53 protein-coding genes and 3 pseudogenes are annotated in these 47,443 nt (G+C 61.9%); 27 read left to right on the top strand and 29 right to left on the bottom strand.

Features of this window, described 5'->3' with window-relative positions:
* Positions 1 to 176 precede the first annotated feature (176 nt).
* Both SO139_RS30150 and SO139_RS30145 read left to right on the top strand, forming a co-directional pair.
* On the top strand, positions 177 to 434 hold the full coding sequence (locus SO139_RS30150) for a hypothetical protein (RefSeq protein ID WP_449383171.1): 258 nt from the start codon (positions 177 to 179) through the stop codon (positions 432 to 434).
* A gap of 227 nt (positions 435 to 661) precedes the next feature.
* Complete coding sequence (locus SO139_RS30145) at positions 662 to 988, top strand: hypothetical protein (protein ID WP_449383172.1); 327 nt, start codon at positions 662 to 664, stop codon at positions 986 to 988.
* 394 nt (positions 989 to 1,382) lie between these two features.
* Here SO139_RS30145 and SO139_RS30140 read toward each other — a convergent pair.
* The 4 genes and pseudogenes from SO139_RS30140 to SO139_RS30125 all read right to left on the bottom strand — a co-directional run.
* Positions 1,383 to 1,505: pseudogene (locus SO139_RS30140) on the bottom strand (ATP-binding protein); the annotation flags it as partial.
* The gene (locus SO139_RS30135) at positions 1,505 to 2,479 is read right to left on the bottom strand and encodes a tripartite tricarboxylate transporter substrate binding protein (protein WP_498541084.1); all 975 of its coding nucleotides are present in this window, start codon (positions 2,477 to 2,479) and stop codon (positions 1,505 to 1,507) included. The gene SO139_RS30135 and the pseudogene SO139_RS30140, both read right to left, overlap by 1 nt.
* Positions 2,480 to 2,574: 95 nt before the next feature.
* Positions 2,575 to 3,261, bottom strand: coding sequence for a LysR family transcriptional regulator substrate-binding protein (locus SO139_RS30130; protein ID WP_474797074.1), 687 nt, complete (start codon positions 3,259 to 3,261; stop codon positions 2,575 to 2,577).
* 39 nt (positions 3,262 to 3,300) lie between these two features.
* Positions 3,301 to 3,474: pseudogene (locus SO139_RS30125) on the bottom strand (LysR family transcriptional regulator); the annotation flags it as partial.
* Between the two features lie 121 nt (positions 3,475 to 3,595).
* Here SO139_RS30125 and SO139_RS30120 point away from each other — a divergent pair.
* The 8 genes and pseudogenes from SO139_RS30120 to SO139_RS30085 all read left to right on the top strand — a co-directional run.
* Positions 3,596 to 4,768, top strand: coding sequence for an alpha/beta hydrolase family protein (locus tag SO139_RS30120; protein ID WP_449383174.1), 1,173 nt, complete (start codon positions 3,596 to 3,598; stop codon positions 4,766 to 4,768).
* 95 nt (positions 4,769 to 4,863) lie between these two features.
* Positions 4,864 to 5,436, top strand: coding sequence for a DUF1097 domain-containing protein (locus SO139_RS30115; RefSeq protein ID WP_449383175.1), 573 nt, complete (start codon positions 4,864 to 4,866; stop codon positions 5,434 to 5,436).
* Complete coding sequence (locus SO139_RS30110; RefSeq protein ID WP_449383176.1) at positions 5,433 to 6,362, top strand: AEC family transporter; 930 nt, start codon at positions 5,433 to 5,435, stop codon at positions 6,360 to 6,362. The genes SO139_RS30115 and SO139_RS30110 overlap by 4 nt, the downstream gene beginning before the upstream one ends.
* Before the next feature lie 81 nt (positions 6,363 to 6,443).
* Positions 6,444 to 6,959, top strand: a complete 516-nt coding sequence (locus tag SO139_RS30105) for a YqhA family protein (protein WP_449383177.1) — start codon at positions 6,444 to 6,446, stop codon at positions 6,957 to 6,959.
* 14 nt (positions 6,960 to 6,973) lie between these two features.
* A complete protein-coding gene (locus SO139_RS30100) occupies positions 6,974 to 7,183 on the top strand; it encodes a hypothetical protein (RefSeq protein ID WP_498541083.1) in 210 nt (69 codons plus the stop codon).
* Between the two features lie 42 nt (positions 7,184 to 7,225).
* A complete protein-coding gene (locus SO139_RS30095; protein WP_449383178.1) occupies positions 7,226 to 7,708 on the top strand; it encodes a hypothetical protein in 483 nt (160 codons plus the stop codon).
* 131 nt (positions 7,709 to 7,839) lie between these two features.
* Positions 7,840 to 8,286, top strand: coding sequence for a hypothetical protein (locus SO139_RS30090; protein WP_449383179.1), 447 nt, complete (start codon positions 7,840 to 7,842; stop codon positions 8,284 to 8,286).
* Between the two features lie 35 nt (positions 8,287 to 8,321).
* Positions 8,322 to 8,471, top strand: a pseudogene (locus SO139_RS30085) (SOS response-associated peptidase); the annotation flags it as partial.
* A gap of 751 nt (positions 8,472 to 9,222) precedes the next feature.
* On the opposite strand, the gene SO139_RS30080 reads toward SO139_RS30085, so the two are convergent.
* A complete protein-coding gene (locus SO139_RS30080; RefSeq protein ID WP_449383180.1) occupies positions 9,223 to 10,476 on the bottom strand; it encodes a site-specific integrase in 1,254 nt (417 codons plus the stop codon).
* Between the two features lie 606 nt (positions 10,477 to 11,082).
* Positions 11,083 to 11,385: a LysR substrate-binding domain-containing protein gene (locus SO139_RS30075; RefSeq protein WP_449383196.1), complete on the bottom strand. Its 303-nt coding sequence runs from the start codon at positions 11,383 to 11,385 to the stop codon at positions 11,083 to 11,085.
* 12 nt (positions 11,386 to 11,397) lie between these two features.
* Here SO139_RS30075 and SO139_RS30070 point away from each other — a divergent pair, with 12 nt between their 5' ends.
* Positions 11,398 to 11,622 (top strand): hypothetical protein, encoded by a 225-nt coding sequence (locus tag SO139_RS30070; RefSeq protein WP_449383197.1) that lies wholly within the window; start codon positions 11,398 to 11,400, stop codon positions 11,620 to 11,622.
* Here the strand turns inward: SO139_RS30070 and SO139_RS30065 are convergent, their stop codons facing one another.
* On the bottom strand, positions 11,623 to 12,270 hold the full coding sequence (locus SO139_RS30065) for an O-methyltransferase (protein WP_449383198.1): 648 nt from the start codon (positions 12,268 to 12,270) through the stop codon (positions 11,623 to 11,625).
* 13 nt (positions 12,271 to 12,283) lie between these two features.
* Positions 12,284 to 12,919: a PadR family transcriptional regulator gene (locus SO139_RS30060; protein WP_449383199.1), complete on the bottom strand. Its 636-nt coding sequence runs from the start codon at positions 12,917 to 12,919 to the stop codon at positions 12,284 to 12,286.
* 222 nt (positions 12,920 to 13,141) lie between these two features.
* Here SO139_RS30060 and SO139_RS30055 point away from each other — a divergent pair, with 222 nt between their 5' ends.
* A complete protein-coding gene (locus SO139_RS30055; protein WP_449383200.1) occupies positions 13,142 to 13,825 on the top strand; it encodes a VOC family protein in 684 nt (227 codons plus the stop codon).
* 26 nt (positions 13,826 to 13,851) lie between these two features.
* Here the strand turns inward: SO139_RS30055 and SO139_RS30050 are convergent, their stop codons facing one another.
* Positions 13,852 to 14,310 (bottom strand): MarR family winged helix-turn-helix transcriptional regulator, encoded by a 459-nt coding sequence (locus tag SO139_RS30050; RefSeq protein ID WP_449383201.1) that lies wholly within the window; start codon positions 14,308 to 14,310, stop codon positions 13,852 to 13,854.
* A gap of 148 nt (positions 14,311 to 14,458) precedes the next feature.
* Here SO139_RS30050 and SO139_RS30045 point away from each other — a divergent pair, with 148 nt between their 5' ends.
* The 3 genes from SO139_RS30045 to SO139_RS30035 all read left to right on the top strand — a co-directional run bounded on the left by SO139_RS30045 (position 14,459) and on the right by SO139_RS30035 (position 16,452).
* Positions 14,459 to 14,860, top strand: a complete 402-nt coding sequence (locus tag SO139_RS30045; protein WP_449383202.1) for an Ohr family peroxiredoxin — start codon at positions 14,459 to 14,461, stop codon at positions 14,858 to 14,860.
* A gap of 275 nt (positions 14,861 to 15,135) precedes the next feature.
* The gene (locus SO139_RS30040; protein WP_449383203.1) at positions 15,136 to 16,008 is read left to right on the top strand and encodes a GNAT family N-acetyltransferase; all 873 of its coding nucleotides are present in this window, start codon (positions 15,136 to 15,138) and stop codon (positions 16,006 to 16,008) included.
* Between the two features lie 57 nt (positions 16,009 to 16,065).
* On the top strand, positions 16,066 to 16,452 hold the full coding sequence (locus SO139_RS30035) for an ester cyclase (RefSeq protein ID WP_449383204.1): 387 nt from the start codon (positions 16,066 to 16,068) through the stop codon (positions 16,450 to 16,452).
* 22 nt (positions 16,453 to 16,474) lie between these two features.
* Here the strand turns inward: SO139_RS30035 and SO139_RS30030 are convergent, their stop codons facing one another.
* Positions 16,475 to 17,695 carry an MFS transporter gene (locus tag SO139_RS30030; protein WP_449383205.1) on the bottom strand — a complete coding sequence of 407 codons (1,221 nt, stop codon included), beginning with the start codon at positions 17,693 to 17,695 and terminating at the stop codon, positions 16,475 to 16,477.
* A gap of 18 nt (positions 17,696 to 17,713) precedes the next feature.
* Between SO139_RS30030 and SO139_RS30025 the strand changes: the two genes are divergently transcribed.
* Positions 17,714 to 18,385, top strand: coding sequence for an MAPEG family protein (locus SO139_RS30025; protein WP_449383206.1), 672 nt, complete (start codon positions 17,714 to 17,716; stop codon positions 18,383 to 18,385).
* Positions 18,386 to 18,707: 322 nt separating this feature from the next.
* On the opposite strand, the gene SO139_RS30020 is transcribed toward SO139_RS30025, so the two are convergent.
* The 3 genes from SO139_RS30020 to SO139_RS30010 all read right to left on the bottom strand — a co-directional run bounded on the left by SO139_RS30020 (position 18,708) and on the right by SO139_RS30010 (position 20,791).
* The gene (locus tag SO139_RS30020) at positions 18,708 to 19,682 is read right to left on the bottom strand and encodes a zinc-binding alcohol dehydrogenase family protein (protein WP_498541082.1); all 975 of its coding nucleotides are present in this window, start codon (positions 19,680 to 19,682) and stop codon (positions 18,708 to 18,710) included.
* A gap of 64 nt (positions 19,683 to 19,746) precedes the next feature.
* Entirely contained in the window at positions 19,747 to 20,601 is an 855-nt protein-coding gene (locus tag SO139_RS30015; RefSeq protein WP_449383208.1) for an alpha/beta fold hydrolase, read from the bottom strand.
* Positions 20,602 to 20,647: 46 nt separating this feature from the next.
* Positions 20,648 to 20,791: a VOC family protein gene (locus SO139_RS30010; protein WP_449383209.1), complete on the bottom strand. Its 144-nt coding sequence runs from the start codon at positions 20,789 to 20,791 to the stop codon at positions 20,648 to 20,650.
* Positions 20,792 to 20,958: 167 nt separating this feature from the next.
* Here SO139_RS30010 and SO139_RS30005 point away from each other — a divergent pair, with 167 nt between their 5' ends.
* The 6 genes from SO139_RS30005 (at position 20,959) to SO139_RS29980 (ending at position 26,098) form a co-directional block, all read left to right on the top strand.
* Positions 20,959 to 21,579, top strand: coding sequence for a CGNR zinc finger domain-containing protein (locus tag SO139_RS30005; RefSeq protein ID WP_474797073.1), 621 nt, complete (start codon positions 20,959 to 20,961; stop codon positions 21,577 to 21,579).
* Positions 21,580 to 21,799: 220 nt separating this feature from the next.
* The gene (glnH, locus tag SO139_RS30000; RefSeq protein ID WP_449384271.1) at positions 21,800 to 22,552 is read left to right on the top strand and encodes a glutamine ABC transporter substrate-binding protein GlnH; all 753 of its coding nucleotides are present in this window, start codon (positions 21,800 to 21,802) and stop codon (positions 22,550 to 22,552) included.
* Between the two features lie 183 nt (positions 22,553 to 22,735).
* Complete coding sequence (gene glnP / locus SO139_RS29995; RefSeq protein ID WP_474797070.1) at positions 22,736 to 23,392, top strand: glutamine ABC transporter permease GlnP; 657 nt, start codon at positions 22,736 to 22,738, stop codon at positions 23,390 to 23,392.
* Entirely contained in the window at positions 23,389 to 24,117 is a 729-nt protein-coding gene (gene glnQ, locus SO139_RS29990) for a glutamine ABC transporter ATP-binding protein GlnQ (protein ID WP_498541081.1), read from the top strand. The genes glnP and glnQ overlap by 4 nt, the downstream gene beginning before the upstream one ends.
* The gene (locus SO139_RS29985) at positions 24,107 to 25,165 is read left to right on the top strand and encodes a C45 family autoproteolytic acyltransferase/hydrolase (RefSeq protein ID WP_449384274.1); all 1,059 of its coding nucleotides are present in this window, start codon (positions 24,107 to 24,109) and stop codon (positions 25,163 to 25,165) included. The genes glnQ and SO139_RS29985 overlap by 11 nt, the downstream gene beginning before the upstream one ends.
* 15 nt (positions 25,166 to 25,180) lie before the next feature.
* Positions 25,181 to 26,098 carry a MurR/RpiR family transcriptional regulator gene (locus tag SO139_RS29980; RefSeq protein WP_449384275.1) on the top strand — a complete coding sequence of 306 codons (918 nt, stop codon included), beginning with the start codon at positions 25,181 to 25,183 and terminating at the stop codon, positions 26,096 to 26,098.
* An 83-nt stretch (positions 26,099 to 26,181) separates the two neighbouring features.
* Here the strand turns inward: SO139_RS29980 and SO139_RS29975 are convergent, their stop codons facing one another.
* The 3 genes from SO139_RS29975 to SO139_RS29965 are packed head-to-tail and all read right to left on the bottom strand — an operon-like array spanning position 26,182 to position 27,538.
* Positions 26,182 to 26,706, bottom strand: a complete 525-nt coding sequence (locus tag SO139_RS29975; protein ID WP_498541080.1) for a DUF8737 domain-containing protein — start codon at positions 26,704 to 26,706, stop codon at positions 26,182 to 26,184.
* An 11-nt stretch (positions 26,707 to 26,717) separates the two neighbouring features.
* The gene (locus tag SO139_RS29970) at positions 26,718 to 27,119 is read right to left on the bottom strand and encodes a hypothetical protein (RefSeq protein WP_498541079.1); all 402 of its coding nucleotides are present in this window, start codon (positions 27,117 to 27,119) and stop codon (positions 26,718 to 26,720) included.
* Positions 27,116 to 27,538, bottom strand: a complete 423-nt coding sequence (locus SO139_RS29965; protein ID WP_498541078.1) for an SAM-dependent methyltransferase — start codon at positions 27,536 to 27,538, stop codon at positions 27,116 to 27,118. Before SO139_RS29965 ends, SO139_RS29970 begins: the two co-directional genes overlap by 4 nt.
* An 87-nt stretch (positions 27,539 to 27,625) precedes the next feature.
* Here SO139_RS29965 and SO139_RS29960 point away from each other — a divergent pair, with 87 nt between their 5' ends.
* Positions 27,626 to 28,600 (top strand): LysR family transcriptional regulator, encoded by a 975-nt coding sequence (locus SO139_RS29960; protein ID WP_449384277.1) that lies wholly within the window; start codon positions 27,626 to 27,628, stop codon positions 28,598 to 28,600.
* Positions 28,601 to 28,635: 35 nt separating this feature from the next.
* Entirely contained in the window at positions 28,636 to 29,133 is a 498-nt protein-coding gene (locus tag SO139_RS29955) for a peptide deformylase (RefSeq protein WP_474797069.1), read from the top strand.
* Positions 29,134 to 29,358: 225 nt separating this feature from the next.
* Here SO139_RS29955 and SO139_RS29950 read toward each other — a convergent pair whose 3' ends face one another.
* Genes SO139_RS29950 through SO139_RS29910 form a run of 9 tightly spaced genes read right to left on the bottom strand, consistent with a single transcriptional unit; the run spans position 29,359 to position 38,943 of the window.
* The gene (locus tag SO139_RS29950) at positions 29,359 to 30,114 is read right to left on the bottom strand and encodes an SDR family NAD(P)-dependent oxidoreductase (protein WP_449384279.1); all 756 of its coding nucleotides are present in this window, start codon (positions 30,112 to 30,114) and stop codon (positions 29,359 to 29,361) included.
* 60 nt (positions 30,115 to 30,174) lie between these two features.
* Entirely contained in the window at positions 30,175 to 31,689 is a 1,515-nt protein-coding gene (locus SO139_RS29945) for an amidase (RefSeq protein WP_449384280.1), read from the bottom strand.
* Positions 31,690 to 31,729: 40 nt separating this feature from the next.
* Complete coding sequence (locus tag SO139_RS29940; protein WP_449384281.1) at positions 31,730 to 32,437, bottom strand: ABC transporter ATP-binding protein; 708 nt, start codon at positions 32,435 to 32,437, stop codon at positions 31,730 to 31,732.
* Positions 32,434 to 33,156 carry an ATP-binding cassette domain-containing protein gene (locus tag SO139_RS29935; RefSeq protein WP_449384282.1) on the bottom strand — a complete coding sequence of 241 codons (723 nt, stop codon included), beginning with the start codon at positions 33,154 to 33,156 and terminating at the stop codon, positions 32,434 to 32,436. The genes SO139_RS29940 and SO139_RS29935 overlap by 4 nt, the downstream gene beginning before the upstream one ends.
* Positions 33,156 to 34,229 (bottom strand): ABC transporter permease subunit, encoded by a 1,074-nt coding sequence (locus tag SO139_RS29930; RefSeq protein ID WP_449384283.1) that lies wholly within the window; start codon positions 34,227 to 34,229, stop codon positions 33,156 to 33,158. Before SO139_RS29930 ends, SO139_RS29935 begins: the two co-directional genes overlap by 1 nt.
* Positions 34,226 to 35,092, bottom strand: a complete 867-nt coding sequence (locus SO139_RS29925) for a branched-chain amino acid ABC transporter permease (RefSeq protein WP_449384285.1) — start codon at positions 35,090 to 35,092, stop codon at positions 34,226 to 34,228. Before SO139_RS29925 ends, SO139_RS29930 begins: the two co-directional genes overlap by 4 nt.
* Before the next feature lie 22 nt (positions 35,093 to 35,114).
* On the bottom strand, positions 35,115 to 36,338 hold the full coding sequence (locus tag SO139_RS29920; protein WP_474797068.1) for an urea ABC transporter substrate-binding protein: 1,224 nt from the start codon (positions 36,336 to 36,338) through the stop codon (positions 35,115 to 35,117).
* Between the two features lie 31 nt (positions 36,339 to 36,369).
* A complete protein-coding gene (locus SO139_RS29915; protein WP_449383879.1) occupies positions 36,370 to 37,368 on the bottom strand; it encodes an acetamidase/formamidase family protein in 999 nt (332 codons plus the stop codon).
* Between the two features lie 57 nt (positions 37,369 to 37,425).
* A complete protein-coding gene (locus SO139_RS29910; RefSeq protein WP_449383878.1) occupies positions 37,426 to 38,943 on the bottom strand; it encodes an amidase in 1,518 nt (505 codons plus the stop codon).
* A 346-nt stretch (positions 38,944 to 39,289) separates the two neighbouring features.
* On the opposite strand from SO139_RS29910, the gene SO139_RS29905 reads away from it, so the two are divergent.
* Together SO139_RS29905 and SO139_RS29900 are read left to right on the top strand one after the other, a co-directional pair.
* Positions 39,290 to 40,471 (top strand): transporter substrate-binding domain-containing protein, encoded by a 1,182-nt coding sequence (locus SO139_RS29905; RefSeq protein WP_449383877.1) that lies wholly within the window; start codon positions 39,290 to 39,292, stop codon positions 40,469 to 40,471.
* Between the two features lie 41 nt (positions 40,472 to 40,512).
* Positions 40,513 to 41,067, top strand: a complete 555-nt coding sequence (locus tag SO139_RS29900; protein WP_498541077.1) for an ANTAR domain-containing response regulator — start codon at positions 40,513 to 40,515, stop codon at positions 41,065 to 41,067.
* Positions 41,068 to 41,101: 34 nt separating this feature from the next.
* Here the strand turns inward: SO139_RS29900 and SO139_RS29895 are convergent, their stop codons facing one another.
* The 3 genes from SO139_RS29895 to SO139_RS29885 form a co-directional block, all read right to left on the bottom strand.
* Complete coding sequence (locus SO139_RS29895; RefSeq protein ID WP_498541076.1) at positions 41,102 to 42,352, bottom strand: CoA transferase; 1,251 nt, start codon at positions 42,350 to 42,352, stop codon at positions 41,102 to 41,104.
* A gap of 706 nt (positions 42,353 to 43,058) precedes the next feature.
* A complete protein-coding gene (locus SO139_RS29890) occupies positions 43,059 to 43,937 on the bottom strand; it encodes a L,D-transpeptidase (RefSeq protein ID WP_498541075.1) in 879 nt (292 codons plus the stop codon).
* A 16-nt stretch (positions 43,938 to 43,953) separates the two neighbouring features.
* Positions 43,954 to 44,985, bottom strand: coding sequence for an amino acid ABC transporter substrate-binding protein (locus tag SO139_RS29885; RefSeq protein ID WP_449383873.1), 1,032 nt, complete (start codon positions 44,983 to 44,985; stop codon positions 43,954 to 43,956).
* A 1,379-nt stretch (positions 44,986 to 46,364) separates the two neighbouring features.
* Here SO139_RS29885 and SO139_RS29880 point away from each other — a divergent pair.
* Positions 46,365 to 46,799 carry a hypothetical protein gene (locus SO139_RS29880; RefSeq protein WP_449383872.1) on the top strand — a complete coding sequence of 145 codons (435 nt, stop codon included), beginning with the start codon at positions 46,365 to 46,367 and terminating at the stop codon, positions 46,797 to 46,799.
* Positions 46,800 to 46,998: 199 nt separating this feature from the next.
* On the opposite strand, the gene SO139_RS29875 is transcribed toward SO139_RS29880, so the two are convergent.
* Positions 46,999 to 47,443, bottom strand: a 445-nt coding sequence (locus tag SO139_RS29875; protein ID WP_498541074.1) for an oligopeptide/dipeptide ABC transporter ATP-binding protein, incomplete at its 5' end; no start/stop codon positions are given.

Raw genomic sequence — 47,443 nt, 5'->3', positions numbered from 1 at the left:
CTGGTCACGCGACGCATCGAGAGAGGTTGCCGAGGAGCTGTCGCAGCGCGTGGCCGACGAAGGGCGCGAGGTGTCCGTGGCGGTGCAGGAGTTCATCGAGCGCTTCACCGGGCGGGCGCTTGGCGTGCAGTTGTCGTTGCCGCTGCGGGCGTTCTAAGACTTGTGTCGGCCCGCTCATGAAACTCACCGCCGAACGCCCCTTCGCCACCCCCGAGGCCGCCGCACGACAACTCATCGAGATCGCCGCTGGCATTGAGCCCGTCCAAGACGGCCGAATCCATATCGAGAAGATCAACGCGCCGTTCCTCTACACACTGAAAGCCACCGGCCCGGAGTTCGGTGCGGGCATCAAGATGGCGGTCGAGCGCGGCTGGCTCGAGCTGCACGAGAGCGGCACCTATGTCCGGGTCTTGAATGCAGAGGCCGCCAACTGAGGCTGCCCCGCGCTTCATTTCTTGGTTGGCAGCTTCGCCGGGACTTGCGGCGTTGAACTGACAATCCTCACACCCTCATCGGACGAGTGACTTTTAATCGTCTCCAGAACCAGAAAGAATTTTTCCGCGAGCATTGCGGTCCTCCCCTGGCAATTGATTTTGGGAATAAAATAGCATGACTCGTGAAAAAAAGCCCTTAATTCCGAACGGGCGTGGGGCTAGGCTGAATGACCGATCGAGGCTGGGGCCGCTGTTTTGAAGGTCCGATTGAGATCGCCGACCGCAAGCTGCTGACCTTGCGCGACGCCGGCGAGTACATCGCTGCTCTGCCGCCCAAGGTGCACGATGCGCCCGAATGGCACGCCGCCGCAGCGCGCAAGCTGGTCGAGCTGGCCCGAGTATCGAGCCGATACAGGACGGTTGCAGACAATTGGCGGGCCGGCTGCAGCGACCCACTATGTCGGACTTTACATCTGCCGTCTCACACTTTCGAGAAATCGTCGTTTCTCGCCAGGGCGCGTAACCTTGGGAAGCTCCGTAATACGGTTCATTGAAATTATTGCACGGTGCGACGCTGGTCGGACTTGAGGCAGACGCCGCGTATGACCCACCGCACAATGCCTGCTGATGAGTATCGTTCGATTGCATCCGCATATAGAGAGCAAGCGGGTCAGGCCGGAATTTCCGCAAGACGAGCTTCTCGTCTGACGAACATAAGCCGGACGTTCAGCGGTCTGGCGAGCCAACTTGAAATGCTCGAGGCCGATGTGGCTGTGGTGCGAAGGACCCTGCGATCCGGAACGTGAATTGGGATGAGCGCGAAGGCATCTTGATCGCCTTGCCTCTTCCGCCCTTATTGGCGCTGGCTCAGTCAGGATGGCACCGTCAGCAGCAAACGGTGTTGCCGCTGATGCGTGGGCGCGGCTTCGGCACTCGACTAGAACAAACTCAATCAACTCGCCGTACGGCTACGCGTCCGCCATGGGCTTCGACGATTGAACGGCAGATTGTTAGTCCCATTCCAATGCCGTTGGGTTTTGTCGTGTAGAATGGTTCAAAGAGACGTGACACTATTCCAGGCGTGCGCCTATTGAATCGACGATCCGTCCCCATTTCTCGGTCTCGTTGGCAATGAACCTGGAATAGTCCTCGGGAGAGCCGGGGACGGCCTTCGCACCCACCTCGGCGAGTCGTGCCGCGAGTTTCGGATCGCCGAGGCTCCTGTTGATCGCCTGATTGAGCTCCAGGACGACCACCTCTGGGGTGCTCTTCGGCGCGTTGAGACCGTTCCATATGGCTGCTTCATAACCGGGCAGAAAGTCAGCCATGGCGGGAACCTCTGGCAGTGACGGAGAGCGCTCTGCGGCACTGACGGCCAACGCGCGCAAAGCCCCGGTCTTGATGAATCCGATCGCTCCAGGCAGGGTGGCGAAGTAGACGTGAACGCGCCCTCCGAGCAGATCGGTGATGGCTTCAGCGTCGCCACGGTACGAAATGTGCAGCATCTTGATGTCGGTCATCATCTTGAACAGCTCGGCCGCGACATGCGGCGGGCTGCCTGCTCCGCTCGACGCAAAGTTCAATCCGCCCGGATCAGCCCTTGCCCTTGCGACGAACTCGGTGACCGACTGTGCAGGGAATGCGGGATTGACACACATCACGAGCGGCGTGCTGGCGATCATCCCGATAGGGACAGTGTCACGAATGAAGTTGAATTTCAGATTTCGGTAGAGGGTTGCGTTTATTGCATTCGCTGCCGAAGCGACCAGCAGTGTGTAGCCGTCAGGTGCTGCGCGCACGACCTGTTCGGTCGCAATATTCGTCGCGGCACCGGTATGGTTCTCGACAATGAAGGGTTGGCCGAATTGCCGCGACAGCCAATGCCCGACGAGGCGCGCCACGATATCCGTGTTGCCGCCCGGCGAAAAGCCGACGATCAAATAAACGGCCCTGTTCGGATAGGAGGCCGGCGCGGCGACCACGCGGCTTGCGGATGCGGCGATGCTGGCCGCACTGAGCTGAAGGAATTTGCGGCGTCGGAGCATGATAGCTCTCCTCCGTTCCAGGAAGAGACACTGCCAACTAATGCACAATTTCCAAAAATGCAGACCAGGCCCGCGCCCGGTCCATCGACACTACCTCAATGGCGGTAGCGGCGGCAATAGTCGACCACGATGTCCATGAAGACCTTGGCTGCCGGTGACAGCGAGCGGTCGCTGAGAGAGCAAATGCAGAAGACCAGCGGATCCGACGCAAATTCCCTCACGCCCGCAGAATTGAGCGAGCCGGCCGCCAACTCCTGCTCGATCGCAAATCGCGGCAGCAGAGTGCAGTTGTTGCCAATCCCGGCGACTTCCTTGATGAGAGCCAGCGAGTTGGTGACGCAAAATGCGTTCGGTTCAAATCGATGTTTTGCGAAAACACGATCAAGCTGCTGGCGAAGACCAAAGGACGGCTCGGTCAGGACGAAGGGGAAACCACCTAGCTCATGCAGCGACAGCAACTTTCGCCCGGCAAGGGGGTGCGTGGGTGACAAAGCTGCGACCATTCTGTCGCGGAAGACTTCCAGTCTCGTGATGTTGTCGCGGGCCGGAGCATTCAAGATCATGCCGATCTCGGCAGAGCCCGCGATTAGTGCCTCTATTGCCTCGTCGGTGCTGCTCATTCTGACGTGGAAGGTCACATCCGGATATTGCACGTGAAAACGATTGAGGACCGGCGCCACAAAGCTCTCGATCGCGGTTTGGAAGCAATAGACATCAACATTTCCAGCCTGAAGATCTTGCAATGCCGCGATGTGGGACTTGACGCGCGAGAACTCGCGCATCACGCCATCGATTTTCGACAACAGGATTTCTCCGGCCGCCGTAAGTTTCATGCCCTGGGCGCGCCGGTCGAAGATCGGCGCACGAAGCTCGTGCTCGAGTTTTGCGATCTGTCGGCTGATGGCTGATGGCGAGACATGAAGCCGGTCCGATGCCGCGCGGATCGAGCGGGCCTGGGCCGTGGCGCTGAAATAGCGAAGGGCCGTGAAATCCATGTTCTGGACCTCCGATGGTGTTGCGTTTTCGGCAACAGGATGGTGCCCACATTGATATGGCGTCAACACCGGTTCGGGTCAATCGTTTAGCGGCAACTAATCCTACCCGACGGAGAACGCGATGCCCTTCATTCAAATATTGCCCGACCCCGGGATGAACTACACCTTTAACCGGCCGCTGCTTGACGGTACGTCACCGGCGCGCCTCAAGGAACTCGGCGCGATCGCGCCGCGCATCAAGGATTACGATTCCTGGTATGCGGTTTGGCTGGAAGTTGCCAAAAGGGCGGAAGCCGAGAAGCGGCATCTGGACGCCGCCTCCTACTATCACGGCGCGGAGTTCTATTTGCCCGCCGGCGACGTGCGCAACGGCCTCTACGACGACTTCGCGCGCAACTGGGCGCTCGGCATGAAAGGAGTCGCCGGTTACGAGCGCGTCGTGATCCCGTATCCCGGCGGTCATCTCCCGGGCTTTAGGCTTCAGGCAAAAGGCAAGGAACGCAGTACGCTCATCTTCACCGGTGGATACGATTCATTCGTCGAGGAGTTCTATAACTTCCTTCTGCCCCTGACCGATCTTGGAATTACCGTCATCGCCTTCGATGGACCCGGCCAGGGCGGTGCCTTGCGGCAGGGAATTTATCTGGACCACGCGTGGGAAAAGCCCGCCAAGGCGGCGATCGATTACTTCGAGCTCGATGCCGTTGATTGGCTGGGTGCCTCCTGCGGAGGTTACATGTCAATCCGGGCGGCGGCGTTCGAGCCCCGCATCAAGCACATCATCTCGATGCCCACCTCCTATTCGGGTCTCGACATGACACTGAAGCAAATGCGGCCCGGCAAGGCGCAGGATCTGATCTCGCGGTTCAACGCCGGCGATCGCAAAGGGACCGAGCAGATCGTGGCCCAGGAGCGCCTGCCGAGCTCCGTCTTCGAATGGTGTGTTGTCCAGGGGATGCACATCACCGGCACCAAGACGCCATTCGATTTCCTGACGGCTATTGCGAAGCACTCGCTCGACGGAATCTTGCACAACGTCAAGCAGGACATCCTGCTGACCGAGGGCGAGCAGGATCATCTGTTCGATGTCAGCTGGGTCCATCGGACCATGCGCGAGCTCGTCTGCGCCCGGTCCGTGACGACGCGGATATTCACGGCGCGCGAAGGTGCGGAACAGCATTGCCAGCTCGGAAACTCGGCGGCCGCGCGTCACGCCATCGTCTATTGGCTTGCCAGCTTCTACCCCGGCATGCCGGTTAGCGAGAGCACGAAGCCGACCAGCGTCGCCGCCTGATCGCGGTGCATGCCTCGAAAAGGCACATCATCACCTGAGCATTCGATCAGGGATCGTGAACTGAAGGCAGTCAAGTCCAGACAAAGGGTGATCAAATGAACCTGCCACCCCTGACAGCAGCAGCCCTTGCCGCGGCGCTCGTTGCCGCGGCTTCTGTCCTCGCTTTTTCACAGCTTCCTGCCCTGTTCGTGTGGGCCGCCTTTATCGGCTGGGCGAGTTACGACCACTCCGGGGCGACCCGGCAGGCGGCGGTACGCTCGTCATCCGCGCTCGCATTCGGCTGCATCATGGCATGGCTGGTTGCCCTCATCGTTGCGGTTCGCGGGCCGTCGGCGAATGCAACACTCTTGACGCCGGCCGTTGCCGGCATCGCCTCGTTCCTGATTGTGACTGCTTCGCGCATGCTATCGCTTTGCATCGTACCGGCGGCCTTTTACGGATTCGCCTCGACATTTGCTTGTCTCAGTCTCTCGCCCGGAGCGTTCACGGTCGATGCCCTGATCTCGCCAAGCTTGTGGAACGCCATTTTCAGCGTCCTGGTCTCGCTGCTCGCCGGCACTGGCCTCGTGATCATCCATGGCTGGCTCGCGAGCGCACTTGCCGGTCATGGCGGCTCGGTAAGGGTCAGCCTTTCCAATGCGCATGCACCAAGCCGGAACACGCCATGACCGAAACCATGACCATCCTCGCCTCGCTTGCGCCAGTGTTCCTTGTCATGGCGCTCGGCTATGCGGCTGGTCGGACAAGAGAGTTCGACAACCGCAACGTCGATTCGCTCAATGTGCTGGTCATGGATTTCGCGCTGCCGGCGGCATTGTTTACGGCGATGGCACAGGCATCGCGCCAGGCCATGATCGACCAGGCTCGGCTCGCGCTGGTGGTGCTGGCGGCGATGCTCTTCGCCTATGGCATGACATACTTTGTACAGACCCGCGTGTTCGGCGACGACCGGCGCGAGAGCGCACTGATCGCATTGACCGCATCCGGTCCCAATGTGGGATCCGCCGGTCTTCCGATCGTCGTCGCCCTGTTCAACAAATCGGCCTCGGTCTCGGTGGCCGTCACGGTGGCCGTGGCAGCCATCGTGGTCACACCGCTTACCCTTCTGCTGTTGGAGTCTGGGGCCGGCAAGAGCCGCAATGTCACGGCCGTCGTCAAAGCTGCGCTGGCCAAGCCGATCGTGATCGCGCCACTGCTCGGGCTCGCGTGGTCGCTTCTCGGCCTGTCGCCTCCGTCGCTACTCGACAGCACGCTCGCCCTGGTCGGCCAGGGGGCGTCCGGAACTGCCTTGTTTCTCACCGGTCTGGTGTTGTCCGCGCAGCCAGTTCGGCTCACGACAGATGTGGGGGTGGCAGCCATGATCAAGAACGTGCTGCAGCCGCTGATGACAGCACTGCTCGCGATTTCGCTGCTCGATAGTGCGGACGCGCGTATCGCGGTCATGTTGATGGCGGTCCCCTCCGGTGCCTTCGGCGTTCTCTTTGCGATCCGTTACAATGTTGCGTCCGTGCGGGTTGGAACAACCTTAATCGTGAGTACAATTGCCAGCATCGCCACCCTCACGACCGCAATTCTTCTGTCAGCTACCTTGTGATGGGCGTGACAGGTCAATTCTGGCAATTTGTGTCCCAGCCCAAAGGGCCTCTCGGGGTCAAACAACCGCAGGGAGTTTGTCTTGGATCGCTTGCGCCTGACGCTCGAAGCAATCATTGCAAACTCCCGCTGGTTGATTGCTCCATTTCTGCTTGGCCTGATACTTACCCTCGCGGGACTGCTCTACAACTTCGTGCTGAAATTGTTCGATTTTTTCGCGCGCGCCCGGATCGCCGATCCGTCCGAAATCATTGTTGGAAGCCTGAAGCTGGTTGACGTCGCTCTCACGGCCAATTTGATCGTGATTGTGATTTGCTCGAGCTACGAGAACTTCCAGGCACCAATTGACGTGCAGCGGCGGCCGGCTTGGCCAGCCGGCCTGGCGAACGTCGGCTTCTCGGGCCTGAAGCAGAGGCTGCTCGCATCCATTGTCGCCATCGCGGCAGTGAATGTGCTGGAATGGTTCCTGGATATCGAACACAACGCGGACAGCAGCAAGCTCGGATGGCTCATTGCGATCATGTTGGGGTTTGCGCTGACGATGCTCCTCTTGGCAGCCGCAGAGCGTATCGGAGAGAGAGAGCCGCCAAAGCACTAGATGCTGCGCCAGCGATGATCGCCGGGAAGTACGGCAACATTATCAACATCAGCTCCGGCACGGTTTGCAAAGGTGCGCCGCTGATGCTGCATTACGTCACCTCGAAAGGCGGTATCGTTCGAACTCGGCCCGTACAATATTTGAGTGAACACTTTGGCACTTGGTCAACCCCGTTCGCCCAGCATTCCCTTGATCTGCATCAAGCGATTTCGGGTGCCTCGTGAAAGCGTTCAGCAGGGTGGGAAGTCAATCAAGGAGAACAGGTCATGTCTGTGAGCTTCTTTGAGACCAAACCTCGCGCCTTCGATCCTGTGGCCGCCTCCGGGCTCACCAAAGAGGCTCAAGAAGCCGCGAACGCAGCCTTGAAGGCATTGGCCACTTGGCGAAACGAGATTGCCGACACGAACCAGAAAAATGGCGAGCGCGTCCTCGACCAGATGGCGGTGGCCGCGAAGACACTTGGGTGGCCAACGCAGATCGTTGATGCCGCCCGCACACAATTGAAAAGCGTTGCCGAAATCCAAGTTAAGACGATGGATCAAATGATGGACGTTTGGGAAGAGCAGCTCAAATTGCCGAACCCGATGACCGCGTCACCATCGGCGATGCTGTCAAAACTCACATCCTTGCCGGGTCTCACAACAGGTCCAGCTACAGCAGCGAACCCAGTCGAAGTGTGGATGAAGCTAGCGGAGCAGTGGCAACGAGCGTGGATTGCGCCCTTCGGCGCAACGGACAAGCGGCAGTAGGTAGCGTGAGGGTAGGCAAGCGCACTGCGTAGTAGCCCATTGTGTCCGGCGAGCCCTCGACCGCAATCCCTAGCACCTGAGACGAAATCACGCGACACCAATTACGGCGGCTCGGTCCGGGCGGCGGCAGAGTGGGCGGCGAAGCGCGCAAGCAAGCCGACCGGCTCGTGTGCGAGGCTTGGAATAAGCGGATGCTCGGTTTTCGAGATCCCCTCCGCCTTATGCGCGCGAACGAAGCAAGCTATAAAAAGGGGCATACGATGAAGTATCAAATCTGGTTTATGAAGCCATCGTTTCTTCGCGATGTCGTTGGTAGCTCGCCCAATCCCAATAACCTCTCGGCTACTCATGTTCACTTGAAGGATATCGAAGCCGATAGTCAGGAAAATGCATTGTCTCGCATGCGAGCGGAGAACTGGTCACCGAACGGTGAAGGTCTCGATTTGCTTCAGAGCAAAGGACTACAGCATACAACCATGACGATCGGCGACGTACTCGTGGATGAAAGCGATGCTGTCTATCTCGTCACCGGCATTGGGTTCAGTTTGCTGCCGAAACATGAGGAGCCGCGTCGATAACTATCATGAAAGGCTGAATTGAGGCCCCGAGAAATGGCATCTGGACGACGCTCAACAGAGATCGCGTCACGAAGTCCAAGCCGGTGCCGGGACCGCATCGGGGCCTACGGCTTCCTGACGACAGTGCCAAATGCAATTTTCGAGCTCATCCAGCCGAAGGCTGGATGCCCGCGATCCTAACGACCCGATGAAGATATCTGAATGCGCGAGGCGTAGGCGCTGCAACGGCCGTTGCCGGATGACGCGCTCGTTCCCGATCCGGAACGCGGTGAAGCAAAGTGGCGAGCGTTGCAGATTTACAACCCGCGCAGACCTTCGAGATATTACGCTGGTCCGTCTTATTTCATGTCTATGCCAATATAATCAGCGGGGGCGAAAAGTGTTTGATGTCTATCGCAATGATAAGCGCGAGTTGCTCGTTCTAAGCAAAGGCTCTGCGATACCGACGCTCAGTTCGAGACATGAGTGGCGGAAGAGCAGACAAAGAGTCTTCAGAGTGAGCAACGGAAATCAGGTCAGCCGTTCAGAGATACGGCTATTACGTCCGCAGCTGCGGGCCACCAAGAAGCGCACGATCTAGGTCGAGCAGCTCGGCGGCCGGTATTCTAGCACTACTTTGGCAGAATCTGTTTGCGCCAGTGTTTTTCAAGGATTTTTTTCGGCAGTATGGACACCGTTGAGACGGCGGCCGAAGGATGAGATCGACGATGGCGTGACGTACGGCGGGCATGGTTGGCTGAGGCGGAGGTCCGTTGGTTCTTTTTTTTCATCGCGCCACGCCTGCGGAATGCTGCGCTTGCCTGGCTTCGTGCCGGTTCGGCGTCCGGTGGGGCGGCCCCGACGAGGCAAGCCACCCAAGGTAGTAGCAATGCGCTCTCGCCAGTTGACGGCTTTCTTTGGCATTACCGATTCACTCGCAGAAAATTGTCAATTTTGTTACACTGCGAGCGCGACGACATTGTCGGCGGCTGGCGAAGGTTCCGACAAGAGTCCGACGCGCGCGATGTCTTCTATGGAGTACTCGGTAATGTACTTCGAGTAATGTTTTTCAATCATCGCGACGCTGGTGTTGTGCAGGGATGCCACAAGCCGGATAGGCACGTTCGCCAGCAGCATCCTGACGATCGACGAGTGGCGAAGTGCGTACATCGTCACCTCGGCGGGATCGAGTCCAATGGCCTTGACGACGCTGTCAACCTGACGATGGCAATTCTGCCCCGGAGCCTTGCCCCAAGCCAGGCCGTCGCGCTGCAGCAGCAAGGGCGCATCGCCGGCGCGGCCCTTCGCTGCTGCCCTCAGTTTGGCGGCAAGCTGCACCGTGATCGGCACGCTGTAACGCTCGCCCTTCTTCTGCGCCCGGTTTCTGCCACCGCCCTTAGCGCTTTTGGGCATCATCAATTTCGGGCGGACGGGATGATCATGCAGATCTTCGACGCGTAGGCGCACGGCTTGGCTCGGTCTCGTGCCGGTGACCGCCAGCGTGTCGATCAGTAAGCCGAATTGATGATCGAGCCCGTAGGCGGTCGCGACGAACGCACGCACCTTGTCGTCCGGGAGGATGACGTTGCGCACCTCCGTTGCATCCGGCAAACCGGCCAGCCCCACTTCCCAAGCCTGATGGTTCTTGATCCGGTCATCATGCTGCGCCGCCAGCGCGAGCGCGGCAGACACACATCGGCAGAGCCGATTGATGGTGGACAGCGCCATCTCGCCCAGCAGGCTGTCACGCCACTTCTTCATCTCCGTGGCCGTGAGCAGCGCCACCGGTTTAGATACCAGCACGCTTGTCAGATGAAGGCGCGGGTGCTCGGCGTTGTAGGGGTTGGCGCCGCGCGCCTCGAGATCGCGCTTGTAATCCTTCAGCGCCACATCGACCGTGATCGGCGCAGTGTCCAGGCTCCCGTCTTCGCCGCGCGCCAACTTCTTCGCTACGTCCTGCGCCTGATGGAATGTCAGCACGTTCTTGCCATCAGCAACCTCGTAATCGTCAGCGTCCCCGATACGCTGCGTCCAATATCCGCACCTGCCGTCCGATGCCTTCAACACCCAACTGCCGTTGCCCACGTTGCGCCGGTACATCAGCAGGATTCCGCGAGCCAGCGACGGACCGCTATACGGCCTGCGGCGGCTTGGGAGTTTGAGCCGTGCATTGCGGCTTTCGAGTGCACTGAAGCTGACCTTGCGTGCCATAATCGTGTCCCGGTGTCTCGCGAAGTGTCGCGATTGCGTGCGTGGAGCCCTATGGAGGCGTGTGAAAGCCTATTGCAGAACCCCGAGCATCCTCAATAAGTTGAGGACTCCACACGGCTCTACACAGCTTCACCGGACAATTTATTTTCCCTGCGCAGTGGTTTAACGGCTTATGTCGTGCTCTCCCCGGGGAGCGATGCACTATTGCCCCCGTCGCCTTGCAGCTCACCGATGCGAAGGGCCCGGTCAGGCCGCCCGCATCACCGCACGACTTGACGCCAGACTCCGGGCGCCAGGACCACACGATTTTGCCATACGCGGATAGCATCGTCGTACCCGCGCGATACCGTCGCTCACGGGGACTACCCGCCCTGCGATGGCTGTTCGCGCCGACGCTGCCCGCGTCCACCGCCGCTCACCCCGCATACCGTGACGATCGCGATACGCCCCTCTGCTTGGGGTGAGATGAGCCAAAGATACGATAATTCCGAATTCCGTCAATCGATATATCTTGCTCAATGCGCATTGACCCAGCGCCGGCGTGATTTGCCCGTCGGGCAGCGCTAGGACTGGTAGAGCCCACACCCACCCAATGAACATCAGCAGCTAGGCCCGCCCCAGGCTTGCCTGAAGAAATTCGATGAAGCGTTGTGTCTTCGCCGGCAACAGGCGCGTCGCCGTGATGGCATAGACCGAGATCGGCGATGCCTGCCATTTTGGCAGAACGCGGCGCAGCCGGCCGCGCGCCACGTCATCGGCGGCGATGGCCTCCGACAAGAGTGCAATGCCCTGGTCGTGGACCGCCAGGCGACAGATCATGCCGACGCTGTTGAGCGTGAAGCGGCCTTTGAGGGCGACGTCAACTTCCTTAGTCCCGGCGTGAAGCGTAAGGGACGATGCCCTCGGCATGCACAGACATTGATGACGAGCGAGCTCGCGCGGATCTTTGGGTTCGCACCACCTGACGTATGTCGTGCACAATTCGTTGCGGCGTCGGCGGCCAGCGACATGGCGCTGCGGCGGATGGAGCGCGGCGGCGTCACGCTGACCGGCACCAATCAACTCGTGGCCGAGCTCGTCGGCAACTGGACCACGCCGGAAGGCAGCCAGGTGGTCCAGGTCGTCATGCAGACCTCGCAGGCCTGACTACTGCACCTTGAGCGACAACTCGGTTCCGCCCTTGAGCGGCAGCGTCATCGAGACGAAACCGTGTTTGGGATCGCGGATGAACTCGAGGAAGTCGGGTTCGGCATTGTCGTTCATGACGTAACCGCCGACGCGAAGCTGCGGCGCGACGATCTCGATCACTTGCCGCGCCAGCGAAGGCCCCTCCTCGCCCGGCCAGCCGTCGATCAGGATGAAGTCGACGGGACCGCCGAGATCGCGCAGCGTCTTGCGCGCATCGCCTTCGCGGATCTCGGCGTAGGCGGCAAGGCCTGCCTCGTCGAGATTGCGCCGGGCGGTTGCGACCTTGGCCGGCACGATCTCCGAGCCGATCACGGTGCCGCCGCCATTTTCGCGCATGGCGGCCGCGAAATACAGCGTCGACATGCCGACGGAGGTCGCGAACTCGGCAACGCGCGTCGCGCGCATGCCCCGGCACAACAGGTAGATCAGCTCGCCCTGCTCGGGATGAATCGAAAAACCCTGCTCGGCATAGGCATGCGGATCGCGGCTACCGAATCCGCCGCGCGGTCCGCCGCCCGGTGGACGGCGGCGCGCGGCCTGCATGCGGTCGATCACGGCGTTGATGCGCGCATCCTGGATCGGGCTGTGCGGCTGCTCTTGCGACATGATCATATCCCATTCAGCTCCGCAGAATTTCGGCAGCCGCGCGGTCGAGGATCTTCGCGATCCGCCGCGCTTCTTCCGCATCGCAGCCGTGCTTGGCGCGCAGCGCGCGCTTGAGGCCATGGCGGGCGCGTTGCAGCTCGTCGGAGGCATCGCCATCGAGATCGCTGACGCCTGCAAAGGCCTCGCGCACTTCGTCCATGCGACGTCCGATCCGCGACAGCGCCTGAAGGATCGCATCCGCGGTAGCGCGATGCTCGGCGAGATGGGCCTGCCCCTGCGCGGTGATGCTGTAGCGCTTGCGGCCGGCGTCCTGCTCGACGCTGGCGTGCCCGACCTCTTCGAGATAGGTCAGCGCCGGATAGATCACGCCGGGGCTCGGGCTGTAAAAGCCATCCGAGCGCTCCTCGATGGTCTTGATCAGCTCATAGCCGTGCGCCGGCTGGTCGGCGAGCAATGCGAGAATGACGAGCTGCAGGTCCTGCGACGAAAGCCGCCGCGCGCCCGGAAAGTCGGCGCCACCGCCGCGGCCGAAGAAGCCATGGCCACCGCGGCCGAAGCGATGCCGTCCGCCATGCCGGCCCATCGCGAATGCGAAACGGAATTCCCGGTCGTCTCTGTCGTGTCGATTGTGGTGCTTGTCTCGAAACATATCTTAAGTCTCCTCTGTTGGATATATCGTAAGATATGTTTTGAGATTAAAACCGCAAGGCACAACTCCGTGATCGGCCGTCAGCGGCTTTGCCGAAGGGCTGGGCGCCCGCGCACGTCACGCGCCCGGATCCGCGCAGGTCAGGCGCCCTGATCGCTGACGCCGTCACATTTAGCGCGCAAGATGCGCGGGCCTGGCTTCACGACATCAAGGGAGGAACCCATGGCCACCGCGGACAACAGCAAGGCTGCCGGCACCTCGAAACTGCGCAGCGTCGATTTCAAGCTCGAGATCGTCGTCGTGCCGGTATCCGATGTCGATCGCGCCAAGGCGTTTTACACAACACTTGGCTGGCGGCTCGATGCCGACTTCGCCTCCGGCGACGACTGGCGCGTCATCCAGTTCACCCCGCCCGGTTCGAACGCCTCGGTCATCTTCGGCAGGAACGTCACGCCGGCCAAGCCTGGCTCTGCACAGGGCCTGTACCTGATTGTCTCCGACATCGAGGCCGCGCGCGACGCGCTCGCTGCCGCTGGCATCGAGGTCGGCGAGGTCTTTCACGGCAGCGGCGATACGCATGCCGGTCCGGACGAACCCTACCTCTTTGGTTCGCGGCGCGTCAGCGGCCCTGATCCGGAACGCGGCAGCTATCGCTCCTTCGCCTCGTTCCGCGATCCCGACGGCAATGGCTGGCTGCTCCAGGAGATCACGACACGCCTGCCCGGACGCGTCGAGGCCGACACGACTTTCAATTCGACAACCGAGCTCGCCAGCGCACTGCGGCGCGCGGCCACGGCCCACGGTGAGCACGAGAAGCGGACTGGCGGCAAGCACGATGAGAACTGGCCGGACTGGTACGCCGACTACATCGTGAGAGAGCAGGCCGGCCAGCCGCTGCCGGATTGACCGAAGCCGGCGCGGGAATTTGCGGCTTAGCCGTCGCCCTGCGTCGCGCGGAGCAAATTGTCGCGCAGCCGGCTCACGGTCTTCTGCACGACCGGGAATTCGTCGCCGAGCCCGGTGGCTGTAACCAAGGACTCACCGAGATCCTTGTCGAGCAGCTTTCTGCCTGAGGGTGTCAGGCTCACCCTGACCTGCCGTTCATCTGCGGGATCGCGGTGGCGGCGGATGTAGCCCGTCTGCTCCAGCTTCTTCAGGATCGGCGTCAGCGTGTTGGATTCCAGAAACAGCTTTTCGCCGAGCACGCTGACGGTCTGCTCGTCCTCCTCGGAGAGCGCCACCATGGCGATGTATTGGGTGTAGGTGAGCCCGACCGCGTCCAGGATGGGCTTATACGCGCGGCCAAAGGCGAGATTGGCTGAATAGATTGCAAAGCACAGGAAATTTGAGAGCTTTCGGCCATTTGGCGATGGTTTGGGCGAACGGGTCACGGGAACCTCCGGAAGTCGTGATGCAGCGACCAATATAAATCGCATCCGATTAAATCGGAAGAGCTTGACTTCGCATCAGGGTAGCTTTATTTCGAATCGCATCCGATTAATTCGGATACGAGCAATATCTCACCGAAAGGACTCCACCATGACCACCCCCGCAAAGCTTCTCTTCACCGGCAAGACCCACGTCACCGCTGGCGCAGAAGGCGCCGCGCGCTCCCGTGACGGCTTTCTCGACATCAAGCTGCCGCAGCCGCACCCGGCCGCCGAAAATCTTTTCGCCGCCGCCTGGTCGGCCTGCTACCTCGGCGCGCTGCAGTTCGCGGCCCAGCAGCATAAGGTGAAGCTGTCGGGCGAGCCCGCGGTGGATGCCGAGATTGACCTGAACAATGCGGGCGGCTCGTTCTTTCTCCGCGCGCGCCTCAACGTCAGCGTCCCCGGCGTCGACCGCGCGGTCGCGCAGGAGCTGATCGAAGCGGCGCACGGCATCTGCCCCTACTCCAAGGCCGTCCACGGCAACATCGAAGTGACCACCACCCTCGCCTGAAACCTACGCCTCCACGGCGCGGCCGAGCATGGGCTCGGCCCGCGCGGTGCGATCCATCGGGACAAAGGAGTTGATCGTGAGTCATCGTCTTTCGAGAACCGCACGCGTGCTGGCGAGCGCAGTGCTTCTCTCCGGAAACCTTCTCACGCTGCCGGCCGCAGCCCAGCCGCAAGGCTGTCACTATGTCGTCGAGAAACAAGTCGTTGCTGACGCCGGTGACGCAAAAGTGCTAGCCCCGATTGACTTCAGAATATTATCTGACTAAAGTCAGATACATGCTCGATCCCGTTTCCCGTATCCGTCGCTTCAACCGCGCCGTCACCTCTGCAGTCGGCGCGCTCGATACCTCCTTCCTCGGCCGCGGCCGCCCCCTGGGCGCGGCGCGCGTGCTCAATGCGATCGGGCACGGGCGCGAGGACGTCGCCGAGATCCGCGACTATCTCGGCCTCGATTCCGGCCTGATGAGCCGCCTGCTACGCAGTCTCGAGGAGGAAGGGATGATCGAGACGAGCCCGCATGAGGACGACGCGCGACGCCGCGTCGCCCGGCTGACACGTGCGGGCCGGCGCGAGTTCAATGCTTATGAGGCGCTCTCGAACGCGCAGGCCGAGGCCCTGCTCGCCCACCATTCGCAGGCGGACGCCCTGCTGGCGGCGATGGACATGATCGGTTCTGCGCTTGGACAGAGCCACACCACGCTGACGGAAATGAACCCGCGCGGCGATGAGGCGCGTTATTGCCTCGGCGAGTACTACGCCGAGCTCGCGCGCCGCTTCAAACAGGGCTTTGACGTCAAGCTGTCGCGCGACCCCGAGGCCAAGGACATGGTGCGCCCGCACGGCACCTTCATCGTGGCGATGTCGGATCGCTTGCCGATCGGGTGCGTCGGGCTGAAGGGAACGGACCATGGCTTCGCAGAAATCAAGCGGCTATGGGTCTCCCCGTCCGCGCGCGGTCTGGGGCTCGGCCGGCGCCTGATGGAAGCGGCCGAGAGCGCCGCGCGCGAGCTCGGCATCGCCGTGCTGCGGCTCGACACCAACAGCGCGCTACCGGAAGCGGGCCAGCTCTACCGCAGGACCGGCTGGAGCGAGATCCCGCGCTTCAACGACGACCCCTACCCCGATTTGTTCTTCGAAAAGCGTCTCTAAACGGAGTGCCGGTTTTGGCTCCTGCTGCGTTATCGTCACAGCCGCAGGAGCATCGCCATGACCAGGGCGCACCTCGCAGATATTTACCGCAGCTACATCGCCTGTCTGAACCGGCAGGACTGGCCGGCGCTCGGACAATTCGTTCACGATAACGTCTCCCACAACGCGAAGACGCTTGGGCTCGCCGGCTACCGCGCGATGCTGGAGCAGGATTTTCGTGAGATTCCGGATCTGCATTTCAATATCGAGTTGCTGATTTGCGATCCGCCACACATCGCCTGTCGGCTGACATTCGATTGCACGCCGGTGAGGACTTTTCTTGGGCTCGGCGTCAACGGCAAGCGCGTGTCCTTCTGCGAGAACGTCTTCTACGAATTCAGAGACGAGAAGATTTGGCAGGTCTGGTCGGTCGTCGACAAGGCGGCCATCGAGGCGCAGCTCTAGCGCCGCGCCTCGGCGGCCTCTCTCACGCCGTTGCCGGTGCAGGCTCCCCTTGCGGTTTTGCAAACGGCTTGAACGTCATCGACATCAAAAACGCGCCGAGGCCCATCGCCCAGGAGCCTATATAGAGCCAGGCGTAGCTCGAAAACGCATCGTAGATCAGGCCGCCGGCGAGCGGGCCGGTCGCCATGCCGAGGCTGCCGGCCATCGCCGTGCCGCCGATCACCGTCCCCATCATGCGCAGCGGAAAGTTTTCACGGGCGAGCGAGGCGTACAGCGGCATGGTGCCGGCATAGATGAAGCCGAACACGGCGGCGACCGCGTAGAAGGTCGCGAGCTGATGCGCGAAGACGTAGGCGAGCGCGCCGAAGGCTTGCGCAAGCAGGCCCGAGACCAGCACGCGCTTGGCGCCGAAGCGGTCCCCCATGAGACCGAAGGCGATCCGGCCGCCCATGCCCGCAAAGCCCTCGACGCTGTAGATCGTCACCGCCGAGATCAGCGGGATGCCGCAGCTCACGGCATAGCTGACGGTGTGGATGATGGGGCCGGAGTGCGTCGCGCAGCAGAAGAAGTTGGTCGCGATCAGGATCAGGAATTGCGGCGAGCGCAGCGCTTCCGACAGCGACATCTCGGCTTGCGGCGCCCCCGCACCGGACGTTGCGGCCTGCGGGTTCGCCAGCGTCGGCGGACGGCGCACCAGCAGCGAGACCGGGATCATGATGGCGCCGACCACCAGCGCCACGAGCTGCATCGACGTGCGCCAGTCATGGTTGGAAACGAGCCAGGCCGCGAGCGGCGACATCGTCATCGGCGCCATGCCCATGCCGGCCGAGACCAACGAGACCGCAAGGCTGCGATGGGTGTCGAACCAGCCGGTGACGGTCGCCATCATCGGCGCGAAGATCGCTGCGCAGGATGCGCCGACCAAGAGGCCAAAGACGAACTGGAACGCAATCAGCGAGGTTGCGTGGCTCGCGAGAAACAGGCTCAAAGCCAGCACCGTCGACCCCGTCAGCACCACCGGCAGCGGGCCGAACCGGTCGGTCAGCGTGCCCCAGGCCATGCTGGTGAAGGCCATCGCGAGAAAGCCGATCGTCATCGCGCTTGAGATGCCCGTCACCGACCACCCGGTGTCCTTCGCGATCGGCTGCAGGAACACCGGCAACGAAAACATGCCGCCGATCGCGACGCAGCCAAGCAGGCCGCCGGCGGCGACGATCACCCAGCGATAGTTGGAAGGGGTCATCTTGGGTCTCCCATACAGATGTCTCTGGATGAAGACGAACAGGCCGAGTGCGATCCGACAGGATCACCATCCATACTAACGAAATTTCTTGCGGGGCTGGAACCGCTTTACGCGGTCAACGCGTGCTGCTCCTGCTGTCGCCTGCTGCCAATGTGCGGCCGTGCGCCTCCCCCAAGTAGCGAGCCCCGCAACACAACGTGCAATGGCGGCTTGTGTCAAAACAATCTCACCTCCATTCTGCGCGCCGCTGAAATCCCGCCGCTTTTTTGGGAAGAGGACTTATGGATGGGAATGAACTTCGAGCTAATGCTACTGACAGCCGCGAGTGTTTGGGGTCTTCTCCAGCTTGTTGCTGCCGCGCAAGCCGCAAACGCGCAGTATGGCCTCACATGGGCCGCGAGCCCGCGCGACATCGAGATGCCGCCACTCAAGCCCATCGCCGGGCGCATCAACCGCAATTTCCGCAATTACATGGAGACGTTTCCGTTCTTTGCGGCGTCGATTCTCGCCGCTCAGGCGGCAGGCGTTCACAACGAGCTGACCCTTTGGGGATCGATAGCCTATCTCGGCGGACGCATCGCTTACACCGCGCTCTACATCTGCGGAATACCGCTGATCCGCTCGCTGTTCTGGAACATCGCCGCCTTTGGCATGCTCGCGGTTCTGGCCGCGCCCTTCGTGTCGCGCTGAGAGGCCCCGGGCAGCTCTCATGCCCAAGCCTGCAAGGAGCCATTGACGGCAATACTCAGGCCTTCGTCCGCGCCTGCCCGAACCATTCGTCGAGACTGATGCGACCGAGACGGGCCTCGCCCAGCGGCACCAGAGAATGCTGCTCGACCTTGCCGCCCAAATATCGCGCGCGGGACCCGCAAACAAAAAACTCGAAAACAACCCCATGCAAAGTAGCCGGGCTGCCGATGTGTTGCCTGACGAAGCCGGGGAGCGATTTGAGACGTCGGGCAAAATCACCGGCACGATGTCACCATCCAGCGCGAGCCGGATCGCCGTGGTGTCAGTCGTGGACCACGACCATTTTGCCGCGCGCCTCATTGGCCTCCATGACGCGGTGCGCCTCTCGGATCTCGCCGAAGCGGAAGACGCGGGCCGGCTTGACGTCGAGCCGACCTTCGGCTGCGTCCTGCGCGATCTGTTGAAGCGGCACGTCCGACAGCGGGAAGCCCGGCGTGCCAAACACAAAGCTGCCGAAGAAGGTGAGGTAGACGCCGCTCGTCATCTGCAGCAGCGGATTGAAGTCCGGGATCGGATCGAGGCCGCCGAGCCAGCCGGCCAGGCACGAACGGCCGCCGCGACGAAGCATGGCAAGGGAATCCAGCACGACGCTGTTTCCGACGAGATCGAGCACCGCATCGATCTGTTTTGCCTCGGCGATGTGCTTCGAAAGGTCGGGGCGGTCGATTTCGCAGCGCTCGGCGCCGAGCTTCTCCAGCAGCGCGAAACGATCACGGCTGCGGGTGGTCGCGATCACGCGAACCCCGGCATTGACCGCCATCTTGAGAGCGGCCTGGCCGAAGGACGATGTCGCGCCGCGAATGACGAGGAGCTGTCCTTTCCTGATCTCCAGATTGCGGAACAGGCAGGTCCAGGCCGTGGCGTAGGTCTCGGGAAACGCCGCCAGCTCAGCCCACGGCAGGTCCGCCTCGATCAGCGCGACATTCGACACGGGAACGCGGGTATATTCGGCGTAGCTGCCGTTGATGGTACGGCCAAGACCGCCCATCAGTGCTGCGACCTTCGCGCCGACCGGAAACTCGCCGCCGGGGCAGGATTTCACCAGGCCCACACATTCGATGCCGCTCACTGGCGCTGCCTCCGCCCATTCGCCACGACGCATGTGCAGCTCCGCATGGTTGAGGCCGAACGCCTTGATCTCGATGACGACGTGACCGAGCTTGGGCTCCGGCTCGGGGATGTCCTTGTAGACGAGGCTGTCGAGGCCGCCGAATTTGTCGAGGACAATGGCACGCATGTTGATGTCTCCGTGGGTTGGATGCCATGCCCGCTCGCGCGGCGCGGCAAGCGCGGGTGCGATGTCAGCGGGGAAGGAACTCGCGGATCACAGCAGCGATCTCGGCGGCGTGTGTCTCCAGCGCGAAATGGCCGGTGTCGAAGAAACGCACCGTTGCATTCGGCATGTCGCGCTTGAATGCCTCCGCTCCTGCCGGCAGGAAGAACGGATCGTTCTTGCCCCACACCGCCAGGAATGGCGGATTGTGGGTGCGGAAATAATTTTGGAAAGCCGGGTAGAGCGCAACGTTGCTCTTGTAGTCGCCGAATAGATCGAGCTGCACCTCGTCCGCGCCGGGCCGCGAAAGATAGTAGTTGTCGAGCGAATAGCCGTCCGGCGAGACCCTGGTCGCATCGGGGACGCCGTGGGTGTATTGCCAGATCGTCGTCTCCGGCTTGAGGAAGGCGCGTAACGCCTGCCGGTTTTCCTCCGACGCATCCTGCCAATAGGCCCGGATCGGATTCCAGCCGTCGCTCAAGCCCTCCTCGTAGGCGTTGCCGTTCTGCGAGATGATTGCCGTGATGCGCTCCGGATGTTTTGCAGCGATGCGAAAGCCCGTGGGCGCACCGTAGTCGAAGACATAGAGCGCAAAGCGCTCCAGGCCGATCACCTCGGTGAAGCGGTCGATGATCTCGGCAATATGATCGAATGTGTACGCGAACATGCCGCGCGCCAGCTTGTCCGACTGTCCGAAGCCGGGCAGATCGGGAGCCACGATGTGAAAGCGATCGGCGAGCAGCGGGATGAGATCGCGGAACATGTGACCAGCGCTGGGGAAGCCGTGCAGCAGCAGCAGCGTCGGCGCATCCGCACGCCCGGCTTCACGATAGAAGATCTTCCAGCCGTCGACGTCAGCAGTGCGATAGTTGATGGCAGCCACGAGCTTTCTCCTCCGTTACATAACTTTCTAAAACCTAACTTACAGGTTACACGCTGAACGTGCCGTCCACTTGGCCGTGGCGACCGCTACGCCATGGAATACGGTCATGGAGCCGACGAACTTTGCCCATCCCCAATCGCATGAACTCTGTTTCGCAGGCGATCAACACGTTCAAATCTTTCAGGCGCATCGCCCTCTCCGTCCAGAGCATTCCCGCGCTCGTAACCTCTTTGATAACTACAATACGGTTACTCTTGGCTGGCGTAACTTGTCAACGACCAACAAAGCGGTTATCTATGGAGCAGCGTTCACGGTTGGGTGATGGAATTGGGACAGCGCCGGGAACAGGAGTCTTCGATGAACCAACATCCTCCCGCGATCTTCATCGGCGATGCGCCCGGTCTGGATTTCCTGAATTCGATCGCCACTCCGGTCGATACGCCCTTCGACTGGATCGACAATGGCGAGGGCCTGCTGAACTGGCTCGGGCAGGCACAGCTTGTGCCTGCAGATGCGCTTGGAAGCATTCGCTCGCAGGCGCTGCCCGGCGAGCTGGACAAGGTCGCAGATCAGGCGCGGAGCCTGCGAGAGTGGTTCCGAGGCGTCGTGCGCAAGCATAAGGGCCGTCCCCTGACCGCAAAGACTCTCGCCGAACTCGAACCGCTCAATCGACTGCTGGAGCGGGATGATTGCTTCAACCGCATCGTGGCCGCGCCGAAGGGCGCACCGTCGCCCCTCCAGCGGCAATCGATCCGCCGATGGCGCACGCCCGAAGCCCTTCTCGCCCCCATTGGAGAGGCACTGGCACAATTCGTCTGCGTGGAAGATTTTTCAAACGTGAAGGCCTGCGAAGGACCAGCCTGCACGCTGCTCTTCGCCGACCACACCCGTGGTCATCGGCGACGCTGGTGCAGCATGGCCATCTGTGGCAATCGCGCCAAACAGGCCGCTCACCGTCAGCGGGTCAGGGCGCAGTAGGCCGCACCAAGTGCCCTCGATGCCGCGTGCCTCGATCACTCGCACTCAACCATCCGGAACCCAACCGGGGTTCCGTCCAAGGTGCCCCGCCCCGGGGATCAAGCGCCACTTGATTGTGCAAATATTAAATGCATTGTACAAAAAGATGCACTTTAAATTTTCATATTTTGTGCGACGATGTGGGGGTTCTGTGGCAATCCCAGCAAAGGGGACCCCCCAAATGAAGTTCGCGCTTGCCAGCCTGACCGCCGCCGCGGCTGTCGCGGCAACCCTGGCCCTCGGCCAGCCTGCTCGTGCCGGCGACCTGATCGTCGCAACCGACACGGCCTTCGTTCCGTTCGAGTTCAAGGAGGGCGACAAGTATGTCGGCTTCGACATCGACCTGTGGGCCGCCATCGCCAAGGATATCGGCGTGACCTACACGCTGCAGCCGATGGACTTCAACGGCATCATCCCGGCGCTGCAGACCAAGCAGGTCGACGTCGGACTGGCCGGCATCACCATCAAGGACGAGCGCAAGAAGGTCATCGACTTTTCGGACGGCTATTACGACAGCGGCTTCCTGCTGATGGTGCCGACCAACAGCACGATCAAAGGTCCGGAAGACCTTGTCGGCAAGACGCTGGCCGTGAAGACCGGCACGTCGGCAACCGACTACGCCAAGGAGCACTTCAAGGGGACGGAGCTCCGCCTCTTCCCCAACAGCGACAACGCCTATCTCGAAGTCGCGACCGGACGCGCGGACGCCGCGATGCACGACACCCCCAACGTCCTCTACTACATCAAGACCAACGGCCAGGGGAAAGTGAAGACCGTAGGTCCCCAGATGATGGCCCAGCAATATGGCATGGCCTTCCCGAAGGGCAGCGAGCTCATCGCCAAGGTCAACGCCTCGCTGGTCAAGCTGAAGGGCGACGGCACCTACACAGCCATCTACAAGAAGTGGTTCGGCGCCGAGCCGCCGAAGAGCTGATCCACGTTCCGTGGCGCGCGCGCTGGCCTAAAGCGCGATGAGATCAGGATAAATCGCCATCGCGCTTTAGGTTGTTGTTTGAGCGTGATCTTTTCGGAAAACCGCTTCGCACTTTGCGCTAACGCGGCCCTCCGGGTCCGGATCATGCTTTAGCCGGCGCGCCTTCCCTAGAGGAATGCTCTCATGGATTTCGAGTGGTCGGTTATCTGGCAGGCCCTGCCTGAGCTCCTGAAGGGTGCCCGCCTCACCGTGCTGATCGCGCTGGCGGGGCTCGCCGGCGGACTGCTGATCGGCTTTGCCGCCGGCCTGGCGCGCGCCTACGGCAATGCTATCCTCAACGCCATAGCCTTCGCCTATGTCGAGCTCATACGCGGCACGCCGATCATCGTGCAGGTGATGTTCATCTATTTCGCACTGCCGATTCTCGCGAATGTCCGCATTTACCCGCTCGCGGCGGCGATCATGGCCATCATCGTCAACGCCGGAGCCTATATCGCCGAGATCGTGCGCGGCTCGTTTCTCTCCGTCCATAAAGGACTGCGGGAAGCCGGTCTGGCGCTCGGCCTGCCGCTCTGGAAGGTGCTTCTCTACATCATCGGCCCGCTCGCCTTCCGCCGCATGATTCCGGCGCTCGGCAACCAGTTCATCGTCAGCCTGAAGGATACGTCGCTCTTCATCGTCATCGGTGTCGGCGAACTCACGCGGCAAGGCCAGGAAATCATGGCGGCCAACTTTCGCGCCGTCGAAATCTGGTCCGCCGTGGCGATGTTCTACCTGATCATGACCGGCGCGCTGACGCTTATCCTCCGGATGACCGAAAAGAGGATGCGCATCCTGTGAGCATCGTGGAGTTCAAGAAAGTCACCAAGCGGTTCGGCCAGGTCACGATCCTCAACGAGGTCGACCTCTCGATAGAGGCCGGCGAGAAGGTCGTGCTGATCGGTCCCTCCGGTTCCGGCAAGTCGACGCTGCTCCGCTGCATCAATGCGCTGGAGGAGATCAATGGCGGTGATCTCGTCGTCGACGGCATCAGCGTCAAGGCCGGCGGCCGCATGGTCCGCATGATCCGCCAGGAAGCCGGCATGGTCTTCCAGCAGTTCAACCTGTTTCCGCAAATGACGGCGCTCGAGAACGTCGCCTTCGGCCCGCGTCGCGTGCGCGGCGAGTCGCGGCAGGATACGCGAAAGCGGGCGCTGGAAATGCTCGCCAAGGTCGGCCTCGCCGACCGCGCTCATCACTATCCGAGCGAGCTTTCCGGCGGCCAGCAGCAGCGCGTCGCGATCGCCCGCGCGCTTGCCGTCAAGCCGAAGCTGATGTTGTTCGACGAGCCGACGTCCGCACTCGATCCGGAACTGCGGCATGAAGTGCTGCGCGTCATGCAGGCGCTGGCCGAGGAAGGCATGACCATGATCGTGGTCACCCACGAGATGGCCTTCGCCCGCAAGGTCGGCACCAGGCTGATCTTCATGGAAGGCGGCAAGATCGCCGTAGACGGCGAGCCACGGGAGCTGCTGGCCAACCCGCAAAACCCTCGCCTGAAAGAGTTTCTGCAACATGTCGTCTGACGCCGGCCGCCGGCTTTCCTTCATCGATGTCGCAGGGTCGCCATTTGATGTCGGCGCTGCCCTTGGGCGCTTCGGCCAAGCGGCGCTGCAGGACCATTTCCGTACCTCTGCTGCGTGGCGCGAGCTCACCACGCGCCGCGGCGATCCCTTGATCGGCGAGATGGCGGCCATCGTTCGGGAACGGTTTCCAAGATACTGGGCTGAGCTGCAGGGCCTCGCCGTCGGGCTGGCGCTGCCGTTCGACGACGTCTTCCTGTGGAACTGCCGCGGCGATATCTGGGCGATGGCGCCGGATGGCTGCACGACCGTGCAATTGCCCGGCTCTGCGCATGTGATCGGCCACAACGAGGATGGCGACCCGGATTTTGCCGGCCACTGCGCCCTCGCCCATCTTGCATCCGAAGGAGGCACGGCGTTCACCGCCTTTGTGTACCCGGGCTCGCTGCCGGGACACACATTTGCGGCCACATCGAAGGGGCTGGTCCAGACCGTCAACAACATCAGGCCGCTGGCCGGCGGCGCCGGCACGCCGCGCATGGTGCTGGCCCGCGCGATACTCGACGCAGCGGACCTCGACGCGGCGCTCACCGTGCTCAAATCCGCGCCGCGCGCCGGCGCATTTCACCTGACTTTGGCGCAAGCCGGGGACGAGCGGCTTCTCAGCGTCGAGTTCACCGCCCGGGCCCTGTCGGTCGATCGGGTCCGGGCACCGCGAGTCCATTCGAATCATCTGATCCATGCCGACACCGGGCGCATGTCGCAGATCGTCACCGGTTCGTCCGGCGTGCGACAACGGCGCGGCGAGATGCTGCTCGGCCAGACGCACCCGTCGGACCCGCAGGGCCGCGCGCTCGGCATATTGTGGGACGCAGCCGACGCGGAATTGCCGATCTACCGCACGGATCCGGCCGACAGCGACGTCGAGAACACGCTCGCAAGCGCCGTCTTCCGGGTCGGGGCTGACAAGGTCGAGTGGTCTGTCTACGATGGAGTGCACGAAGCAGCTCGCTTCGATATGCGGGATGGGCTGGTGCCTTTCGCGGCGTGAACAGGATCTAAGGTGATGCCAGAGGAAGCCGTCGCGGAGCCGCCGCGCACCATCGAGGATCTCAGGGCACTCGCGCTCTCGATCGGCCGCGACGAGGCAGGCTTCTCGCTCGGCGCCAAAGCGCATGATGTCTTCGCAAAGCTGGTGGAAGCGCCGGAACAGTCGGCGGTTCGCTCGATCTCGGAGCTTGCCGATCAGTTCGGCATCAATCCGTCGACGCTGACCAGGCTGGCGAAACGTCTCGGCTTCGAAGGCTTCAGCGACTTCCAGGCGGTCTTCCGCAAGGCCATCGCCAACGAGCAGCAGTATTTCTATAGCCGCCAGGCCGGCCGGCTCATGGCCGCGCCGTCCGTCGGCAATGCCGAAGTCCAGACGTTCGAGCAGCTGGCCCGGGAGACGGCAGCAAATGTCGACGGATTTCTCGGACAGCTGGACGGAGCCGCTCTGCAAGGGGCTGTGAGGCTCCTGGCGAGCGCCCGCCGTATTCGTGTCCATGGCGTTCGCCAATTCCATTCGCTGGCGAGCTTTCTCACCTATTGCCTGGGAATGGTGCGCTCGGACGTCGCGCTGCTCGACGCGCCGCGCCTCGGCGTCGCCGAGGCATTGTCACAGCTCGACCGGGGCGACGTCGTCATCGTCGCCAGCTGCGCGCCCTATACGCGCAGCGTCGCGGAGGTGGCCCGGGTCGCGGCGTCGAACGGCCAGACGGTCATGGCGATTACGGATTCCCGCTCGTCACCGCTCGTTCCTCCCGCCGAGCATGCCTTTTTCATCCCCCACGCCAGCAGCTTCTATTCGAACAGCATGGGCGCCTATGTCGTCTTCTGTGAGGCGCTGCTCAACCTCGTCGCGAGAGAATTGGGTGACAAGGCGTTGAACTCCCTGGCGGGGCGCGAGCGGCTGATCGCGGAGATGAACATAGAGGTCGGCTGACCCGCGCGCCTGCTACCGCCTATTGCCCTCGCGCGATGCCGCCGTGCCGAAGGTGCCGGAATGGCATTCGGGCCAGCGAGCACTCAACTCGCTCTTGCGGCATCACCCTGAAGCACCGCCAGCGGCCCGCGAGAACGCGCCATCAGATAGAACGCGGCCACGTGCGTGATCATGAGCAGGGGCACATAGATGATCGGGATCGCGTAGACAGCGCCCAGCTCTCCCGCAAGCGGCGCAAGGCCAAGTTGATTGCCGTGATAATAGTCGACGAGGATATCGCCTGCCCCCAGGAGATTGAACGCGACGACGAACAACCAGAACAGGGGCTGCACCCGCACCGTGAGAAGCGCCAGCATCGCCAGAAGTCCGGTCACGAAGTCGAAATAGGCGGCGAAGCTGGCGAAGCCGGCGGGCAGATTCGGCCCGACCACGCCGGGGATCAGGAAGACCAGCCCGAAGAAGCGGAAGCTGTGCAGAGTGGCGATGACGCGCTGCGCCTCGACCGGCTCCATCGATTTGAGCCAGGGCCAGCCGTACGCAAAGAAGCAGAGCAGCCACGGGACGTAGCCGAGAACGAGATGAATCTGGAAGATGGTTGCGGTCGACATCTGGTGTCTCCTCAGACGGCGGTGGATGCGGCTTCGAACACCGCGGTCAGAATGCCGAGCCGGCCCTCCAGGAGATTTCGTCCGAGATTGGCCGAGAGCTGGGCAAAGTCCGGCCCCATCACCACGCCGAGATTGGGTGACGGCTGCGGTCCGGACGCGCGAAGCTGGGTGACCCAGGCCTTGGCGGCCTCGCTGTCGTCCTGAAAGACCAGCGTGCGAAAGCCGGCTGCCTCGACCGCCTCGCGCGTGGCTGCGGCCGACAGCAGAAAGCTCGTCGCCGGCGTTCGCGCCCACGGCACCGGATAAAGCGGCTCGCCGCCGGCCAAGACGACGTCGTAGGTCGCAAATCTGTCGCCCACCTTCAGCACGCGCCGGATTTCACGATAGAGTCGTGCCCGGTCCGGAATGTTCATGGCGACATGCTGGAGCCAAAGCGACCGTTGTCGAACGGCAGCGCGAACGCGCTTGCCGTCTCGAACGTCACACGCTCGCTCAAGCCCGTGCGCGCGGTCAGGTAGCGCGCGGCTTCGACGAAGGGATCGCTGAGATCGACGCCAGTCACCCGGCAGCCATGGGTCGACGCGAGAAAGCGTGCCGGCCCGCCAACACCCGAGCCGACATCGAGAACCAACGTGTCCGCGGTGACCCCGGCGAGCCTGGCAAGGTCGTCGGTCGCCGCGAGGCCGCGGGTGTGGAACTGGTCGAGAGCCGCGAGTTGCTGGGGCGCGAGCCGCTGATCCTCCGGCCCAAAGGCCGAGAGCGCAGCTTTCAGCCGCCCGGTCAGGCCGTTCGCCGCATAGTGGTCACGCACGCCGTCGATGACATCGGTCATTTGCAGGACTCCATGAAAGCTTCAGGTCTCGGCGCATAGATAGGGCCTCTTCCGGCCAGCAACTATCCGCGATAATCTCGACAGGCCATGAAGCAGAACTTCACAATCAGGCAGAGTGCACTCGACGGCGTCGAGGCCTTCCTCGCCGTGGCCCAGCACCGCAATTTTCGCCGCGCCGCCGCCGAACTCGCCGTGACGCCGTCGGCGGTCAGCCAAGCGGTGCGCACCCTCGAAGCGCGTATTGGCGCTGCGCTGTTCATCCGCACGACGCGCAGTGTCGGCTTGACCGAGGCCGGCAAGCGTTTCCTGTCGCGCGCAAAGCCTGCCTTCGCGGAGCTGATTGCCGCGAGCGAAGCTGCGCGCGACCTTGGACAGCGGCCGGCCGGGCTGCTCCGCCTCGCCGTTCCCCGCTCGGTCGTGCCGCTGATCCTGGAGCCGGTGATCGCCGCGTTCTGCCGCGCCTATCCCGAGATAGAGGTGGAGATCGCCGCCAGCGAGGAGATGGTCGATCTTGCCGCTGGAGGATTCGATGCCGGCATCCGACTCGGCCAGCTCATCGCGCCCGACATGATCGCGGTGCGGCTGACACAGCCGTTCCCGTTCATGGTCGTCGGCAGCCCCGATTATTTGCGCGGGCGAAAGAAACCGGCGGCAGTAGATGATCTTCGCGAGCACGCGTGCCTCCGCCTGCGCCGCGCGAACGGATCGATCGCGCCCTGGCCGTTCGTTGACGGCAACAAGGCGATCGAGGCGATCGTATCGGGGCCGCTCATCGGGCACGACTATGTCACGCTGCTCGGCGCCGCGATCCAGGGCGTCGGGCTCGCACAGGTGCCCGGCCCGCTCGCGAGAGCGCCGATTGCCGATGGCCGGTTGCAAGCGCTGCTGACGCCCTATGCCGTCACCGGGCCAGGCGTCTTTCTGTACTACCCGGGGAAACGTCAGGCGTTGCCAAAACTGCGCGCGTTCATCGAGCACGTCAAATACCGTGGAGCCGATAAACCCCAAGGCGGAACGAACGCCCGCGGAGTCCGCAAGCGCAACGGTGCGAGCAGCGCTTGACGGCATCACTTCGGAACCCGCACCGTCAGGAGATCATGACCATCCGCCCGATCGTCCGCTATCCCGACCGCCGGCTTGCGACCCCGGCGCGGCCCGTGACCGTGTTCGACGACGCGTTGCGGGAGCTTGCACAGGATCTGCTCGAGACGATGCGCGCCGCGCCCGGCATCGGCATCACGGCGCCGCATATCGGCATCCCCTTGCGCGTCGTAGTGCTCGAGCTCGACGCCAAGGACGGCGCGCGGACTTACGTCAATCCCGAGATCGAGTGGGCTTCACCCGAGATGATCCTGCACCGCGAAGGCAGCGTCTCGATGCCTGGCGTCAACGACGAGGTCCAGCGCCACGCCCGCGTGCGGATCAGCTATCAGGATCTCGACGGCAACACGCAGACCGAAGAGTCGGACTCCCTGCGTGCCGTGTGTCATCAGCACGAGATCGATCAGCTCGACGGGATGTTCTGGATCCAGCGGCTGTCGCGGCTGAAGCGGGAGCGGCTGGTGAAGAGGTTTGAGAAGATAGCGCGGGAGTAAGACTTCGGCGGGCAACCGAACTTGCTTCAACCTGCGCTGACCTTTGCGCGATTGCGCGCCGGCAGATCGCCTGCCCTCACGGGGGCCGACATCAGCAGGCGCCCGAAGCTGGGGACCTGGGACAGTCGCCGCCATTCCTCATAGCTCAAGACCACCACCCTCTGCGCATGGCGCAACCCACGCCTTCGTGCCGTCGAACTGCAACAGCAGCCGGTGGGCAGCTCATTAGACAGCCTTTGTGAGTGCACCATCGATGATGAGGTTGGTGCCGGAGATGCGAGATGCTACCGGGCTCGCAAGAAACACCACGCCGGAAGCGACTTCTTGCGGCGTGCCCATACGCCCGGTTGGATTGAGCGACATTGCAGTCTTGTAGAGATCAGGCATGCCGCGCTCGATATTCTGCCAAATGCCCCCTTCGAAGTAGGTGTTGCCTGGCGACACTGCGTTAACGCGGATTCCCTTGGCGATCAGCTGATTGCTGAGACCCTTGGCATAGTGGATCAGGGCCGCCTTGAAGGCGCCGTACGACCCGGCGGCGAAATCGACTTCGAAGCCCGACACGCTCGAGACGATGATGATCGACGCGGATTTCGACTTTTCCAGATAGGGCAGCGCGGCCGCGACGGAATTGACGGTGTGCATCATGTCGGTGCGGAACGATTTCTCCCAGGTCTCGGGCGTGTCGCCGACCGCCAGCGCGCTCACATTGCAGACGATGGTATCGATGCCACCGAGTTCGGCGGCGGCCCCATCGATCCAGCCCTTCAACGCGACCGGATCGGCGACATCGACCGCCCTGCCCCACGATTTGACGCCCTTCGCCGAGAGGCTCTTCACGACGTTGCCAACCTCGTCGGCATTGCGGGCGCAGATCGCGACGTTGGCGCCCTCGGCCGCAAATAGCTCGGCGATCGCAAGCCCAATGCCCTTGCTGCCGCCGGTTACGAGCGCGCTCTTTCCATTCAATCCGAGATCCATGGTCGCCTCCGTTGCTGGTGCGGCGGCCTGCTCGCATGCCGGCAGGCCGCCCCGGTGCGGTTACATCTTCTTCCAGTCGCCGGCGCCTTCGAACGCGGCGGCGGCGCGATAGATCGTCGGCTCGTCAAAATATTTGCCGATCAACATCAGACCGATCGGCAGACCGTTGCTCATGCCGCAGGGAAGGCTCATCGCCGGATGTCCGCTGGCGTTGAACGGCGCAGTATTGGGAACCATTTCGAACGCGCGCTGGATGTAGAGCTCGCGGGGCGCGTCTGCGGGCGGTAGCGGCGTCGCCTTCATCGGCAGGGTCGGCATCAGCAGCAGATCGTATTTGGCCAGCGCCTCGTCATAGGTTGCGCGCAGCTTGCGGTTCAAATTCTGCGCCTTAGCGTAGAAATGGCCGCGATAGTGCTTGGTGAAATATTGCCCGAGCAGCATCGTGATCTTGAGGCTGTCGGACAATTCGTCGGCGCGATGCTTCCAGGCGGAGTGGGCGTCCAGCAGCGTAGTGTTGTAGAGACCACGCCAGTTCGTCCCCATGCCGTTGCCCTTCATCATGAACTCGGTGGCGCCTTCGGCGGCGATCGGCAGCCAGATCGCCGGCGCAGCGAGGTGCATCGGTATCGAGATTTCCTCAACGGTGGCGCCGAGCTTTCGGAACAAGTCGGCGCCCGCCTTGACCTTGGCGTCGACGTCTGGCTCCGAACTTGGATGCCCAAATCCTTCCCTTACGATGCCGATACGCAATCCCCTGACGCCGCCTTCGATCTCGTCGCTGTACTTTCCGACCTTCAGAGCGCCCTGCCTCGGATCAAGTCCATCGGGCCCTGCCAGCACCTCCAGCAGCACCGCGTTGTCGCGCACGTTGGCCGTCATCGGGCCGGTGTGGTCGATCGTGAGCTCGATCGGCATCACGCCCGTATAGGGCACGAGGCCATAGGTCGCCTTCATGCCGTAAATGCCGCTGAAGGCGGCCGGAATGCGGATCGAGCCGCCCTGATCGCCGCCGATCGCCATATCGGCCTCACCGGTCGCCACCACCACTGCGCTGCCTGAGGATGAACCGCCAGCGGAGTATCCCATCTTGTGCGGATTGTGCACCGGTCCAGCTGCACACGTGTGGCTGCCACCGGAGAAGCAGAAATATTCGCAGTGCACCTTGCCAACGATGGTGCCGCCGGCGTCGAGCATGCGGGTGACGATGGTGGCATCCGTATCGGGGATATAGCCCTCCAGCGTCGATGCGCCGTTCATCATCGGGACGCCGGCGAGCGAGATGTTGTCCTTGAGCGCGATCTTCTTGCCGGCGAGCTTACCATTCGGGGCGCCCTTGATTTCGGTCTTGACGTACCAGGCGTTGAACTTGTTCTCCTCGCCCGCGGGGCGATAGCCGGGCGTGCGCGGATATTTCACCGCCGGAACATAGTCCGGCATGGCATCGACCGCATCGTAGGCGGCGTAGTTCGCCTGCATCAGCGCGTCGTAGGATTTGAGCTCTGCATCCCCCATGTGCATGCCGAGGTCCTCGGCGACGCTGCGCAGCTGATCAAGTGTGGGTCTCCTGACTACCATGGCTTGGGTCTCCCTCTGATCATGCCCGCGTGCGGCGGGCCTACGTTGCGATACCGACAAATTCTCCGACGAGGCTTGCGTCGCCGAGCTCGCCCGGTGACACTTCCCGGGTAATCGCGCCCTTCTGGATAATCAGGATCCGCTGCGACAGCGAAGCAATGAAGTCCAGATTCTGCTCGACCAGGATCATGGTGAGCCCGCTCCTGGCTCGCAGCCGTTGCAGGGTATGAACGATCTCGTCGATGATCGAGGGCTGAATGCCTTCCGTCGGCTCGTCGAGCAGGATCAGCCGCGGGTCGCCGCAAAGGCAGCGCGCGATCGTCAGCAATTGCTGCTCGCCGCCCGACAGCGCTCCGCCGGGGCGATCGAGCAACGCCTTCAGGCGGGGAAACTCCTCCAGCACGGTCGCGATGATGTCTTCTTCCACGCCGTCCTGCGTGCTGCAGCCCATGCGCAGATTCTCGTAGACGGTAAGCCCGGGGAAGATCTCTCGGCCCTGCGGCACGTAGCCGAGGCCGAGCCGCGCACGCCGGTAGGGTTCGATCGCCGTGACGTCGTCATGGCCGAACATCACACGACCGCTGGTCGCCGGCAAAAATCCCATCAACGCCTTCAAGAGCGTGGTCTTGCCCATGCCATTGTGGCCCAGAATGCCGATGAATTCGCCCTCATTGACGGAGAAGCTCACCCCGTTGAGGATCGGAATCCGGCCGTACCCCGTTCGCAGTCCCTGTACATCGAGCATCATGCGGCTGCCTGCTTGCCCAGATAGATGTCGCGCACCTGCGGATTGCGCATGATGTTTTCAAGGCTATCTTCGACCAGCACGCTGCCCTGGTTGAAGACCGTGACCTGCTTGGCGATCATGCGGATGAACTGCATGTCGTGCTCGACGACGATCAACGCCTTGGTACGGTTGATCTCGCGCACCAATTCGGCCGTCTTGTTGACCTCCTCGTGGGTCATGCCGGCCGCGGGCTCGTCGAGCAGGATCAAATCGGGATCGGTTGCCAGCACGAGCCCGAGTTCGACCCATTGCCGCTGTCCATGGGCCAGCTGCCCCACCAGACGTTCGGCGGCTTCGGTCAAGCCGACCCGCGCCAGCATCTCGTCGACAACGCGCCTCGCCTTATCGCCGGAATGAAGGCGGTTTGTCGCCAGCCAGATATTTTCCCGTACCGACAGGCCGTCGAAGACGCTCGGAACCTGGGTCTTGATGCCGATGCCGAGCCGGCCGATGTCGTGGGCGTGCGCGTGCGAAATGTCCTTGCCGCGGAACAACACCTGGCCATGGGTCGGCTCCAGTTGTCCGGTCAGCATCTTGAAAAACGTGCTCTTGCCTGCGCCGTTGGGACCGATCAGGCAGCGCAGCTCGCCTTCGGCCAACGAGAAATTGACCTGGCGCACGGCGCGAACGCCGCCGAAATGCATGCTGAGGTCCAGGGTCTGAAGCAGCGGTGCAGCCATCAGCCCTCCTCCGCCCGCTTGGGCTGGAGCCGCTTGGCTCCCTTGCCACGCGAGGCGAGCAGCGATTGGCCGATATCGCCCAGCGTCGGCACGAGCCCCTTGGGCACCAGAAGCACGAAGGCAATCAAGATGACTCCAAAGATCAGCGGCGCGTTGGCGAAGATCTTGGCCCACAGGTCCGAACCGCCACTCGGTTGATTGGCGCCGAGCGCGGTGGTAAGCCATTGAATACCGATGCAGCCGACGATCGGCCCGATCAGCGTGCCGCGCCCGCCGACGATGACCCAGATGATGATTTGCGCCGACTGGGCGAGACCGAAGATCGTCGGACTGACGAAGTTGCCCCAATTGGCGAACAGGCAGCCGGCAAATCCGGCCAGTGCACCACCAATGGTGAACGTCGCAAGCTTGTAGGCGCGCGGATCATAGCCAAGCAGCTCGGCGCGCCGTTCGTTCTCCCGGATGCCGACGATGATGCGGCCGAACCGGCTCGCCAGCAGCAGGCGCAATCCAAAATAGGTCGCGAGCAGCGCGGCGGTCGCCAGATAGAACATGCCTTCGAGATCGATCAGCGCAGCCTTGTTGCCAGGGAAATTCAACGGTGGGATGCCGGGTATGCCGTTGAAGCCGCCGAGCCGTGCCGAGCCGATATGGAATTCCGGTCCCGCCGTCGAGTTGATGGAGTTGAACAGGATCAGCGTCACTGTCAGCGTGATGACGCCGAGATACACATCGCTGATGCGTCCATAGAACATGAAATAGCCGAGCAGCGCCGCAAAGACCGCCGGCACGGCGACGGCTAGCAGAAGCGGGACCGTGCTCTCTCCGATGTTGAACATCGCGATCGCATAGGTATACGCGCCGAGCCCGAAGAACGCCGACTGGCCGAAACAAAGTATGCCGCCATAACCCCAGATCAGAGCGAGGCTCAGCGCCAGGATTGCCATGATCATGTAGACCGTGAGCTCGAGCACGACGTCGAGCTCGAAGAAGCGCGGTACCAGCACCAGGAATGCAACGCCGACCGCGCCGACGAGGCCGATGCCAACAAGATTTAGCACGCGTGCGTTCACAGGCCTCTCCGGAAGAAGCGGCCGGTGATCCCTTGCGGCAGCAGGCGGATCAGGATGACAGCGGCCGCGAGCAACGCGACCTCACCGAACACTGGCGTGGTGACGAAGGTCGCGATCTGGTTGATGGTCCCGAACAGCGCCGATGCCGACACCGTGCCGCTGAGTATCGCAGCGCCGCCGCCGATCACCGTGATGAAGGATTTGGCGACATAGGCGACGCCGATGGTGGGAAACACCCCGGAGACCGGCGCCAGCACCGCGCCGGCGAGGCCCGACAGCGCGGCGCCGATGCCGAAAGTGACGGCGTAGACGCGCGGCGGATTGACGCCCAGCGCTGCCGCCATGTTGGCATTCTGCATCGTTCCGCGGGCGATCAGGCCAAACCGCGTCCAGCGCATCAAGGCGAAGATCGCAGCCAGCACCACCGCCGCGACCGCAATCACGAACAGCGTGTAGACGCTGGTGCGGTAGGCGCCGATCTGGAAGCTGCCGAGCGGCGCCGAGATGCCCACAGTGGTGTTGCCGAAGATCGCCGTGGTCAGCCCGACGAGGAACAGGCTGAGACCCCAGGTCGCCAGCATGGTGTCGATCATGCGGCCATAGAGAAAGCGGATGATGGTCCGCTCGACGATGACGCCGATGAGGCCCACCACGATGGGCGCCACGACCAGCATCGCTACCCAGATGCTGATGCCGTGGCTGGTCGCGACGATGGCCGCATAGCCGCCGAGCATCAGGAACTCACCATGCGCGAGATTGATGACGCGCATCATGCCGAAGATGATCGCCAGCCCGACGCTGATCAGCGCAAGGCTGGCGATCGCGTAGAGGACTTGGATTGCCAGGAGAGCAACGAGGTCCACGTTCACCTTTCTCAATCCGCTCTCAAATCTTGATCACATATTGCTGGTTGTCGGTCGGATTCTTGATGAGATCGCAGACCGCGGCGGTATCGGCCGGCTTCTGCTGGGCGAAATCCTCCAGCACCTTGAGCTTCTTGTCGGCGACCTCGGCGATGTGGACGTCGAGCACGCAATGATGCGTCGGCGGATCGATCGTGACCTTGCCTGACGGTGCGTCGATGCTGATGCCGGTTTCGAGGGCTTCGATGACCTTCATCCGGTCGATACTCCCGGCTTTCTTCACCGCTTCCGCCCACAGCCGGAACCCCTGATAGGTTCCCATCGCGAGCTCGGTGATGTTGGGATAGTCGGCGCCGAAGCGCTTGAGGAAGCTTGCGACGAACTTCTCGTTGACCGGGTTCTTCAGGTCCTGGAAATAATTGTAGCAGATCAGCATGCCATTGCATTCATCGGGCGACAGCACGATGTGTTCATTCCCGACCGCAAAAGTGGTCGACGCCATTGGAATGCTCTTGCGCATGCCGGCAGCCGCCCACTGACGATAGAACGAGATGTGCGCGCCGCCGACCAGCGCCGACCAGACGAAATCCGGCTTCGCTGCCTGGATCTTGGAGATGGTCGGGCCGAAATTGGTGACGTCGAGCGGGAAGAAGTCGATCGCGGGGACCTCGCCGCCGTTCTCGGTAACGTATTTCTTCACCCATTGCGAGGTGATCTGGCCGTAATTGTAGTCCGCCGCGATCACGTAAACCTTCTTGCCCCATTTCTTCATGGCATAGGGCACCAGCTTTTCCACCGTCTGCGCCGGGGTCACGCCGGTATCGAATTGATTGCGATCGCAGACGCCACCTTCGTACTGGGTGTTGTAGAAATAGAGCGTCTTGAACTTGTCGAGCACGGGCCGGATCACCTCGCGCGAGGCCGAGGTGATGCCGCCATGGACGACCGCGACCTTGTCCTTCAGGGCCGCCTGCTGCGCGAACTGCGTGTAGAGCTGCATGTTCGACTGGGTGTCGTAGTTGATCAGCTTGAGCGGCCGGCTCAAGAGACCACCCGTTGCGTTGGCCTCCTCGATGGCAAGAGTCATCGCGTCGACCATCGGCTTGCCGTAGATGTCGAGGCCGCCGGAGAGATCGTGAATGCTGGCGACGTTGATCGGATCTTCCGCCCAAGCGCTGGAGGAAAACATCCCGGCGGCAGCGGTGGCCGCCGTACCCTGCAAGAACGTTCTGCGATTGAACCTCATAGCCCTAGTCCTCCTCGCGGTTGCCGCTGTTTCATGAAGTCAGGTATCTTTTCAGAATTGAGGCCCCCATCGTGTATTTCGGGTCGACCATGTTGCCGAGCCGGATGCGTCCGGCCTGGCTGAGCAGCATGTAGGCGTCGATCTCGTCGAAGCCGTAGTCGGCGCTCATCCAGCGAACCAACTCGCGATAGGCGATGCGCGCCGCATCCTCGAGCGGTCGGGCGCTGCCGATGGTCATGAGGAACTCCCGGGTCTCGAGCCGCGGCCACGCAAAGCTCCAGTCCTTGATGACGTCGATCTGCATCGTGACGGTGGCGCGCTGCTCGATCGCGACGCCCGACAATTCGCCGTCTCCCTGGGTGGCGTGGCAATCGCCGACATAGAGAAGACCACCTTTGACATGCACCGGGAAGTACAGGATAACGCCCGGAGCGACATCGGGCAGGTCCATATTGCCGCCGTGATAGTCCGGCTGCAGCGACGAGATTGCCTCGATCTCGGGCGATATCCCGATGGTGCCGATGAACGGTTGATAGGGCAGCGTGATCTTGTCGCTCCAGCGCACGCCGTCCTTGTCGACGTGCATGACCCTTACCCGCTCCGGCAAGGGCGGATTGAGCAATGCGGTTGAGGCAGTTCCGACAAGGCCGCCAAATTCCGGAATGATGCAGGTCTTGCCGGCCGGCTGCGCGCCGCGGGTCTCCACCGCATGAATATGCACGGCCAGGCAATCGCCCTTCCCGATGCCGTTGACGGCAATCGGGCCGCATTGAGGATTGAGGAAGGGAAACCGCAGCTTTGCGGTCGGACTGTCCTTCTCGCTGGTGATGACGCCGCCAAAGGCATCTTCGGTCTCGACGGCGACGACATCGCCGGGATCGATCGTCAGCGCCGGCTTTGCGTAAGGACCGTAAACGTAATGGAAAGGCCCCTGCTTTTCGATCGTGAGCTCGTGGCGTCGTCCCGCCCGGCCCTTGGCGAGGCCGCGCTTTGCCATGATGGAGGTCTCCAGCCAGGTTTCGTCGATCATTGCGCAATCCTCGGAGGCAATCGGCATGCAAGCACGCCAACGCCGGATTTGCCTGGTTCAGTTTAATTTCCACTCTCCGGCGGCTTCGATCGCCCGCGCCAGCCGTATCAGCGTCGCTTCCTCGAAGTGGCGCCCGACCAGCATCAGGCCGACCGGCAAACCATTGACGCGGCCGCATGGCACGGTGAAGGCAGGATGTCCGGAAACGTCGAACGAGCAGGTGTTGGCCTGCATGTTGAGGGCGACGTCGATCACGGTGTTGAGCGGCGCATCGGGCGGCGGGATCGGCGTCGCAGTAAATGGAATCGTCGGCATCGCCAGGGCGTCGAATTTTTGCAGCGCGTCATCGTAGGCCCGATGCAGCAAAGGCCGGAGATTTTGCGCCTTGGAATGATAGCGCCCGTGATAGTGGCGGTGCATATATTCGCCGAGCATCAGCACCAGCTTCACCGTCGGCGACACGTCATTGATCCGTGTTCCCATGCCGCGCGCAAGCGCCTCCTGCATCGAGACCGGATAATAGCCCTGGACGTTGTTGCCGACGCCGTAACCCTTCAGCATCATCTCGGCGGCGCCTTCCAGAATGACGCCGCTCCAGACATGCGGTCCATCGAGATGCCAGGGCACGGAGACTTCTTCGCTTGCGATGCCGGCTTTGCCTAGCGCCGCAATGGTTTGTCGCACCTTCTCGTTGACCGCCGGATCGCTCTCGGAATGGCCAAACCCCTCGCGCAGGACGCCGATGCGCAGCCCCCTCGCGGGATTGCCGAGCGCCGCCATATAGTCGCCGGTGCGCGCGGCAATGGTCCGTGTATCCCAGCCGTCATGACCGGCGATGACCGTCAGCAGGCGAGCGACGTCTTCGACCGAAGCGCACATCGGGCCGCAATGATCCACCGAGTAGCTGATCGGCATCGAGCCGGTGGTCGGCACCAGGCCCCAGGTCGGCTTCAGACCGTAAACGCCGCACCAGCTTGACGGCGTCCTGATCGAACCGCCCTGGTCGCCGCCGAGCGCCATCGGCACCTCACCCGATGCCACCAGCGCGGCACTGCCGCCAGAGGAGCCGCCGGCGCTGTGCGCAGGATTGTGCGGGTTACGGATCACGCCGCCGGCGCAGGTATGGCTCGCGCCTGAAAAGCAGAGATCCTCGCACGCAGCCTTGCCGGCGATCGTGCCACCGGCGTCGAGAATCCGCGTCACGACCGTGGCGTCGAGTTCGGGAACATAGCCTTCGAGCAACGCCGAGCCGTTCATCATCGGCACGCCGGCGACGCAGATATTGTCCTTGATCGCGATCTTTTTGCCGCTCAACAACCCCTCTGCGCCGGTACGGATGTTCGTCTTCCAATACCAGGCGCCGTAAGGATTTTCAGACGCCGCAGGCCGATAGCCCGGCGAGCGCGGCGCAATCGGCGCCAGCGCCGGAGGCACCAGCTCGTCCAGCCGGCCATAGGAAGCCAACGGTCCCTTGAAAGCCTGCTGAAATGCAGTGATCTCGTCAGTGGTGAGGACGAGGCCAAAGTCGGCGCCGAGATCCTCGATCTGCTCCAGCGTCGGAAGGCGAACGGCCATACTCCACCCTTCGGGTCGGGGAGACAAAATGAAAAAAGCCACCCGCGGCCCGAGAAGGGCCTCGAATGGCAACAGTGCCGATGCTATCAATGGTCGCGTAGGTTACGGTGCAGATCGAAACTTGGAGTCGTCACTCAGACGTCATCGGCTGCGCGAGAACTCTTTCGCAATGCACGCATTCACGTAGCAGTCATTGTGTCTTAGCGCCGCTGGCCTTGTCAATGCGAGGCCAGCACGTTTTTTATGCTGGTCGCATCAATGGCGTGCAGTGCTGATTGACGATGCAAGGAAGCAAGGCCTAGTTTCTTGCGACGAGATTGTTGCCGAACAGCGCCCTGGTTTCTCCATGAGCAAGCCGTCCATCCCTCTCGGCCTCGTATTCTCCCAGTCGGGACCCTATGCCATGATGGCGGGCGAAATGCGCAAAAGCGCAATGATGGCGGTCGACGAGATCAACCAGAGCGACGCCTTCGATTTCACGTTCACGCCGCACCTCCGCGATCCCTGCGGAGTCGTCGCCGAGTATCACACTGCGTGCGCCGATCTCATTCATGAGGAGCATGTCGGGCATATCGTCGGTTGTTACACATCGGCCTCACGCAAGCAGGTAATTCCGATCGTCGAACGGACCGAGCGGCTGCTCTGGCATCCGGCCCGCTACGAAGGATTCGAAAGCAGCGACAACGTCATCTATGTCGGCGCCGCGCCCAACCAGCATGTCGTGCCGCTGGTGCGCCACATGCTCGACCACATCTCCGCCGACGTATTCTGCATCGGGTCGAACTATATCTGGACCTGGGAAATGAACCGCGTCATCCGCGAAATCGTGACCAGCGCCGGCGGCCGCATCCTTGCCGAACGCCTGCTCGAACTCGGCGAGATCGCAGTGGACCACATCGTCACGGAGATCATCGACCGAAGACCGCCCGTCGTGTTCAATACGCTGGTCGGTGAATCCAGCTACGCGTTCATGCGTGTCCTCCATGCGGCGGCGACGCGTGCCGGCCTCTCGATCCCGATGCTGAGCTGCAGCCTGTGCGAGCCCGAACTCAAGCTGATCGGATCAGCGGCCTCGGTCGGGTGCATTACCTCATCAGCATATTTCGAGAGCATCGAGGGCGCCGAAAATTGCAGCTTTGTGGCGCGATGGAAGGCTCGTCATGGCGAAGACAGCAGCCTCTCGGTCGATGGACAGTCCACTTATGTCTGCGTCATGCTGCTTGCCCGCGCCATCCGCCGCGCGGGTTCGGCGGAGGTCGGCGCCGTGCGGCGCGCCGCGGCAAATCATCGCTACGATTCCCCGCAGGGTCCGGTTTGGGTGGATCCCGACAACAATCACTGCTTTCTCACGCCAAGGCTGGCACGCTCAATGCCTGGATGTCAGTTCAGTATCTTCTGGGAAGCCGATGCGCCTGAACGTCCGGATCCGTATCTTTCTAACCTGGACCTGAGCGCGTTCGGCAGGAGGTCGGGAAAGAGCAATGATGCGATAGCCAAGCGTTCGAACCATTTGCGTATCGTGAAATGACCAGACCATCCCCCTTTTCCGTCCGCGGCCGTCGCGCTCTCATGGTGATGAAAGATGAGCGCGAAATCCCGATCGTGCGTCGCCAGCTCAGCCGCCTCGGCATGACCATTTCCGAGCATGATCCGGCCGAGCCGCCGCCAATCCAGCCTTTCGACGTCATCCTGTTGGATGCAGACAGCATTCCCATCAAGTCTGACCACGCCACCCTGTGGAAGGGCAGCGTCCCGATCATAGCGCTGATCGGAACGGAAACGCCCAGTCGATTGAAGTGGCTGCTCGATCTGCGACCAGCCTCTTTTCTCGTCAAGCCGCTCCGCTCTGCCGGGCTTTACACCGCCCTGGTAATCGCGTTCGATTCAGCGCAGCGAAGACTGGAGCAAGTCGCGCACATCGAAAAGCTGGAGGATCGCATCAGGTCCCGGCGGGTTGTGTTCGCTGCCGTTCTGCAGGTCATGCGCGGTCACGACATGTCCGAGACGGAGGCGTTCGCGCTCATTCGGCAGACGGCAATGCGACATCGCACGACGATCGAGGTCTTGAGCGCGGAGATCCTCGCGGCTGGAGGAATGCCGAACCGGACTACGCGAACGGCATAGAATGGCACCAGGCTTCGCCCAAGGCTTCACGTTGCTACGGATTGGCCGGAGCAACCTGCGGCTCAGTGAATGGATCTGTGCGGTGCACTACCCCGTCGGCATACAATCCATCGATCTCCGCGTGCGATAGGCCCAGCATAATCGACAGAATATCGGTCGTATCGTCGCCGATCGACGGCGCGCCGCGCCAAATACGCCCTGGTGTCAGCGACATCTTCGGTACGACGCCGAAGACTCGGATCGGCACGCCCGACTGCCGGTCGAGCACCGGCACAGTCATATCGCGAGCCGCGTAGTGCTCGTCGCTGTATTGGTCGCGTACGTTGAACACGCGAGCGCAACCTATCTGGGCTGCGTTCAGCGCGGTCTCCACCTCAAGCGCCGTGTGTGCGGCACAATAGTCGCGCAGCCGTCGGTCGACCTCGCGCCCCTTCTCGGAGTTCACCGCCGCAGCATCCTTCGAGCATTCGTCGTAGCTGTATTCGACCGGGTCAAGACCGAGGAATTTGGGCACGCGCTTGTAGATCGCACCGCCGAGCGCCCCGATAAAGACCCAGCCGTCGCTGCATTTGAAAGTGTCGTAGGGTTGAAAACCCGCCGGCCGGTTGCCAGTATGCCCGTAGACCGTACCCTCACCGGTAAAAATCGGCAGCGTGTTGCCGTTGGTCTGCGCCACCGCTTCATACTGCGCGAGATCGATGACTTGACCTCGCCCGGTTTTCTTGACCTCCCAGAGCGCCATCATCGTCGCCGCCCAGCCGGTGAGCGCGGTCACATAGTCGCCGGTATAGGACTTCGCACGCTGCGGCGGACCGGCGGGGTCACCCGTCAAGTTCATCATGCCGCCATAGGCTTGCGCAATCGCGTCATAACCCGGTCGCCCGAGATAGTCTTGCTTTCCGTACTGACCATAGGTGCTGACCCGCACGATCACGAGGCTCGGGTTTACCGCGAGCGCCAACTCGTTGGTGATACTGTTGCGTTCGCATGTGCCAGGTGCCGAGGATTCCATCCATACGTCGGAAATCTTCCATAGCGCCATTAAGAGCTCTATGCCGCGCGCCTTTTTGAAGTCGAGCCCTAGCGACAATTTGTTCTTCGTGACTTCGGCCTCGTCACCGCCGTGGGGGCGCGGCCCCCGCTGCAATTGCGGCGCGGTAAAGCGAAACACGTCGCCTCCCGGCTTCTCGATGTGGATAACTTCAGCGCCGAACTCCGCGAGCTTGGTGCCAATATAGGGTTGAGCGATCAACTGCCCAGTGCCGACCGCGCGGATGCCCTCCAACGGCCCGAACGCTGGCGCGATGCACGGCGTCTTCGGTCGCTCCAGGCGCTTGATCCAAGTCGGGATAGAACCCCGAAGTTGCTCGATCTTACTCTCGTCGCGGATAATCCTTGGATCGTGAGGCATGCACACCCCCGTTGGTGAATGCACTGGTCAAACTTGGGTTCAAAGCGATTCTGGGCAGAGACAGGGAAAGCACGTGATCAATCTTCGCACGCTGAAGAATCAGTGAAATTTTTCGGACGTAACCCGTCAGTCGACGGCGTCCCGAATGCGGCTCCTTCGACGCAACATTATTGATTGCGGTTTTAGACGCAACATTATTGATCGCAGTTTTAAGTGTCCGGCGCCTCCGCCGCTTGCGCGACAGTGAAGGACACGACGGGCGTTGCGCGCCGATATGGCAATCTTGATGACATTCATACTCCCTTGGCAACTCGCGCCAAGAAGATGCGCCTACAAATTGGCGGTCAGAATGCGTCTAGGCAAGCCAAAAAGCTCTCTGCCACCTGCTGCGCGTGTGTCTCAACTGAATTCAAAGGATCAGGAAACGGAAGCGAGATATGTTATCGATGGCAGTCTGCTCAGACCTTGAAAGCAGACCATCGCTTTGCCAGGCCTGTTCCTGTGCCAACCAATGTGCCAGCGATCAAAAGGATGAAAGCCTAGCGGGAGGGAATTCGCGGAGCTTCCGAAATTCTCAAGTCTAGCTGACGAACACTACTCGCGTCTCCAGAGAAACGCGTCTGTATAGGTCCTCGACATCGTCGTTAACCAGCCGGATGCATCCGGAAGCGACGAGATGGCCAATGGTTTTCGGCGAATTCGTGCCGTGGATGAGCAGGCCAGGTTTGTCGAGCAACAGGGCACGTGCCCCCAGCGGACTGCCGGGTTGGCCGGCCGACGCAAGCGGCGCGTCTGTGCTCGCGCCTGAAGTCCTCCAGTCAGGCCATTCCATCTTGTGGATGATATGGAAGAAACTGCCTCCCCTGAGACATTCCTGCGCGACTCCGATGCCGTAGCGGCGCGCCGAGTTGTTCGAATCGATCAGATAAAGGAAGCGGTTTTCGCGGTCGATCACGATCGAACCTGGAACGACAGTGGTTCGATAGAAGACCACTTGCCGCTGAAGAGCAAACGGAAGACCTTCGCCCGTCGAGCCGCCATCGACGCCGGGCTTCAGGTCGGTCACGACGACGTCGTCGCCCACGCGCGCCACCTTCGATGATGCCGTCACTCCGGTTCTGGCCACGCCAGGGACCTTGCTTGGGACATATCCATACAACAAGGCTGCCGCGGCGATGACGACGACGAGAGCGGCGGTGCCGTAGGCTATCGGCTTCCAGCTTCTGTTCGTCGATAACACCTCGTTGATTTCAGCCGCAGACATCGCTCCGTCGGCGACGAACTGTTCCTCAATCCGCCGGATGGCGTCCTCAAGTGCAGCCGCGTGCGATGCAGCAGCCTCGCGCGTCAGCCGCGATTTCCTAATGAGGCCGTAGGCATCCCTGTAGATCTCGTCGCGCGCCGCAGCATCCTTGCCTTCCACCGCCTTGGTCAGCAACGAGTAATAGTCCACGTCCATGGGGTAGCCTCTGAAACTATCTAACCGGAGGCGCGTACTGGATGCCGCCCTTCGTCCAAAGTGCATTCAGCCCGCGCGGGATGCTGAGCGGGGACTGAGTCCCAACGTTTCTCTCATAAATTTCTCCGTAGTTGCCTGTCGCGCGAAGGGCGCGCACGGCCCAGTCGTTCGAAAGGCCTAGTTGCTGGCCAAATTCACCCTCAATTCCGACTAGGCGTCGGACATTAGGATCAGAAGATTTCAACGCGTCGTCGATATTTGCCGACTTGACGCCGAGTTCCTCGGCGTTGATCAACGCATAAAGCGTCCACTTGACCAAGTTGAACCACTGGTCGTCACCCTGCCGCACGGCCGGTCCCAGCGGCTCCTTCGAAATTACTTCCGGTAGGATAACGTGGCTGTCGGGTGTCGCGAGCTTGAGCCGCTCGGCATACAGCTGCGAAACGTCGCTAGTCAGCACGTCGCATTTGCGGTCTTCGTAAGCTTTCCGACTTTCTTCCGCAGTACCAACAGCCAGGGTTTTGAGCGACATATCGTTGGCACGGAAATAGTCCACGAGGTTGAGTTCGCTCGTTGTGCCGGTCTGCGTGCAAACCGTCTTACCGCTAAGCTGAAGGGCTGTATCGACACCGCTCTCCCGACGCACCAGAAAGCCCTGTCCGTCGTAGTAGGCAACGCCAGCGAACATCAGACCGAGCGACGTTTCGCGCGACATCGTCCAGGTCGAATTGCGCGACAGCACGTCGATCTTGCCCGACTGCAGCGCAGGGAAGCGGGTCGCAGCGTCGAGTGGCGTGAACGTTACCTTGGCCGGGTCGCCAATGACTGAAGCTGCGATTGCCCGGCAGATATCGACATCCAGGCCAGTCCAATTGTTCTGGTCGTCCTGGCTCGAAAAGCCCAGCAATCCCTGCCCGACGCCGCAATTGAGCGTGCCGCGCTCTTGGATGGCCTTCAACGTCTGAGCGTTCCCGGGCGGGGTGTTTGTATTCAGTACGGCGATGATTGCCGCGGCCAGGACGACGGATCGGCTTGTGAATTTCGGCATTCCGGTTTTGCGATCTGGTAGGGCGCGAGTATCGGACGCTTTATACTAGTGACGCGGACGGATCTCTGAGGGTCATCGCTCAGTCTTTGCCGCGAACGAACGCAAGTCTTGATCTAGATCAAAGACGGCGCAAACGACGATCACCGTCCGTCCATCGCGCGATCGGACGTCCCTGATAGGCCGAGTCCCCACCTACCTATTCCTCCCGCTATCAAACCATTATGGACGAGGTTCCTGCCTCGCTAACGGGACCGAAAGCAGCCATGCGGCTTCGGGGCACTACGGAGCTTCTGCCAAGACCCGAACCACGTCCCGACTACTCCCGGAAACCGACATGGCAGCCGCGGTCTCCGTACGCGTTGGGAGCACCGCCGACGTTAACCCTGTCGGCAAATAGTCCGTACGTGGGTCGGCAGCCGCCGACAAGTTGCCTCATTGGTACGGAGACTTTTCACCGGCACTAACTCAGGTTAGAGGCGCATCATGCTGAGAATGGCGTCGTTGGGCCTCCTTATCCTGCTGGGTGTAGGAGTACTGTCAGCAATGGAGCTCAGAACTCCACCGCGGAGCGCAGTAGCGGTCGTCCAGCCCATTGCTATGCCAGCCATAGACATTTCCGATTCCCATAGTGCGTTGGCAAAAGCTGATCGCCTTGAAGTTGCCGCTGTGAACGCCGAGGTGCCAGCACAGGCTGCTTTGGTCGATGAACGCATTGCCCCGCCGAATGACCTCGGTATCCGTTCTTCGGAGCCTCCGAGGCCGGTCGCCCGTCGGCGGCACAATCCAGAATCGAAGAAGGTCGCAACCGCTGCACGACCCAAGTCGAAGCCAAGGGCAACCGCTGTCAGGCGAACTGCCATTTTGCAGCGTTCAAAGGCCGCCAGCGATACCGAGCCCTGTCGGCTCAACGCGTTTGGTGGCTTGCGCAAGGCTTTGAATTCAGCCGACTGCGAAATCTGATTCAGCGACTCATAAATCCTCGTCGAACGCCTTGCCTCCGCGCTGGCCAAGAAGCATCTGCGTCGTCTTGGGTATGTCCACGCTGCGTCTGGGTTGCCCCCGATAGCGGCATCGAAGGCGGACGACATCCCAGTTCGGCCTCATCCTTGCTGCAGACACGAGCCGTTTAATGCCGGGTTTGGGAGCGAGCTCTTTTTTGGACCGCTCAAGATACACATCTTACAAAGGAGCAGATCGGCCGGCCGGCACGCCCGTTAATTTGGTCCAGCGCTGGCTTGAGGCCTTCGGCGGCAAGGGCAAATCCTCGCGCGCCAGTGCGCCGGGCGCGACGCCTGCCGTCAGCCGAAATAGCTAATCGAACCGTCCAACGATAGCCATGAACGCCGGCGAACTTGGGTGGGCGAACCAACCGGACCACCATGTCCTCCAGCTCCAACGCCAGTATCGCCAAGAAAGCCCGAACCAAGGCTGAGGCGGATTTCGCCACTTGGCTCATGATGGCCAAGCTCGGTGGTTTCGATGACCTGCCGTCAAATGCCCAGAGCTTTCTGACCAGCTATCGAACCCGACTCGAGACGATGAGCGAGGCCGAGTCCACGGCGCTGGCTATTCGCGAGGTCTACAGCGCATATTACAGCGCAATGGGAGGCGTAGGTACGGCGCCCGAACCAAAGGCTCGGACGCCAACGACAGAGGGCAAAGTCGTGGGGTCCCAGAGACCGACTAAACAGCGGCCTGGCCTATCGGCTGCGCGTCACTCGACGAGGCCGATGACCCGAAAGTCCTTCCTGACGCTGCTGGTTTTCGCGAGCCTGGTGGCACTAATTGTCGTATTCAGTTTGCTGGCGCAGTAACACCACCCGCGGGCACGAAAGTTCCCGGACCGCCGCTTTGGCGCACCGGTGTTGCAACTTAGGCGGAGAAGACCGAGGCTGCTCAAGCTTGGCCCGCATCGCTTCCAGTCAGAGTCGGCAGCACCTACGAGTCTAGGTATTTCGTGCAACGAATCTAATACCGACCACCGTTTGGTGAGATGCCTTTGCGGACCGATCGTTAAGCCGCGTGAGCTTCCAGGAAGCGCTCGGCGTAATGGCAGGCGACGAGGCGGCCGTCAAGCGGGCGCAAGGGTGGACGCTGCGAGCGGCAGAGGTCGGTCGCATGGGGACAGCGGGTCGAGAAGACGCAGCCCTTTGGTGGTTCGAGCGGCGAAGGCACCTCGCCCTTCGGCACGACACGCTGGCGTTTGCGGCCAAGGCCCGGCGTCGCGTCGAGCAAGGCCTGAGCATAGGGGTGCAGCGGCCGCGCAAAGATGCGCTCTTTCGCTCCGTGCTCGACTGCGATTCCCAGATACATGATCATCACGTCATCTGCGATGTGACGCACCACGCCGAGATCGTGCGAGATGAAAAGATAGGCCAGCCCTAGTGGTTCATCACAGTGGTTTTGACTCTTTGGCGGCAGCTGGATAGGCGCGGCCGAGTTTGGCGCGGGCTTTGTC

The sequence above is a fragment of the Bradyrhizobium sp. UFLA05-89 genome (assembly GCF_059803475.1).
Note: the sequence above shows the minus strand (reverse complement) of the source record. Positions and strands in the feature narration are given on the sequence as shown.

Excerpts from the sequence above, each read along its gene's own strand:
- SO139_RS30150 (WP_449383171.1), top strand. The coding sequence starts at position 177 with ATGAAACTCACCGCCGAACGCCCCTTCGCCACCCCCGAGGCCGCCGCA.
- SO139_RS30145 (WP_449383172.1), top strand. The coding sequence starts at position 662 with ATGACCGATCGAGGCTGGGGCCGCTGTTTTGAAGGTCCGATTGAGATC.
- SO139_RS30135 (WP_498541084.1), bottom strand. The coding sequence starts at position 2,479 with ATGCTCCGACGCCGCAAATTCCTTCAGCTCAGTGCGGCCAGCATCGCC.
- SO139_RS30130 (WP_474797074.1), bottom strand. The coding sequence starts at position 3,261 with ATGCGCGAGTTCTCGCGCGTCAAGTCCCACATCGCGGCATTGCAAGAT.
- SO139_RS30120 (WP_449383174.1), top strand. The coding sequence starts at position 3,596 with ATGCCCTTCATTCAAATATTGCCCGACCCCGGGATGAACTACACCTTT.
- SO139_RS30115 (WP_449383175.1), top strand. The coding sequence starts at position 4,864 with ATGAACCTGCCACCCCTGACAGCAGCAGCCCTTGCCGCGGCGCTCGTT.
- SO139_RS30110 (WP_449383176.1), top strand. The coding sequence starts at position 5,433 with ATGACCGAAACCATGACCATCCTCGCCTCGCTTGCGCCAGTGTTCCTT.
- SO139_RS30100 (WP_498541083.1), top strand. The coding sequence starts at position 6,974 with ATGATCGCCGGGAAGTACGGCAACATTATCAACATCAGCTCCGGCACG.
- SO139_RS30095 (WP_449383178.1), top strand. The coding sequence starts at position 7,226 with ATGTCTGTGAGCTTCTTTGAGACCAAACCTCGCGCCTTCGATCCTGTG.
- SO139_RS30080 (WP_449383180.1), bottom strand. The coding sequence starts at position 10,476 with ATGGCACGCAAGGTCAGCTTCAGTGCACTCGAAAGCCGCAATGCACGG.
- SO139_RS30075 (WP_449383196.1), bottom strand. The coding sequence starts at position 11,385 with ATGCCGAGGGCATCGTCCCTTACGCTTCACGCCGGGACTAAGGAAGTT.
- SO139_RS30070 (WP_449383197.1), top strand. The coding sequence starts at position 11,398 with ATGACGAGCGAGCTCGCGCGGATCTTTGGGTTCGCACCACCTGACGTA.
- SO139_RS30065 (WP_449383198.1), bottom strand. The coding sequence starts at position 12,270 with ATGTCGCAAGAGCAGCCGCACAGCCCGATCCAGGATGCGCGCATCAAC.
- SO139_RS30060 (WP_449383199.1), bottom strand. The coding sequence starts at position 12,919 with ATGTTTCGAGACAAGCACCACAATCGACACGACAGAGACGACCGGGAA.
- SO139_RS30055 (WP_449383200.1), top strand. The coding sequence starts at position 13,142 with ATGGCCACCGCGGACAACAGCAAGGCTGCCGGCACCTCGAAACTGCGC.
- SO139_RS30045 (WP_449383202.1), top strand. The coding sequence starts at position 14,459 with ATGACCACCCCCGCAAAGCTTCTCTTCACCGGCAAGACCCACGTCACC.
- SO139_RS30040 (WP_449383203.1), top strand. The coding sequence starts at position 15,136 with ATGCTCGATCCCGTTTCCCGTATCCGTCGCTTCAACCGCGCCGTCACC.
- SO139_RS30035 (WP_449383204.1), top strand. The coding sequence starts at position 16,066 with ATGACCAGGGCGCACCTCGCAGATATTTACCGCAGCTACATCGCCTGT.
- SO139_RS30030 (WP_449383205.1), bottom strand. The coding sequence starts at position 17,695 with ATGACCCCTTCCAACTATCGCTGGGTGATCGTCGCCGCCGGCGGCCTG.
- SO139_RS30025 (WP_449383206.1), top strand. The coding sequence starts at position 17,714 with ATGTCTCTGGATGAAGACGAACAGGCCGAGTGCGATCCGACAGGATCA.
- SO139_RS30020 (WP_498541082.1), bottom strand. The coding sequence starts at position 19,682 with ATGCGTGCCATTGTCCTCGACAAATTCGGCGGCCTCGACAGCCTCGTC.
- SO139_RS30010 (WP_449383209.1), bottom strand. The coding sequence starts at position 20,791 with ATGCGCCTGAAAGATTTGAACGTGTTGATCGCCTGCGAAACAGAGTTC.
- SO139_RS30005 (WP_474797073.1), top strand. The coding sequence starts at position 20,959 with ATGAACCAACATCCTCCCGCGATCTTCATCGGCGATGCGCCCGGTCTG.
- glnH (WP_449384271.1), top strand. The coding sequence starts at position 21,800 with ATGAAGTTCGCGCTTGCCAGCCTGACCGCCGCCGCGGCTGTCGCGGCA.
- glnP (WP_474797070.1), top strand. The coding sequence starts at position 22,736 with ATGGATTTCGAGTGGTCGGTTATCTGGCAGGCCCTGCCTGAGCTCCTG.
- SO139_RS29985 (WP_449384274.1), top strand. The coding sequence starts at position 24,107 with ATGTCGTCTGACGCCGGCCGCCGGCTTTCCTTCATCGATGTCGCAGGG.
- SO139_RS29980 (WP_449384275.1), top strand. The coding sequence starts at position 25,181 with ATGCCAGAGGAAGCCGTCGCGGAGCCGCCGCGCACCATCGAGGATCTC.
- SO139_RS29975 (WP_498541080.1), bottom strand. The coding sequence starts at position 26,706 with ATGTCGACCGCAACCATCTTCCAGATTCATCTCGTTCTCGGCTACGTC.
- SO139_RS29970 (WP_498541079.1), bottom strand. The coding sequence starts at position 27,119 with ATGAACATTCCGGACCGGGCACGACTCTATCGTGAAATCCGGCGCGTG.
- SO139_RS29965 (WP_498541078.1), bottom strand. The coding sequence starts at position 27,538 with ATGACCGATGTCATCGACGGCGTGCGTGACCACTATGCGGCGAACGGC.
- SO139_RS29960 (WP_449384277.1), top strand. The coding sequence starts at position 27,626 with ATGAAGCAGAACTTCACAATCAGGCAGAGTGCACTCGACGGCGTCGAG.
- SO139_RS29955 (WP_474797069.1), top strand. The coding sequence starts at position 28,636 with ATGACCATCCGCCCGATCGTCCGCTATCCCGACCGCCGGCTTGCGACC.
- SO139_RS29950 (WP_449384279.1), bottom strand. The coding sequence starts at position 30,114 with ATGGATCTCGGATTGAATGGAAAGAGCGCGCTCGTAACCGGCGGCAGC.
- SO139_RS29945 (WP_449384280.1), bottom strand. The coding sequence starts at position 31,689 with ATGGTAGTCAGGAGACCCACACTTGATCAGCTGCGCAGCGTCGCCGAG.
- SO139_RS29940 (WP_449384281.1), bottom strand. The coding sequence starts at position 32,437 with ATGATGCTCGATGTACAGGGACTGCGAACGGGGTACGGCCGGATTCCG.
- SO139_RS29935 (WP_449384282.1), bottom strand. The coding sequence starts at position 33,156 with ATGGCTGCACCGCTGCTTCAGACCCTGGACCTCAGCATGCATTTCGGC.
- SO139_RS29920 (WP_474797068.1), bottom strand. The coding sequence starts at position 36,338 with ATGAGGTTCAATCGCAGAACGTTCTTGCAGGGTACGGCGGCCACCGCT.
- SO139_RS29915 (WP_449383879.1), bottom strand. The coding sequence starts at position 37,368 with ATGATCGACGAAACCTGGCTGGAGACCTCCATCATGGCAAAGCGCGGC.
- SO139_RS29910 (WP_449383878.1), bottom strand. The coding sequence starts at position 38,943 with ATGGCCGTTCGCCTTCCGACGCTGGAGCAGATCGAGGATCTCGGCGCC.
- SO139_RS29905 (WP_449383877.1), top strand. The coding sequence starts at position 39,290 with ATGAGCAAGCCGTCCATCCCTCTCGGCCTCGTATTCTCCCAGTCGGGA.
- SO139_RS29900 (WP_498541077.1), top strand. The coding sequence starts at position 40,513 with ATGGTGATGAAAGATGAGCGCGAAATCCCGATCGTGCGTCGCCAGCTC.
- SO139_RS29890 (WP_498541075.1), bottom strand. The coding sequence starts at position 43,937 with ATGGACGTGGACTATTACTCGTTGCTGACCAAGGCGGTGGAAGGCAAG.
- SO139_RS29885 (WP_449383873.1), bottom strand. The coding sequence starts at position 44,985 with ATGCCGAAATTCACAAGCCGATCCGTCGTCCTGGCCGCGGCAATCATC.
- SO139_RS29880 (WP_449383872.1), top strand. The coding sequence starts at position 46,365 with ATGTCCTCCAGCTCCAACGCCAGTATCGCCAAGAAAGCCCGAACCAAG.